The organism is Salinibacter altiplanensis (genome assembly GCF_002894645.1).
Taxonomy (GTDB): Bacteria; Bacteroidota; Rhodothermia; order Rhodothermales; family Salinibacteraceae; genus Salinibacter; species Salinibacter altiplanensis.
Map to the genome: position 1 here is coordinate 142789 of NZ_NCQY01000023.1, position 57671 is coordinate 200459.

At 64.3% G+C, this 57671-nt stretch carries 52 protein-coding genes and 1 tRNA gene (1 of these 53 running past the window's edge); 31 read left to right on the forward strand and 22 right to left on the reverse strand.

The window, feature by feature from the left end:
- Positions 1-154: 154 nt before the first annotated feature.
- From B7R93_RS10815 to B7R93_RS10840, 6 genes are all read left to right on the forward strand, one after another.
- Positions 155-913 (forward strand): flavodoxin family protein, encoded by a 759-nt coding sequence (locus B7R93_RS10815; RefSeq protein WP_103020783.1) that lies wholly within the window; start codon positions 155-157, stop codon positions 911-913.
- Between the two features lie 126 nt (positions 914-1039).
- A complete protein-coding gene (locus B7R93_RS10820) occupies positions 1040-1732 on the forward strand; it encodes a hypothetical protein (protein WP_103020784.1) in 693 nt (230 codons plus the stop codon).
- A gap of 108 nt (positions 1733-1840) precedes the next feature.
- Positions 1841-2434, forward strand: a complete 594-nt coding sequence (locus tag B7R93_RS10825) for a TetR/AcrR family transcriptional regulator (protein WP_103020785.1) — start codon at positions 1841-1843, stop codon at positions 2432-2434.
- 161 nt (positions 2435-2595) lie between these two features.
- Positions 2596-3123, forward strand: a complete 528-nt coding sequence (locus B7R93_RS10830) for a carboxymuconolactone decarboxylase family protein (RefSeq protein WP_103020786.1) — start codon at positions 2596-2598, stop codon at positions 3121-3123.
- 248 nt (positions 3124-3371) lie between these two features.
- Positions 3372-4058 carry a peptide-methionine (S)-S-oxide reductase gene (locus tag B7R93_RS10835; protein ID WP_103020787.1) on the forward strand — a complete coding sequence of 229 codons (687 nt, stop codon included), beginning with the start codon at positions 3372-3374 and terminating at the stop codon, positions 4056-4058.
- 92 nt (positions 4059-4150) lie between these two features.
- Entirely contained in the window at positions 4151-4843 is a 693-nt protein-coding gene (locus tag B7R93_RS10840) for a peptide-methionine (S)-S-oxide reductase MsrA (protein ID WP_103020788.1), read from the forward strand.
- 18 nt (positions 4844-4861) lie between these two features.
- On the opposite strand, the gene B7R93_RS10845 is transcribed toward B7R93_RS10840, so the two are convergent.
- The 3 genes from B7R93_RS10845 to B7R93_RS15915 all read right to left on the reverse strand — a co-directional run bounded on the left by B7R93_RS10845 (position 4862) and on the right by B7R93_RS15915 (position 7607).
- Positions 4862-6295: a Na+/H+ antiporter NhaC family protein gene (locus B7R93_RS10845; RefSeq protein ID WP_103020789.1), complete on the reverse strand. Its 1434-nt coding sequence runs from the start codon at positions 6293-6295 to the stop codon at positions 4862-4864.
- Positions 6296-6383: 88 nt separating this feature from the next.
- Positions 6384-7070 carry an SDR family oxidoreductase gene (locus B7R93_RS10850; RefSeq protein WP_103020790.1) on the reverse strand — a complete coding sequence of 229 codons (687 nt, stop codon included), beginning with the start codon at positions 7068-7070 and terminating at the stop codon, positions 6384-6386.
- A gap of 213 nt (positions 7071-7283) precedes the next feature.
- Entirely contained in the window at positions 7284-7607 is a 324-nt protein-coding gene (locus B7R93_RS15915) for an efflux RND transporter permease subunit (protein ID WP_103020791.1), read from the reverse strand.
- A gap of 908 nt (positions 7608-8515) precedes the next feature.
- On the opposite strand from B7R93_RS15915, the gene B7R93_RS10860 reads away from it, so the two are divergent.
- Both B7R93_RS10860 and B7R93_RS10865 read left to right on the forward strand, forming a co-directional pair.
- Positions 8516-10135, forward strand: coding sequence for a sodium:solute symporter family protein (locus tag B7R93_RS10860; RefSeq protein WP_103020792.1), 1620 nt, complete (start codon positions 8516-8518; stop codon positions 10133-10135).
- A gap of 247 nt (positions 10136-10382) precedes the next feature.
- On the forward strand, positions 10383-11132 hold the full coding sequence (locus B7R93_RS10865; protein ID WP_103020793.1) for an SDR family oxidoreductase: 750 nt from the start codon (positions 10383-10385) through the stop codon (positions 11130-11132).
- A gap of 43 nt (positions 11133-11175) precedes the next feature.
- On the opposite strand, the gene B7R93_RS10870 is transcribed toward B7R93_RS10865, so the two are convergent.
- On the reverse strand, positions 11176-11547 hold the full coding sequence (locus tag B7R93_RS10870) for a DoxX family protein (protein WP_232798334.1): 372 nt from the start codon (positions 11545-11547) through the stop codon (positions 11176-11178).
- Between the two features lie 61 nt (positions 11548-11608).
- Here B7R93_RS10870 and B7R93_RS10875 point away from each other — a divergent pair, with 61 nt between their 5' ends.
- A complete protein-coding gene (locus tag B7R93_RS10875; protein WP_103020794.1) occupies positions 11609-13102 on the forward strand; it encodes an HAD-IG family 5'-nucleotidase in 1494 nt (497 codons plus the stop codon).
- A 565-nt stretch (positions 13103-13667) separates the two neighbouring features.
- On the opposite strand, the gene nuoH is transcribed toward B7R93_RS10875, so the two are convergent.
- Positions 13668-14705, reverse strand: coding sequence for an NADH-quinone oxidoreductase subunit NuoH (gene nuoH, locus B7R93_RS10880; RefSeq protein ID WP_103020901.1), 1038 nt, complete (start codon positions 14703-14705; stop codon positions 13668-13670).
- Between the two features lie 1127 nt (positions 14706-15832).
- The gene (locus B7R93_RS10885; protein ID WP_103020795.1) at positions 15833-16489 is read right to left on the reverse strand and encodes a TetR/AcrR family transcriptional regulator; all 657 of its coding nucleotides are present in this window, start codon (positions 16487-16489) and stop codon (positions 15833-15835) included.
- Between the two features lie 943 nt (positions 16490-17432).
- Between B7R93_RS10885 and B7R93_RS10890 the strand changes: the two genes are divergently transcribed.
- Positions 17433-18416: a PLP-dependent cysteine synthase family protein gene (locus B7R93_RS10890; RefSeq protein ID WP_103020902.1), complete on the forward strand. Its 984-nt coding sequence runs from the start codon at positions 17433-17435 to the stop codon at positions 18414-18416.
- 209 nt (positions 18417-18625) lie between these two features.
- Here the strand turns inward: B7R93_RS10890 and B7R93_RS10895 are convergent, their stop codons facing one another.
- The 5 genes from B7R93_RS10895 to B7R93_RS10915 form a co-directional block, all read right to left on the reverse strand.
- Complete coding sequence (locus B7R93_RS10895) at positions 18626-19315, reverse strand: response regulator transcription factor (protein ID WP_103020796.1); 690 nt, start codon at positions 19313-19315, stop codon at positions 18626-18628.
- A gap of 636 nt (positions 19316-19951) precedes the next feature.
- Positions 19952-20707, reverse strand: coding sequence for a response regulator transcription factor (locus B7R93_RS10900; RefSeq protein ID WP_103020797.1), 756 nt, complete (start codon positions 20705-20707; stop codon positions 19952-19954).
- 172 nt (positions 20708-20879) lie between these two features.
- Positions 20880-21323 (reverse strand): sensor histidine kinase, encoded by a 444-nt coding sequence (locus tag B7R93_RS15920; RefSeq protein WP_232798335.1) that lies wholly within the window; start codon positions 21321-21323, stop codon positions 20880-20882.
- Positions 21324-22076: 753 nt separating this feature from the next.
- Complete coding sequence (gene coaE, locus B7R93_RS10910; protein ID WP_103020798.1) at positions 22077-22676, reverse strand: dephospho-CoA kinase; 600 nt, start codon at positions 22674-22676, stop codon at positions 22077-22079.
- Between the two features lie 100 nt (positions 22677-22776).
- Entirely contained in the window at positions 22777-23121 is a 345-nt protein-coding gene (locus B7R93_RS10915; protein ID WP_103020799.1) for a histidine triad nucleotide-binding protein, read from the reverse strand.
- Between the two features lie 442 nt (positions 23122-23563).
- Here B7R93_RS10915 and B7R93_RS10920 point away from each other — a divergent pair, with 442 nt between their 5' ends.
- The 3 genes from B7R93_RS10920 (at position 23564) to B7R93_RS10930 (ending at position 25490) form a co-directional block, all read left to right on the forward strand.
- The gene (locus tag B7R93_RS10920; protein WP_103020800.1) at positions 23564-23977 is read left to right on the forward strand and encodes a 6-pyruvoyl trahydropterin synthase family protein; all 414 of its coding nucleotides are present in this window, start codon (positions 23564-23566) and stop codon (positions 23975-23977) included.
- A 51-nt stretch (positions 23978-24028) separates the two neighbouring features.
- Entirely contained in the window at positions 24029-24688 is a 660-nt protein-coding gene (folE, locus tag B7R93_RS10925) for a GTP cyclohydrolase I FolE (RefSeq protein ID WP_232798336.1), read from the forward strand.
- Between the two features lie 103 nt (positions 24689-24791).
- Positions 24792-25490, forward strand: a complete 699-nt coding sequence (locus B7R93_RS10930; protein ID WP_103020801.1) for an SDR family oxidoreductase — start codon at positions 24792-24794, stop codon at positions 25488-25490.
- A 204-nt stretch (positions 25491-25694) separates the two neighbouring features.
- Here the strand turns inward: B7R93_RS10930 and B7R93_RS10935 are convergent, their stop codons facing one another.
- Positions 25695-26210 carry a DUF4442 domain-containing protein gene (locus B7R93_RS10935; protein WP_103020802.1) on the reverse strand — a complete coding sequence of 172 codons (516 nt, stop codon included), beginning with the start codon at positions 26208-26210 and terminating at the stop codon, positions 25695-25697.
- 265 nt (positions 26211-26475) lie between these two features.
- Here B7R93_RS10935 and B7R93_RS10940 point away from each other — a divergent pair, with 265 nt between their 5' ends.
- Positions 26476-27027 carry a YiiD C-terminal domain-containing protein gene (locus tag B7R93_RS10940; protein WP_103020803.1) on the forward strand — a complete coding sequence of 184 codons (552 nt, stop codon included), beginning with the start codon at positions 26476-26478 and terminating at the stop codon, positions 27025-27027.
- A 3-nt stretch (positions 27028-27030) separates the two neighbouring features.
- On the opposite strand, the gene B7R93_RS10945 is transcribed toward B7R93_RS10940, so the two are convergent.
- Together B7R93_RS10945 and nfi are read right to left on the reverse strand one after the other, a co-directional pair.
- A complete protein-coding gene (locus tag B7R93_RS10945) occupies positions 27031-27489 on the reverse strand; it encodes a GNAT family N-acetyltransferase (RefSeq protein WP_232798337.1) in 459 nt (152 codons plus the stop codon).
- Positions 27490-27762: 273 nt separating this feature from the next.
- On the reverse strand, positions 27763-28431 hold the full coding sequence (gene nfi, locus B7R93_RS10950; protein ID WP_103020805.1) for a deoxyribonuclease V: 669 nt from the start codon (positions 28429-28431) through the stop codon (positions 27763-27765).
- A gap of 272 nt (positions 28432-28703) precedes the next feature.
- On the opposite strand from nfi, the gene B7R93_RS10955 reads away from it, so the two are divergent.
- The 11 genes from B7R93_RS10955 (at position 28704) to B7R93_RS11005 (ending at position 40824) form a co-directional block, all read left to right on the forward strand.
- Positions 28704-28777, forward strand: a tRNA-Val gene (locus B7R93_RS10955).
- A 97-nt stretch (positions 28778-28874) separates the two neighbouring features.
- Positions 28875-30845: a threonine--tRNA ligase gene (gene thrS / locus B7R93_RS10960; RefSeq protein ID WP_103020806.1), complete on the forward strand. Its 1971-nt coding sequence runs from the start codon at positions 28875-28877 to the stop codon at positions 30843-30845.
- A 174-nt stretch (positions 30846-31019) separates the two neighbouring features.
- Positions 31020-31538, forward strand: a complete 519-nt coding sequence (infC, locus tag B7R93_RS10965; RefSeq protein ID WP_103020904.1) for a translation initiation factor IF-3 — start codon at positions 31020-31022, stop codon at positions 31536-31538.
- Positions 31539-31705: 167 nt separating this feature from the next.
- Positions 31706-31903 carry a 50S ribosomal protein L35 gene (gene rpmI, locus B7R93_RS10970; RefSeq protein ID WP_103020807.1) on the forward strand — a complete coding sequence of 66 codons (198 nt, stop codon included), beginning with the start codon at positions 31706-31708 and terminating at the stop codon, positions 31901-31903.
- 154 nt (positions 31904-32057) lie between these two features.
- On the forward strand, positions 32058-32405 hold the full coding sequence (gene rplT / locus B7R93_RS10975; protein ID WP_103020808.1) for a 50S ribosomal protein L20: 348 nt from the start codon (positions 32058-32060) through the stop codon (positions 32403-32405).
- A 335-nt stretch (positions 32406-32740) separates the two neighbouring features.
- Positions 32741-33751, forward strand: coding sequence for a phenylalanine--tRNA ligase subunit alpha (gene pheS, locus B7R93_RS10980; protein WP_103020809.1), 1011 nt, complete (start codon positions 32741-32743; stop codon positions 33749-33751).
- Positions 33752-33838: 87 nt separating this feature from the next.
- Positions 33839-36337, forward strand: coding sequence for a phenylalanine--tRNA ligase subunit beta (pheT, locus tag B7R93_RS10985; protein ID WP_103020810.1), 2499 nt, complete (start codon positions 33839-33841; stop codon positions 36335-36337).
- A 270-nt stretch (positions 36338-36607) separates the two neighbouring features.
- Positions 36608-36997 (forward strand): 26S proteasome regulatory subunit family protein, encoded by a 390-nt coding sequence (locus tag B7R93_RS10990; protein ID WP_232798339.1) that lies wholly within the window; start codon positions 36608-36610, stop codon positions 36995-36997.
- 27 nt (positions 36998-37024) lie between these two features.
- Entirely contained in the window at positions 37025-37354 is a 330-nt protein-coding gene (locus B7R93_RS10995; RefSeq protein WP_103020812.1) for a cell division protein ZapA, read from the forward strand.
- Positions 37355-37446: 92 nt separating this feature from the next.
- Positions 37447-39456, forward strand: a complete 2010-nt coding sequence (locus tag B7R93_RS11000; protein ID WP_103020813.1) for an ABC-F family ATP-binding cassette domain-containing protein — start codon at positions 37447-37449, stop codon at positions 39454-39456.
- A 159-nt stretch (positions 39457-39615) separates the two neighbouring features.
- Positions 39616-40824: an FG-GAP repeat protein gene (locus B7R93_RS11005; RefSeq protein WP_103020814.1), complete on the forward strand. Its 1209-nt coding sequence runs from the start codon at positions 39616-39618 to the stop codon at positions 40822-40824.
- A 371-nt stretch (positions 40825-41195) separates the two neighbouring features.
- On the opposite strand, the gene B7R93_RS11010 is transcribed toward B7R93_RS11005, so the two are convergent.
- The 7 genes from B7R93_RS11010 to B7R93_RS11040 form a co-directional block, all read right to left on the reverse strand.
- Positions 41196-42365, reverse strand: coding sequence for a family 10 glycosylhydrolase (locus B7R93_RS11010; RefSeq protein WP_103020905.1), 1170 nt, complete (start codon positions 42363-42365; stop codon positions 41196-41198).
- 180 nt (positions 42366-42545) lie between these two features.
- Positions 42546-44252, reverse strand: a complete 1707-nt coding sequence (locus B7R93_RS11015) for an amidohydrolase family protein (protein ID WP_103020815.1) — start codon at positions 44250-44252, stop codon at positions 42546-42548.
- A gap of 33 nt (positions 44253-44285) precedes the next feature.
- Positions 44286-44687 (reverse strand): type II toxin-antitoxin system death-on-curing family toxin, encoded by a 402-nt coding sequence (locus tag B7R93_RS11020; RefSeq protein ID WP_103020816.1) that lies wholly within the window; start codon positions 44685-44687, stop codon positions 44286-44288.
- A 6-nt stretch (positions 44688-44693) separates the two neighbouring features.
- Positions 44694-44918, reverse strand: a complete 225-nt coding sequence (locus B7R93_RS11025) for an AbrB/MazE/SpoVT family DNA-binding domain-containing protein (protein ID WP_103020817.1) — start codon at positions 44916-44918, stop codon at positions 44694-44696.
- 154 nt (positions 44919-45072) lie between these two features.
- Positions 45073-45651, reverse strand: coding sequence for a TlpA family protein disulfide reductase (locus tag B7R93_RS11030; protein ID WP_103020818.1), 579 nt, complete (start codon positions 45649-45651; stop codon positions 45073-45075).
- A gap of 57 nt (positions 45652-45708) precedes the next feature.
- On the reverse strand, positions 45709-46263 hold the full coding sequence (locus tag B7R93_RS11035; protein ID WP_232798340.1) for a peroxiredoxin family protein: 555 nt from the start codon (positions 46261-46263) through the stop codon (positions 45709-45711).
- A 99-nt stretch (positions 46264-46362) separates the two neighbouring features.
- On the reverse strand, positions 46363-46743 hold the full coding sequence (locus B7R93_RS11040) for a hypothetical protein (RefSeq protein ID WP_103020819.1): 381 nt from the start codon (positions 46741-46743) through the stop codon (positions 46363-46365).
- 267 nt (positions 46744-47010) lie between these two features.
- Here B7R93_RS11040 and B7R93_RS11045 point away from each other — a divergent pair, with 267 nt between their 5' ends.
- Both B7R93_RS11045 and B7R93_RS11050 read left to right on the forward strand, forming a co-directional pair.
- Complete coding sequence (locus B7R93_RS11045) at positions 47011-48120, forward strand: methyltransferase domain-containing protein (RefSeq protein WP_103020820.1); 1110 nt, start codon at positions 47011-47013, stop codon at positions 48118-48120.
- 116 nt (positions 48121-48236) lie between these two features.
- Positions 48237-50072, forward strand: a complete 1836-nt coding sequence (locus B7R93_RS11050; protein WP_103020821.1) for a DUF885 family protein — start codon at positions 48237-48239, stop codon at positions 50070-50072.
- Between the two features lie 129 nt (positions 50073-50201).
- Here the strand turns inward: B7R93_RS11050 and B7R93_RS11055 are convergent, their stop codons facing one another.
- Positions 50202-50708: an outer membrane protein gene (locus B7R93_RS11055; RefSeq protein ID WP_103020822.1), complete on the reverse strand. Its 507-nt coding sequence runs from the start codon at positions 50706-50708 to the stop codon at positions 50202-50204.
- 674 nt (positions 50709-51382) lie between these two features.
- Here B7R93_RS11055 and B7R93_RS11060 point away from each other — a divergent pair.
- The 4 genes from B7R93_RS11060 to B7R93_RS11075 form a co-directional block, all read left to right on the forward strand.
- Positions 51383-53224, forward strand: coding sequence for a methyl-accepting chemotaxis protein (locus tag B7R93_RS11060; protein WP_232798341.1), 1842 nt, complete (start codon positions 51383-51385; stop codon positions 53222-53224).
- Between the two features lie 534 nt (positions 53225-53758).
- Complete coding sequence (locus tag B7R93_RS11065; protein ID WP_232798342.1) at positions 53759-55735, forward strand: methyl-accepting chemotaxis protein; 1977 nt, start codon at positions 53759-53761, stop codon at positions 55733-55735.
- A gap of 263 nt (positions 55736-55998) precedes the next feature.
- Positions 55999-56181, forward strand: coding sequence for a hypothetical protein (locus B7R93_RS11070; RefSeq protein ID WP_103020823.1), 183 nt, complete (start codon positions 55999-56001; stop codon positions 56179-56181).
- 2 nt (positions 56182-56183) lie between these two features.
- On the forward strand, positions 56184-57671 hold the 5' portion of the coding sequence (locus B7R93_RS11075; protein WP_103020824.1) for an AAA family ATPase. 981 nt of this gene lie beyond the right edge of the window; 1488 of the gene's 2469 nt are visible here — the first part of the coding sequence; the start codon lies at positions 56184-56186; its stop codon lies off the right edge, out of view.

Consider the following 57671-nt stretch of genomic DNA (forward strand, 5'->3'; position numbering starts at 1 on the left):
CACCGATGAGGACTGGACCGAGGTCCCAAACGGCTCCGTCTTCTCCACGTCCATCGACGCCGCTCGTCACCTCGAGCCGCTCACGACCGGCTGACCGTCCGCCCCTCCTGCCTCTCTCCTCTTCAACATTCAACGCTCCAACCGTCCTCCCCCCATGTCCCTCAACGAAAAACAGCAGGCCCTCTGCGACGCCTCCGACACCGACTTTTCCGACCTCAGCGCCCTCTTCCTAAACTGCACGCTGAAGCCGTCTCCCCAGGACTCCCATACCCGAACCCTCATGGACACGTCCGCCGCCATCATGCGGGAAAACGACGTGTCCGTCGACATCATGCGGCCCGTCGACCTCGACCTCGCCGCCGGGGTCTACGGCGACATGACCGAGCACGGCGCCGACGCCGACGACTGGCCTGAGCTCTACCAGACGGTGCTCGACGCCAACATTCTCGTCCTCGGCTCGCCCATTTGGCTCGGGGAGAAGTCGTCCGTCTGCCAGCGCGTGATCGAGCGGCTGTACGGCAACAGTGGCGACCTGAACGACGAGGGCCAGTACGCCTACTACGGCCGCGCCGCGGGCTGCCTCATCACCGGCAACGAAGACGGCATCAAACAGTGTGCAATGGGCATCCTTTACGCCCTGCAGCATCTCGGCTACACAATCCCACCACAGGCCGACGCCGGCTGGATCGGCCCCGCGGGCCCGGGCCCCAGCTACGGCGACGAGCGGGACGACGGCTCCCGCGTGGGCGTCGAAAATGACTTTACCCAGCGCAACACCACGTTCATGACGTGGAACCTGATGCACACGGCCCTCCAGCTCCACGAGGCCGACGGGGTGCCCGCCCATGGCAACCAGCGCTCCAAGTGGGAGGCCGGCTGCCGGTTCGACCACCCGAATCCGGAGCACCGGTAGCGCCCCCCGCAGTCCTTCTCTTCGGGGAAAAACGATGGGGCGGCCTTGCCTCCACGCCGACTGTGGCCTGCTCTTTGCGCCAATAGGAAGAGAACAGGCGCTTTCACGGTTGTGCCCATCGCACACATGAACGACGAAACGAGGAGAGGAGGGTCCGGGCTGTATCTCGTCGTCGCGCTTCTCGCCACACTTGGCGCGGCCCCGTGCTCGCTCTTCGGACAAGAGGCGCCCGGCTATCTCTCTCCCCCCATCCACGATCCCTTCAACACCTACGCCCAGCAGCCCCCCGATCGTGCATTTGCACTGGGCCGGGGCGGGTGGGGCACTGCTCACGGGCAGCCCTCCCTGCAAACGGCCCGAGACATCGCTCTCGCCAACTGCCGTGAGCACGTGGACCAGTGCGTCGTGATCGCGGAAAACGAGACGATTGTGCGCCGCAAGGCTCCGTTCCCCGATCCGGCCGCCCGTCCGACACTCGTCGCGCCGATGGACGCCTGGTCCGCCGAGACCGCGCTTCTGCTCGCCCTGAGTGGCCTCCTGGTGCTCGTCCTCGGCACCGTCGTCGCCGCGCAGTTCCCTCTGTATCTCTTCGACACAGGCCTCTCGGACGTCCTGAAGATTCGGATGAACTATACCCTCTTTCCCTTCGGGGCGCTCTACTTCTTCTGCATGCTCCCCACGTTTTTCCGGGCGGCCCAGAGAGACTTCTCGACCCCCTTCACCTGGGTCCTCTTCGCGGCCCCTATGCTGCCCTATCTTCTCGTCGTCTGGTACCTTTACGAACGCGGAGCGCTCTTCGAACGGTTCGAGCTCGACTGAGTACCCACCCCTTTGGGAACTGCACAGGGCATCACTTGGCGGAACCCTGCTCCCCCCCGAACGTGTCTCCGGACTGCTTCCTTACTGATTGGTAAGTGCAATCGCGCGATGCACACCCCGAACGCTTCGTCCACAGAACACACCGACACCGCCACCCGCATTCTCGATGCGGCGCAGGACCTGGTGCAGCAGTGCGGGTACAATGCCGTCAGCTACGGGGACCTCGCCGACGTGCTGGGCCTCACAACGGCGGCAATTCACTACCACTTTTCCACGAAGGCCGATCTGGGACAGGCCCTCGTGGCGCGCTACCGCAAACGAAACGCTGCTGCCCGGTCTACCATCTGGGCGGAAGAAGATGGCGCACGCGGACGATTGGAGCAGTACGTGAACGGCTACGTCGGGATCTTGGAGCACGGGGGACTGTGCCTCTGCGGTGTGCTCGCGGCCGATGATGAGACGCTTCCCGAACCAGTCCGGCGGGAGGTGCGCCACTTCTTTGCCGAGCAAGAGGACTGGCTCACGACGGTGATTGCCGAGGCACACGCCGAGGGGGCCGGACTGGCGGGGTACGACTCGCCCCGAGGGGTGGCGGAACTGCTCCTCGCCACCATCGAGGGCGCGATGCTCACGACGCGCGACCGGGGGCCCGACGCCTACCGGGCCCGGCTCCACCGCCTCATCGACACCATCGTCTCGTAACGGTTCGCGACTTGTCCCCACAAACCAATCGCCACAGGAACCTGCAGGATATCCCCCTGTACTTACTTACTGGTAAGTAAGAAAAGACAGCCTTTGCCGCTTCTTCGGTGGAGGTTGTTGTCCACAGACGCTGTACGTACCAACCCAACCTCAATCCTTTTATGGCTACGACCACCGCTGAACAGACCGACCACGAGCAGCAGGTGCACGAAAAGGCCGAACAGGCCCTCGGCTTCGTGCCGAATCTGGTGCAAGAGATTGCGGGCGAGAACCCGGCCGCCGCGGACGTCTACCTCTCCGCCAACGGCATCATCGAGGAGGACGGCGTGCTCTCCCCGGCCGAGCAGCAGGCCGTCATTCTCGCCGTCTCCAGCTACAACGACTGCCACTACTGCACGAAGGCCCACGCCGTAGCCGGGCAGCAGGCCGGCCTCGACACGGAGACCGTCGAGACGATCAACGAGGGCGGCCTCCCGTCCGACGACCGGCTGAAGAGCCTCGTGCGGGCCACGCGCCGCATCCTCGGCAAGCGGGGCTGGCTCTCCGACGTCGACGAGGCGGAGTTCGCCGACCTCGGACTGGAGCGCCCGGCACTCTACGAGATTGTCACCCTCGCCGGCATCAAGACGATCAGCAACTACGTAAATCACATTGCTGATACAGAAATCGATGAGCCATTCCAGGGGTAGGCTCCGAAACGTCGCACCGACGACCGTTTGCCCCCACCAAGACGGCGGTGATGGATCGCCGCCGGCCGAGCGCGCCGGCCTCTCCCTCTGGGAGGGGCCGGCGTTTTTTGTTGTTTTGTTGGGGGACGGCCACGGCTCCGCCGTCATGATTGCCCCCCGTCCCATCGCCCTCCATCCCAGCCACATCACACTCGCCATCCCTGCGTTTAGAGGGCCGTCTGCTCCCTACAACACCACGCCTCCGTTCGATGAAGCCGCCCCCGATGGACCGGACGGTCCCTGCAACCACCGAGACGACCGTCGTGGCCCTTGGATGTTTCTGGGGGGTAGAGGCGGCCTTCGGCGCGCTGGACGGCGTGGCCCGCACCACGGTCGGCTTTGCCGGCGGACAGGTCTCCGATCCGACATACGCTACAATCGGGGACCATGCCGAGGCGGTACGGATCGAGTACGCCCCGGCGCGGCTCCGCTACGCCGGGCTCCTGGACCGCTTCTGGACCGTGTTTGATCCCGCCCTGACGCCCGCCAAGCGCCGGTACCAGCCCCTGCTCGCTCCCCAGAACGAACGTCAGGCGCAGCGAGCACGGGCCTCACGGGCCGACGCCATTGGGCGGGACGAACAGGCTGGGCGCGTTGAGATCATCGACGGCGGCGAGTTCTCGGCCGCCGCGCTCCGGCATCAAAAGCACACGCTCCGCCGCTACGAGGACGTGACGGGCGCCCTTCGGGCCCGACTTCCGAGCGAACGAGCGTTTGCACGGTCGCCCGCGGCCGCGCTCGCCGCCGGATACGTCGGCGGCTACCGCAGTCCGGCCCGCCTCGCCGACGACCAGGCCCGTCTCGGACTCCCCAACGACGCCACCGCAACCCTGCGCACAGCGACTTGCCGGCACAGCCGCTGGAACGCCTTCGTACAGGCGGAGCGGGCCGCCTGACAAACAGCCACTCCGGCTCCATCAGAAATGCCGCACGCACAGGCCGCCGCGATTCTTCTCGCATCGTTCGCTCCAGACGTCTCTTTCCCTCAATGCCATCGCCCGACCCATCCTCCGCCGACGCCTCGATGGACGTGCCCCCGATGGATCGCCAGGCCCCAACCGACCTCGCCCACGCGGCCTTCGCGCTGGGATGCTTCTGGGGCCCCGACGCGCTCTTTGGGGCCCAGGGGGGCGTAGTACGCACCACAGTGGGGTACGCCGGCGGCGGGTCCTCCACTCCCACCTACGAGGACATTGGCGACCACATCGAGGCCGTCCGCGTGGCGTACGACCCGGCCCACATTTCCTACCCCGATCTCCTCGACCTCTTCTGGAGCGCCCACGATCCCACGCGGGCACCATTGAAGCGACAGTATCAGTCCGCCCTCTTTCCCGCCACGCCCGAGCAACTTGAGCAGGCCCGTGCGTCGAGGGCCGACGTTGCCGACGGGCACGACGGCGCCCTCAGCACCGAGATCATCGAGGACGCGGCCTTCACCCGCGCCGAGCCGTACCACCAGAAGCACACGCTCCGCCGTCACGCCGCGGTCTTCGACCCGTTTCGGGCCGTGTATCCGGAGGCGCAGGCCCTTGCCGACTCCCCCGCCGTGGCCCTCGCAAACGGCTACGTGGGCGGCCACCGCTCCCCGATGCGGCTCGACGACGATGCCCCCCGCCTCGGCCTGCCCGCGAACGCGACCGACGCCCTCCGCACGATTGCCGAAGGCCGTCATCGGGCATGAACGGCCCTGCGTCCCCGGTTATCCGGTGAGCAGGCCCGCCGCGACGAACGCGGCGGCCGCCAGCCCGGCCTGCACCAGCGCGTAGGGCATCTGCGTGTTGACGTGGTCCACGTGGTCGGACGCCGCCGCCATCGACGAGATGATGGACGTGTCGGAGAGAGGCGAGGTGTGATCGCCAAAGATGCCGCCGGACAGCACGGCCCCCAGCATGAGCGACGATGGCAGTGCAATCTCGACGGCCAGCGGCATCACTACCGGAATGAGGATGGCGAAGGCGGTCCACGAGGACCCGAGCGTAAACGCGACGAAGCTCGACACCCCGAACACAAGCACCGGCATCCACCAGGCCGGGCCCTGCGCGCCCACCAGTTGTACCACGTAGTCGCCCATCTCGAGCGCCTGGGAGACCTGCCCAATTGCAAACGCAAGCACCAGCAGCAGCGTGACGGGCACGAGGCCGGACGCCCCCTTCACCACCCAGTCCATCGACGCGCCCAGCGTGAGGGTGGAGCGTCCGCTCCAGAGGGGACGCGGGACCGCGTAGAGCAGCAGCGCCGCCCCGAGGGCCGCCCCCACGGCCCACAGCACGGCCGTCGAGCCACTGCCCTCCATCAAATTGCCCCCCCCGGTGACGTACAGCCCAGCAAAAATCATCGCAACCATGACGGCGACGGGAAGCAGCAGGTTGCGTGCCCGGGGCGTCACGTCCTCGGGCGGCTCGATGCGGGCCACGTCCTCTTCGATCATCGGCTGGGCGTCGGGGCGCAGGACCTGTCCCGTCGTCTCCGCCCGTTCCTCGGCCCGTCGCATGGCCCCGAAGCGCCAGCCCGTCAGCGCCAGCACGAGCGAGAAGCCGATCGCGAAGAGGGCAAAGAAGTTAAAAAGCACTGCCTCGGCCAGCACGGCCACGGCGTTTTGGGACAGCTCTTGCGCCCCGACCAGGCCCAGCACGAAGGCGCCCCACCCGTTGAGCGGAATCGACATGCAGACCGGCGCGCAGGTGGCGTCGCAGTAGTAGGCCAGCTTCTCGCGGGGCAGGTTGAGACGGTCGAACAGCGGGCGGCTCACCGCCCCGACGGTGAGGGACGAAATGTTCGACTCGACGAAGAGCACCACGCCGATGCCCCACGCCAACAGCTCGGCCCCGCGCCGGCTCTCGCCCCAGCCGCGGGCCCGCGCCCACTTGATGAAGCCCCGCACGCCCCCGGAGGCCTGCACCAGCGCCACGAGGCTGCCCACCAGCAGGCAAAAGATGAGGATACGGGCGTTGCTCTCGGTCGTGAAGACCGTCACCACCTGGTCGGCCAGCTCGCGAAGCCCGAGGAGCGGATTCCCCCCGGCGAGGATGGTGGTGCCCAGCCAGAGCCCGGCAAACAGCGACAGGTAGATCTGCCGGGTCCACATCGCAAGTCCAATCGCCACGACGGGCGGCAGCAAAACGATCCAGTCCATTCAAACACCACGTCCCTGAGAAAGTCTCGCCGACGAGGCCGGCGGTGCCGGGATGGCCGAACAGTGAGGGCGACCACCACGGGATGCGTTACGGCGTCGCGTGCACCTTCAGCTCCGGCACGTGGCCCCGGGGACTGCGGGTGGCCGCGTGGAGCATCGTATCGGCCAGCTGGCGCGGCGCCACCCAGCCCGAAGGGTCCGCGTCCGGCATCGCCTCGCGGTTGTCCGGCGTGTCGACCACGCCCATCGGGTAGAGGACGGTCGTGCGCAGGCCCGCCGTCTGCTCCTCCAGCCCGAGGGACTTGAGGTAGGACGCCACCGCGGCCTTCGAGGCCCCGTAGAGGCCGGCTTCCGCTTGTCCCTCCAAGGCCGCCGGGGCGGACACGCCGAGCAGAACGCTACTCTCTGCCCGCGTGAGAAAGGGCACCGCGGCCCGAGCCGTATGGAAGAGGGTGCGGAAGTTCAGGTCCATCATGTGCGCGTAGTCGTCGGTCGTCGACTCGACGGCCTGCTGCATCGCGAAGCCCCCGGCGATGGCCAGCACGGCGTCGAGGGACGCCTGCTCCGCCCAGAGATCCGCGAACGTCTCCATCGTGGCCTCCTCGTCGGTCAGGTCCGTGTCGAACACCTGGGCATCGGGGAAGGCGGCCTCCAGCGTGGCGCGGTTCTCGTCGCCGACGTCAATGAGGGCGAGGTCCCAGCCCGCGTCGGCGAACACCTCGGCGGTGACGGAGCCGATGGTGCCGGCGGCGCCGGTGATGGCAGCGGTGGGCATGGCGGTCGAAGCGTTGATGCGAAGTGCAACGGACGCGTGCCCCCAACGTATCGACTGGACGCGTTCTGGTCAATAACATCCTGGCTGCCCTCCCCCCCTCCCGGACGAGGAGAGACTCGTGCAACGGGCCGCCACACCATACGGGCGTTGACGGTTCCATGACCCATCTCTTTTCTTTCCAAAAGCGCCCACGGAGACCCGCCGAGCGATCAGTTACGGCAGGCTCGCCCCTCGGGCCTCCTCGGTCGTCTGGGCTCGTTCTCTCTCATTCCCTTGAAGCTGGCGTCGGTAGCAGTACCGCTGGATCAGCATGTAGGCCGCCGGGAGCACCACCATCAGCCAGGTGGCCCCCACAATGCAAAGCGGGAGAAAGCCCAGCAAGAGCGCCGACTTGTAGGCGCTCTTGAGGTGCAGGAAGAGCAGCAAAAAGATGATCGCGAGCGTAATGGGCACCAGAACCTGGAGCCGCTTGTTGGCCCGCTCCACGTACTCGTACTGCCCGCTCCAGGTGAGGGAGTCCCCCGTCGGAAGATCCACCTCGTCCCGCCCCCCGAGCGGGGTGTGCCTCTCGACGGGGACCCTCCCGCTCGACGAAGCGTGACGAGAAGCCGCGTGCCTTCGCCCTCTATGAGTCGCTCCCGGGCACTTGCGACTTTCCAGCCACGCCGCATCCACGTCGCTACGGCCGGGTGCTCGGCGATCGCCTCCGGAGGGCGGTATGGCGCACGAAGAAGGAGGGCCTCTCAGGAAGGAGCCGGCTCGCTGGCCAACAGGCGGGCAGCTTGCAGTGGGGACTGCGGACTAGGGGACGGAGGAAGAAATGGAACTACGCCGCACCACAGGAGCGGAGGACATCGGCATGGTTGGGCTGCGTCTGATTGTAGGAAAGATTGATGAGCGACCGGTTTCGGAAGCCCTTCCAAAAACGCTGTCTCTGTTGGTGCAGCCGGAACGGTGCCGTTGCCAGGGGCCCACCTGGCACGACGGGTCCTATGCCTCGTCGGCCCTGTGCGTGCGTGGCTAAATTGGGGATCTGTTTTGACGTTTGGCCGATCCGATTCGGTGCAATGCCCAGCACCACGAGGCGCACCATTGTCTCGCTAATGTCTCACCAACATCGGTCCGTCGCGGGTGGCCTCCGGGTCTGCACTGTATAGAACCGGAAGAAGCTCACCGGGCCGGTGCAGCGAAGGGAGACATTCCTGCGACAAGACGCAGCCCAGACGTGTGCTCCCCAATCTCCCATCTTGTATTCAGACCTGCGTGAAGGTCTGTAATAAAGGGGGCACATCGAACGAAGCGGTGGCGACTCGTCGAAAGGACCCATACGTTATGGCTTGATTTTGCGAAAGCAAAAGCACTACTGGTTTCTCCAAATCGTGTGTCATTTTCCTGAGCCCTTTTGCACACGGCGCAGACTTCCCAACTAGACTTCTTTCCGGCGGATGAGCGAACTGGCGATCTACTGGATCTTTGCGGGTGCATTTTTGGCGGGCATGGTTGCCATCGGCGCGTACCAATTCATCGGACTGCGCACGGTCGACGACCGGGGCGAGCGGGCGTTTGACTTCTGGATCGGGGAGGGGACCGTGCCGGGCTGGTGGACCGCGGCCTCCCTGGCGGCGGGGTGGCTCCTACTCGGCTGGATGACGTGGCAAATGTATCTCTGGTACGCCTATGGACTGGGGGCCATCTGGATCTTTACGATCCCCTGGATTCTCTGTACCGTTGGGCTCCTGTTCGTGCCGAAGCTGTTTCGGCGGTTTCCGGGCGTCTCGATTCCTGAGATTCTGCGGTTCCGCTTCGATCGCATGACACAGACGCTGCTCGGGCCGGTGCAGAGCTTCGCGTACCTCACATGGCTGGCGGCGGAGATCTACGTGCTAAGCGCCGTCCTGTCGAAGCCGCTGGAGGTGGGCATCGTCACGATGGCCGTCATCGTGAGCATCACGTTCGGGATTTACGTGACGCTGGGCGGCTTCCGCTCTGTGTTGCGCACGGACCTGATCCAGTTCATCTGTGCGGCCATCATGCTGGTGGCACTCTCAGTGTATGGCATGATGGAGGCGGCGTCCATCTCGGGCGGGGTCGGCCAAATCGTCTCGCAGATCAACGAGACGCCACCGATCTACGCCGATCACTTGTGGGACTGGGACTCGCCGGGCTACTCCTACATGTTCGCCGCGGTGCTCATTTACACACCCGGGTTCATCACCCTCCAGGGGGCGTGGCAGCGCGTGATGGCCACCTCCAGCGAGACGGAGGCTCAGAAGGGGATGTGGTGGAACGTGACGTTCAACGTTCTCATCGTCGTTCTGATGCCCACCCTGATCGCGATCTCCGCCCTGGTTATCTTCCCCCCCGTCGGCGGTGAAATTCCGAGCGAGGTCGGCAACTTCGGCTACTTCATCTTCTCGTCGATGATTACGGAGCTCTTCAGCAACCCCATCGTCGCCGGGGCACTCATCGTGGCGCTCATGGGCATGGCGCTCTCGTCGGTCGACACCTACGTGAACGTGTGCGCCATGAACCTGACGAAGGACGTGCTGGAGCCCCTCGTCTTTGAGCGGTACGACGTGAGCGGTACCGCCCGCCTCAACACGGGCCGGGCCGTGACGGCCGGCTTCATTGGACTCGCGCTCTTGTGGGCGTTCGAATTCCCGGGCCTGTTCGACATGTACTTCCTGTCGAGTGCCCTTATCTCGGCGACGACGGCCGTCGCCACGTTCAGCGCATTTTCCAAGAAGCCGACGACGCTCTCGGCCTATCTGGCCATCATCTTCGGCACCGTCGGGATCTTCCTGTTCTTCTTTCTTGGCAAGTACGAAATGCTGGGCTGGCTGCCGGCATGGCTCACCAACTCGGGCCTGGCCTACGGCGTCATCGGGCTTGCCCTCTCCATTGTGGGCATCTTCGTCGGGATCGCCTTCGGGACGTCCCCAAGCGAGCGGGTGCTGGCGCGCTACGACGGGGACTACTACTCGGGCCGTCGCGAGATGTACGAGCTGAACCAGCAGCTGAAGCAGGAGGAGAAGGAAGAGCGGGAGGAGCCGGTCGGGGCGTAGCTCCCCCGCACGTTCTTGCCGACGGAGCTGTGGCGGACCGGACCGGCGTCGGTGCACGCAGGCTTCCCCTCTCTGACCACGACGGGTGCCTCGGCGGTGGAACGACGCGGCGCACCGGTTTGGGGGAAATCTGCGACAGGCGATGGGCCTCCGCCCGGATCCTTCCGGAGGAGCTCGCCTTCCACGGAGCAGTGTGGTTCAAGAACCAGCACTTCACCTTAGTCTTCCCAACTACTCTTCTGTCTCCATGACCGACCTCACCGACACCGCGGCCATCGTCACGGGTGCCTCCAGCGGCATCGGCGAAGCGACCGCGCACCAACTTGCTCAAGACGGAGCCTCCGTCGCCCTCGCCGCCCGCCGCGAGGAGCGCCTCGAATCGCTCCGCGACGACATCAACGCCAACGGGGGCACCGCGATCGTCTGCCCCACCGACGTCACCGATCGGGACCAGGTACAGGCCCTCGCCGACGCCACCCTCGACGCGTTTGGGCGCATCGACGTCCTGGTCAACAACGCTGGCATCATGCCGCTCTCCCTCATGGAGAACCTCCACGAGGACGAGTGGGAGCAGATGGTGGACGTGAACGTGAAGGGGGTGCTCCACGCCGTGGGCGCCGTGCTGCCCGCCATGCTGGAGCAGGAGCGCGGGCACATCGTCAACATCTCCTCCGTGGCGGGCCGCCGCACCTTCCCCGGAAGCGCCGTGTACTCGGGCACCAAGTTCTTCGTGCGGGCGCTGTCGGAACGCATGCGCAATGAGCTGGCGCCGTCGCACAACATCCGCGTCACGTCCATCGAGCCCGGTGCCGTAGACACGGAGCTGACCCACACCATTACCGATGAGGACGTCCTCGGGATGCTGGAGGGCGGCCACGAGGAGATGAGAATGATGGACTCTGAGGACATCGCCGACACCATCCACTACGCCCTGACGGCCCCCGAGCACGTGGACGTGGAGGAGCTGCTCGTGATGCCGACCGACCAGCAGGGATAGTGGATAGGCGAGTGGAGCGCTCTGGACCGAGCGCCCCAGCCCCTTATCCCCCGAGTCGCAGACCGAGTGCCCAGCAGCCCCAGGCAATCAGGACAAACTGGAGCGGCAGGCGCAGACAGGGCGCCCACGTCGGAATCCGGCCGAAGTCGGACGGGTGGAGCGCCATCTGCACGTTGGCGGGGAAGACGGCCAGCAGGAGCAGAATGAGTCCCCATCCGGCGTACCCGCACAGGCCTGGCACCAGCCCCCCGGCGGCCCCGAGCGGTTCGGCGGCCCCGCTCACGTAGACCAGCGTGCGGGGCGCGGGCAGGGACGACGGCACGATGCGGACAAAAGCCGCGGGCCATAGTCGAGGAGCGTTGCTGGTGTGCTCGATCATTTCGTAATGAAGCAATCCGGAGTTCCCTGTGTTCATGGGCGATCCGGAGGTTTCTTCGACCTCTCCACCACGCTTCCCTCCCGACTTGCTTCATTTCATGGACGCCACTGATTCCGCCCGGGGCCTCTTCTGCAACCGCACCCTCAATCTGCGGGGCATCCAGGCCATCGGGTACGACATGGACTACACGCTCATCCACTACCACATGCGGGAGTGGGAAAAACGGGCCTACACCTTCATCCGAGAGGGCCTCCAGAAGAACGGGTGGCCGGTGGACGACCTGCGGTTCGACCCGGAGCTCGCCATCCGCGGCCTCGTGATCGACGTCGAGCGGGGCAACGTGGTGAAGGCCAACCGCTTCGGGTACGTGAAGCGGGCCTTCCACGGCACCGAGCCGCTCGGCTACGAGCAGCAGCGCGGCGTGTACCAGCGCACGCTCGTCGACCTGGGGGAGGACCGCTGGCACTTCCTGAATACCCTCTTCTCCATCTCCTCGGCCTGCATGTACATGCAGCTCGTGGACCTGCTCGACGCCGGCGCGCTGGAAGGCTCGATGGGCTACACCGACCTGTGGGAGCGCGTGCAGCGGACGCTCGACGAGGCCCACATGGAGGGGCGCCTCAAGGAGGCCATCGTCCAGAACCCGGAGCGCTTCGTGAATCTGGACCCGGAAATGCCCCTTACCCTTCTCGACCAGAAGCGCGCCGGGAAGAAGCTGCTCCTGATTACCAACTCCGAGTGGAGCTACGCCCAGCCCATGCTGACGTACGCCTTCGACGACTTCCTCCCCGACGACATGACGTGGCGGGACCTGTTCGACCTGTCCATCGTGGGCGCACGAAAGCCGGACTTCTTCTCGGTGGACATGCCGGCCTTCCGCATCGAGCGCGAGGACGGCCTGCTGCGCGAGCATCAAAACGGGCCCCTGGAGGAGGACCGCGTATACGTGGGCGGCAACGCCCCGCTCGTGGAACAGACCCTCGGGCTGCGGGGGGAGGAAATTCTCTACGTGGGCGACCACCTGTTCGTGGACGTCAACGTGTCGAAGAAGGTGCTTCGATGGCGCACAGCCCTCGTGGTGCGCGAGCTGGAGCAGGAGATCGAGGCCTTCCAGTCGTTTGCCGACACGCAGGCCCGCCTCTCGCAACTGATGGAGCAGAAGGAGCAGCTCGAAGCCCAGCTCTCAGCGAAGCGCCTGGACCGTCAGCGCCTCCACAGAAACTATGGCGAGACGGACGGCCCGGACGTGGAGGCCCTCGAGCAGGAAATGTCGGCCCTCCGTACGCGCCTGAGATCGCTTGATGAGGACATCGCCCCCCTGGCCAAGGCCTCCAGCCAGCTCGCAAACGAAAACTGGGGCCCCCTCATGCGCACCGGCAAGGACAAGAGCCTCTTCGCGCGACAGGTGGAGCGCTACGCCGACGTCTACACCGGACGCGTCTCCAACTTCCTCCACCACACCCCCTTTACCTACCTGCGCTCCCACCGTGGCAGCCTCCCCCACGACGAGGCCGCCGAGCGGGACCCGCAGTACGAGTCGCTCACCTCCGGCTACGAGTGGGACGAGACGACCGCCTCCGAGCACGGGTAGCGTTCGGGCTTGGAGGCACGGGAGAGAGGACGGGATCCGGACCCGCTGCTGTCTCTCAAATCTCCAATCCTCCAACACAAAATCCTCAACGCAACAGCGTCAAGTTGTTGGATCCGAAAGACTTACGCAGTTGAAATCGGCAAATGATCTTCAGAGATTGCAAATGCCGTTTTACGCGAGCAGAGCGGCATCGACTGTCGCTGGGTCTAACCCGTAGGCGGTGATTTTGGCTCAAGTACGTAAGTCCTACCGGTTCTCAGTGCTTCCGGCAGAAAATGGCCGTCCGGACACCCGGGCGCGCGAAGCGACCGAAATTTCTCATGCCCGAGCGACAGCGAGTTTGAGAAATGTCAGTGGAGCGCGGGCAGGGCTGAGGCCATTTTCTGACCGCCAAGGCCGTTTCGTCCATTTTGGGTCCGCCAAAATGGACACTCTTTACCGGAGGAGGTGTCTACAGGGGCACGTTGGCCTGCCAGGTCGGCCAAGCAAGGACAAACTCGCAGGTTGAGAACGACTGGTCCCCTTTGCGTACACAACTTCAGACCATTGCCCTCCACGCAAAACCCTACAGCCCGACCGCCCCGAAGAGCACGACGCCGAGGGCGATCAGGATCGCGTTCGCCAGGGAGATGGGCAACAGGTACTTCCAGCCGACCTTCATGAGCTGGTTGTACTTGAAGCGGGGGAACGTCCACCGCACCCAGATGAAGAGAAAGGCGAAGAAGCCCACCTTCAGCATCAGGCTTCCAAACTGGAGCAGCGCCAGCAGGGTCGAGCCCTCCAGTGCCGGAAACAGGGCGATGAGCTGCGGCTCGAACGGCACCAGGTAGCCCCCGAAGAAGAGCGTGACGATAAAGAAGGAGGCGATAAACCAGTTGACGTACTCGGCGAGGAAGAACATGCCGAACTTCATGCCGCTGTACTCGGTGTGGTAGCCCGCCACCAACTCCTCCTCCGCTTCCGGCAGGTCGAAGGGGGCGCGATTGGTCTCTGCGAAGGCCGTAACGATGAAGATGAGACAGCCAATCGGGTTGCGCACCGCGTTCCAGCCCAGCAGGGCGCCGCCCGAGTTTTGGTGCTCCACAATCTCCATGAAGTTGAGCGACCCGGCGATGAGCACAACGGAAATGACCGCCAGGCCCATCGACAGCTCGTAGGAGACCATCTGCGCCGCCGAGCGCAGCCCCCCGAGCAGCGAAAACTTGCTGTTGGAGCTCCAGCCCGCCAGTGTCACCCCGTAGACGCTGATGGAGGTGAGCGCCAGGAGCATGATAACGCCGACGTTGAGGTCGGCCACCACCACACCCTCGGCAAACGGAATGAGCGCCGCGGTGGTCATGGCGATGACAACCATAACCACCGGCGCCATCGAGTGGATGAACTTGTTCGACTGCGCGGGCTGGACGTCCTCCTTCAGCACAAACTTGAGCACGTCGGCAAACGGCTGTAGGAGCCCGAGCGGTCCCACCCGGTTCGGGCCTGGGCGGTTCTGAATGAAGGCCGAGACGCGCCGCTCCGCAAATACCAGCAGCGACGCCGAGAGCAGCATCGCATTGATGACGAGGAAAGCGCCTAGGGCCGTCCAAACCATTGAAGGGATCATGTCCGCACCGTTGAGTTCGAGGGACGTGGGCGAGAGAAGCAAAGGCTCAAGGATTTGAATCTACCCGTTGCTGGCGACGGGCGCAACCAATCTGGCACTGTGTGGTCCCGGAAAATTGCGGGGGCATCGCCCTTTTTGGGGAGAGTTCACGGCCCGCATGACGGAGTGCTCCGCTCGTTCCTCAACTCCGCACTCTTCCGTTTCTCTCCACGTTGGGCCCCTCACTTCTCCCGCGACGACCGTAGAATGTATCGGGCCCTGGCGGGGCCGTCGACTTGCTCGCTCAATCGACCTGCTCGCTCAACGGGCCCCGGACCGCGTAGAGGCCAAGGGGACGGGGGCCTTCTTTGTCCAATGCCCAAACGGCCCACAGGCCGTAGCGCTTCGGGCGTTGGCCCGGCGTCACGGAGAGGTCCGCCTGAACCGCCGCTCAGGGCCGCCCTTCTGCCCTCGACAAGGCCTCGTCACCGTCGCATGTTTCCGAAGGGAGACACAAAGGCACATCCCAAGACAACGGGCGCGACGTGGCCGGCAGGGCGCTCAGGACGGATGTGTATCCGGAACGGATCTTCGAGTGCAGCGGGAACGAATGCCCGGAGTGTACTCCCGAGGCCCAACCCCACGACGGCATCCTTAACTACGTGCTGAAGGTGAAAGGGCGGGAGCGAAATCCGCCACGGCCAGCTACGTCGCATTCGACGAGACGCCGGGGGGCACACCGCAACGCACACTGATCTGTTCTGCGTAGAGCGCGCACGGAAGTCGTGCTGCATGAAGAGCGCGAGCTGTGCCGAGGAGCCCATGTTCGTCTGGACCACACGGTTCTAAAATACAGGCCACACGCCCTCAGCCCGTATAACACTTTGTCACCCAAACGTACCCCGTCCCATTTCCCTCATTGACACAGCAAAGGGACCCCTTCTTCCGCCCGGAACACGAGACGGATCGAGCCCCCCTCCATGCACTTTGCCATTCCTTGTTGACGTCGTGTCAAATTTCGACTCCACGAACTCGCCTTGAAGTCTCTTCCTCGTCGTCTCCGAGCCTACCAAGCTACAGAGAACCCACTTTTTGACATATCGACAACAAAGTGGGTTTTTGGTAGAAAGTGCAGTTTTGATAGTTTGTCATTCCAGATCTTTGGCGGGCAGGTCGGCAAGGGCTCGTCCGAGGAAGTCCAGCCCGGTGTCGACGAGGGAACCGGGATCCAGGCCGTATTGCTTCTCGAGCCCCCCGCCCTTGGTGGCGGCAAGCTGAATCAGGCCATGCGTAGAGCCCCAGAGCGTGAGGGCCGCCTGCCGGGGGTTGAGGGTCGAGCGAATCGAGCCGTCGTCGATGCCCCTCCGAATGGCCGTGCTCATAACCTGGAGGCCCCGGTCCGCCTCCACGAGGCAATGGCGTACCCGTTCAGGAGAGTCTTCCGGATCGGCGACGCGAGACTCAAACTGGGCGACCAGTCGGAAACGGGTCGGCTCTTCCTGGGAAAACTGGAGGTACGCATCGCCAATCGCTCGGATCTGAGCACGTCCCGTCTCGTGTTGCCGTGCAGCTGCCTCAAACCGTTCCCGCATTGACCGAAACCCCCGGTGCGTGACCGCGAGTACGATGTCGTCCATGTCCTCAAAGTAGACGTAAAGGAGGCTTCGGCTCAGTTCTGCCGCGTCGGCGATATCGGCCATTGTCATCGCGTCACGGCCCTTCTCCTTGAGGACGGTGTCCGCGGCGTCGACGATGGTCTGGCGGCGCTGTCTCTTCTTCTCACGCTGGGGGTTGTCGACTGGCATGGGAAGCAAGTTTGTCTCGTTGAGTGCAGTGTGGCGAGATTCGAGAACACAACGTCAAGGCACATACGTTCTGATGTCGTATTTGTCCCGATAGGCGTTCTTCTCACGTCTTGACACGTCGACACGCATTTCCAAACTGCTTCCACCGAGCGACCCGAGAGGCCCTCCGGACATGCCTCGCATGACGAATCATAAGCCAAACTCAATCCTGATCCACGAGTCGTAGTTGTCCGCGCCTCCCAGACGGCAAGCAGTCTCTCGGGGCCGGATAAGGCCACATCGACATGTGCGGGGACTCTGCGTGACTTGACATACCGTCATGGCAAACCTCACCGTTCCGGGTCAAAGGTGTTGACATCTTGACAAAAAAATTGACCCACAAGAAGATTGACTGCTCAGGGGGGCGGGGCACGGGCTCTTGCCCGAAACACGACCGCCCGGAAGCATCGGCGTGGCAGGACCTGATGGTGCCGCGGCCCCGTGGGCTCGCGTCACCCCGCCCGCAGAAGCCGGCCAGTCCTTTTGACTCTTCATCTGACTCTTCGTCAAAGAGACACGATCCACCTCGCGCTCTCAGCTGTGCGGCGGCTTCTAGACCCCGCGGTTTCGCAGTGTCTTTTGCCTTCAGCCTGCCCCGCAAGAGAACACATTGTCAAAGTGGCGCTCTCATTTTCGATTCGAGGGCGCGTGGCCGCCCCTGCCCCTGCCGAGGTCCCACACGATCTGTGCGGGGGAGCGCCGTCCAGCCCCCGGCTGTGGCACGGACGTTTCTAGAAATAGCCTGCAGCCGACTGGACCCAATTCCAAGATGCATGCCCCCATCGTGCGCTGTGGCATTCCGGACGAACGCTGCCCGAATTCGACGCCATTCCCGAACACAAAGGAGACCGGCCGGTCCAATTTGCAGCGTTTCTTCGCTTTCCTGCTCATCCCCTGTGCCTCCATGCCGACCGACGCGACCCTTCGTTCCGCACAGCCCGACACCCTCCCCTCCTCCCCGTTTCCCACCGACGATCCCGTTCTAGACCGGATCGGGGGCACTCCCATGCTCCCGTATCCCGGAGCGGAGGACGGGCGATTGCTCTGTAAGATGGAGTCGGCGAACCCCACGCGCTCGATGAAAGATCGGATCGCCATGGGCATCCTCACGGAGGCCCTTCAGGAGGGCGACTTCGACCGGGTTGTGGAGGCCAGTTCCGGCAACACAGCGGGCGCCGTGGCCCTCGTCACCAACCGATTGGGGGTCCCGTGCACACTGACGTGTCCGGAGGGGACGAGCCCCTACAAGATCGGCTACATGAAGGCGTTTGGGGCAGAGGTGCGAACGTGCCCCGACGTGGACTCGGACCACCCCGACCACTACCGGGCAGTGGCTCAGCGCATCGCCGAGGACACGGGCGCATTTCTGGTCGACCAGTATCACAACCAGTCCAATCCGGGCGTTCACTACCGGTGGACGGGGCCGGAGATTTGGGCGCAGGCCGGGGCGGACATCACCCATCTCGTTAGCGCAATGGGGACGGGGGGGCTCCTCAGCGGAAGTGCCCGGCACATCAAAGAGCAGGCCGAGGAGGCGGGGCGGGACGTGACCGTCGTGGGCGTGGACGCCGAGGACTCCAACATCTCCACCTCGTTCTACGGCGCGGACCCGGTTCCCTATAACACCTGCGTAGAGGGGCTGGGCAAGGGCGGCGAACTTCCCACCATGTGGTTCGACCACGTTGACGAGATGCGCGATGTGGCCGACGAAGAAGCCTTCCGACAGGCCCGTGAGGCCGCACAGACCCACGGCCTCCCCGTCGGGCCGAGCGCCGGGGCCGCCCTCTCCGTCGCCCGCGACATTCACGCGGAGCAGCCGGATGCGACGGTCGTGATGATCGTCTGCGACGGCGGCGAGCAGTACTTTGACACACTGTTCGATGTGTAACGCCCTACTCGGGCCGCATCATCAACACGGCGGGGACCTCATCTTGGCACCGGGTCTTCTGGACTTCAGAGAGTCGGGGCTGTTGAGGGCCCCCTTCTTTGTTTCTCGATCACCGTAGGGGGTTCGTGGACGAGGGACCCGCCGAGGAGGGCTGTAGCCCCTGTCCCCGCCTGTCCCCGAAAGCAAATGGGCAGGGGAGGCCCCGGAGGCTATTCCGAGCCCGTCTGCTCGCGCGTTCCCCGCTCGGCCCATTGCACAGCGTGCCGCAGCAAGTCCTCCACGGTCTCGTGACCAAGCTTCTCCTTCGCGCGCCGCCGGTACGTTTCGATCGTCTTCCGGTTTAGGTCGAGCTGATCAGCAATCTGGCGTACGCTGTGCCCCTCCCCTATTTTTCGGAAGACGGTGAGCTCACGGTCGGTGAGCTTTTCGAGGGGAGAGGTCTCCGCGTCCCCGCTGCCGCGGACCAGCCGACTCAGAATGCGGGACGAGACGTGTCGACTCAGAAACACCTGCCCCTCGCTGACGAGCTCGATGGCCTGCATCACCTCTTCGGTCGGTTTCGTCTTCATGACGTACCCCGATGCCCCCGCCTCGATGGCCCGCTCCGCGTACAGATCTTCGTTGTACTTCGAGAAGACAAGGATCCGAACCTCCGGCATCTGGGAGCGGATCTCCTGGATGAGCGTCAGCCCATCGGCGTCCCCCAGCGAAATTTCTACCACCACCACGTCGGGGTCATGCCGCTCGGCGAGGGCAAGGGCCTCCTCCGAATTCGCAGACTCCGCCTCCAGCTGCATCTCCGGATGCTCCGCAATCCTGGACTGAAGGACCTCCCGGATGGCAGGGTGCTTGTCAACGACGATGATTTGGGTCTTTTCGCGAACCGCTTCGGAAGTCATCCGCCTAGAGTTGGGATGTCTGGTGGCACAACGATCGTAGGGGAGGCCGGATGCCCAGTGGTTTCTTTCTCCAGAACGCCGCCGAGAACGAGTAGAGCCGGGGCAGTTGCCCACAAAGCCCTCGTCTCCCAGCGTCCGTCCGAGTGGTGAGCACCTGCGTGCGTGCGGCGCATGTTCGTCGCATAGATTCTGTCCCTTTGCCCAAGCTGACCTGCATGAGCGTTGTGTAGAGGGACAATGAACCTCTGGTGGGATGCTTCGCAGATGCCCTGCTTAACATTTACAAAACACGGCGGTCCGTCTCGTGGGAACCACCCTGCATCCGATGGTACGGTCTCTCGACGAAACGTCGTACCAAGGCCTGCCTGCTCGGGACCCTCGCAAAGAGGTGAACCAAGTACATCTTTCAGTAAGAAGGACGCGAGCCCCAGTGACCTACCACATCAGCGCAGATTTATGTTGAGGAAACGGATTGTGTATTTGTAATCTGACGGAGCATTTTACGCCAATAAATGGCTCCGATTACTTCGCCTCTTGGCGGGGTAGAGGGACCCAGAGGCGTGCCACGGAGAGCTGTGGTCCCGGCCGAAAATCGCGGGCGACTTCCCCTTTCTCGGCAGGAGCGGGGCCGCGTCCCTACTCCTCACTTCCCTTGTCCTCACTTCCATCGGGGGCGTTTCCATCGGCGGACCCGTCTCCGTCGGGCATCCCCGATACCTTCTTCCCGGCCCCCGGGGCGGATGCCCACTGGACCGCGAACTGAAGCAGCTTCGACACGGAATCAAACCCCAGCTTCTCTTTTGCCCGTCGCCGGTACGTCTCTACCGTCTTCCGCGCTAGGTTCAGCCGATCCTGAATCTCTTCAATGCTGCACCCCTCTCCGAGCATCTGAAAGACGGCCAGTTCACGGTCGGTAAACTCCTCGATCGGGAAGCTCGGCTCGGAGGACTCGCCCCGGGCGACCTTATTCAGAATCTGTGAGGCCATCTTTCGGCTCAAAAACACCTCTCCCCCATTCACCACTCGGATCGCCTCGATGAGGTCCTCGGTGGGCTGGTCTTTCATCAGATAGCCGGAGGCCCCCGCCTGGACGGCCCGCTCCGCGTAGACCATCTCATCGTACATTGAGTACACGACGACCTGCACCTCTGGACATTGCGACTGAAGATTTTGGACGAGGTCCAGCCCATGGGCATCTTCCAGGGAGATGTCAACGACGGCCGTATCCGGCTCCATCTCCTCGATCTTTCGGAACGCCTCGTCCGAGGAGGTCGCCATTCCGCAGACCTCCACGTCCAGGGTGTCGTCGATGCGATTGCGAATCGCCTCCAGAATCGCCGGATGGTCGTCGACGAGAAAGGTCCGAATGTGGTTTGTAGACTGATCCGACATGGAGATCGGGACAACAATGAGAAAGAGGACACGGACAAAATGCGAACGCCCCGCTGTCGAGACAGGGGCCGAGAAGTGTGGAGAATCTTGATTGGAGTGCAGGTGCGAACGTGCATGGGCATGCCTGCACTCCGACGTCGACGGTCGGGCCGTGTGCCAGACCGGGCAATTCCTACGGGTGCTTCGCGGACACAGAGGCCGTCGGAAGAACGAGCGTGAAGGTGCTTCCCTCCCCCTTCGTCGTTTCGACGTCCACCTCGCCGTCGTGGCGACTGATGATTTCGTTCACGAGGTAGAGCCCCAGCCCCAGCGATACCTCTCCGTCTGTGGGCTGCTGGGCGAGACGCTGAAACGGCTTAAACAGGCGGTCGAGGTCGTCCTCGTTGAGTCCCGGCCCGCTGTCGGAGACGGAAAATCGAACCTCCGCCTCGGCCTTCTGCACTCGCACGTCCACCGTTTCGCCACGGGGCGAGTACTTCAGGGCATTGTTTACAATGTTCTTCATTGCCTCCAGGAGCCGCACCTCGTCTCCAATTACCACGGCCTCTTCGGCAAATTCGGCCCGTCGCAGCGCCTGGTCCTTGTACTCGGCATGTGGCTGGAAGCTTTCGACCACCTGCTCGGCCAGGGCCGAAACGTCAACCGGCGCGAAAGAAAAGTCGTCGGCAAGGACCGGCGGGGAGGAGAAGTTTAGGTCTTCAAGGTAACCGGAGGCCTCCTTGGCCGACGTGTAAATCAGCTCGATTTTGCGCTTGGTATCACTCGAAAACTGCTGGTCATTCTCAAGCAGAATGTCAGACAGACGCTCGATGGCCAGAATGGGATTCTTCAGCTCGTGCAGTACGGCGGAGATCTATCTCGAATCGTTGCTCATCGCACTCTTCAAGATTGAAAATCGCCAACGGCTACGGCCTGTGCGAGTCCATCGCTGCTCCCGGTGCCCTACGCCCTTCGGGAATCGGGAGACAGCACTGACCTTGCCTCGCACTCAGCGGAGGGTGCCTGCCCACAACGATGCCTGAAAACAACGTGCCACAGATGCGTGCACAGGCCGATGTGACGGGCGTCTGTGCGCTTCCGTCGAGTGAAGTCGCCTTCAGCCCCCCGCTCGACTCACAAACGCCAAGGAAGCGATGCGCACCGCCCCCTTGTTGGCACTCAGACGCTTTGGGACAAGAGATTGCACACGAACTCAGCGTAAAGTACCGTGTAAACTTTCCGATTTCAAGGTACAAGTTTTCGGATAACGACTCTTTAATCGACCCTAGACTAGAACTTGCCTCGCATGCGAGCGCCTTTTTGACGAGGCCGGACGGTCGCTGGGTGAAATCTTCTGTTTTTTCGGGACGAGGACGAAAATTGGAAACCCCTACCGATCATCCACGACGGCCCAGTATAGCTTTGCGCTCTTTTGGCGCAGATCGTCGAGGCTTCCATCGTTCTCAATCACGTGGTCGGCCCGCCTGCGGAGCTCGCTCTGAGAGAGTTGGTGTTGCATGCGCGCCCGCACCTGCTCCGGGGACGCGTCGTCTCGGGCCGTCACCCACGCAACGCGGTCGGTCTCCGGGGCCACCGTGGCGGCGGTAACATCGACATGCGCGTCGCCGCCCGCCTCAAAGAGAAGTGCGGCCTCGTGGACAAGCAGGGACACCTCCTCGTCCACCGCGCGCTCTTTCGCTTCTTCGAACGCCTCGAAGACATGTGGATGAACGATGGCGTTCAGACGCTTCACCCGCTCAGCGTCGCCAAAGACGCGCTCGGCGAGGTACTCCCGGTGCAGGGTGTCGTCTTCGTGGTAGGCCTCGGGGCCAAACTCGTCGACAATGGCAGCCCGCACCGCGGGGGCCTCCTGCATGAGCCGCTTCGCCTCAATGTCGGCGTAGAAGACCCGAGCTCCTTTTTCTTCGAGGAACCCGCAGACGGTTGTTTTTCCACTCCCAATGCCCCCTGTCACGCCCAATGTGATCACGGTGGCGCAGTGCAAATGTGAAGTACAAACGTCAAACTCGAAGGGACAGGCCGCGAGTGCTCTGCGCACAGCGCGGCACTCGCGACGTGCCGGGGCCCGATCATCCTGGAGGCCAGCTCATGCGACGCCCTCCAAGGAGATGCAGATGAAGGTGCCACACCGACTGCCCGCCGTCGTCTCCACAGTTGATGACGGTGCGGTAGCCGTCGCGCAGCCCTTCTTCCTGGGCCAGTTCGCGGGCCACCACAAACAGGTGCCCAATCAGGTCCCCGTCTTCCGCGTCCAGGTCATCGAGCGACGGGATGGGCTTGCGGGGAACGACGAGGAGGTGTGTGGGGGCCTCCGGATTGATGTCCCGGAAGGCCACGCATCGGTCGTCCTCGTGGACGATATCGGCGTCCTCCTCCCCGTCGATGATGCGTTGGAAGATGGTTTTCTCGGACATGGATCGATCCACGGTCCGTGAGCAAAATTGAGCGGGCCCTCCTTTGGGTGAGGGCTGTGTTTTCACAATCACAATATACATGCAGCGGACAAATCACAAGGACCCAGGCAATCGCATCTTAGCGACGGGAGCTGCTTGCACGGTCCGGGGGAGGCGGAAATTTGGTTCCCCCACGCTCCCCCCATTCTCCCCTGCATTCCTGGCTTCCCCTCTACGATCAGCGGCAGCGGAGTCTCCCTCACTCGACGAATCCTTCAACATGCAATTGTCCTGTCATAGGGACCGATTTGTCTCGGAGGGCCCCTTCCACGACGCCCCCGACACATATGCGAACAGAGTGACAACTATGTGCCCGTTTGCCCCCAGGAAACAACACCACTTCCAGTGGTCAGTACCGTTCGGTGTCTCGATTCCCTTTCGTTCCTTCATCCGTTGTTCTGCCATGTCCACCGTCTACATCACCCGCAAGGTTCACTTCAACGCAGCGCACCGGCTTCACAACCCTGAGAAGTCGGACGCGTGGAACGAGGACACCTACGGGAAGGACAACAACCCGAAGTGGCACGGCCACAACTACGAGTTGGAGGTGACGGTGGCCGGCGTCCCCGACCCCGAGACCGGATACGTGGTCGACCTGGGCATCTTGAAGGACATTCTCCACGACCGGGTGCTCGACAAGGTGGACCACAAGAACCTGAACCTGGAGGTCGATTTCATGGACGGGGTGATCCCGTCGAGCGAGAACTTTGCGATTGCCATCTGGAACGAGATTGACGACGCACTTCCCACCGGGGAGCTCCACTGCGTACGGCTGTACGAAACCCCTCGCAACTTCGTGGAGTACCGGGGCGAGTAGCCGTCCCGGTGGCCCCTCCGCACGTTTTCTCACCGCCCCCACTTTTCCACAATGGCTGAGAAAAAGATTCAATCAAGCGGGCTGCGCACCAACGGCTCCGCCGACGGCATGCCGCCGAAGCTCTACGAGCGGCGCGACATCTACGACGAGGAGACCACCGAGGCCCTCAGCGAGCACATCGAGGGCATCCTCGACATCCTGGGCGAGGACACCGGCCGGGAGGGCCTCGCCGACACGCCCGAACGGGTCGCCCGGGCCTACCAGTTTCTGATGCACGGGTATGCCCTCAACCCGAAAGACATCCTTCGCCAGGCCCTCTTCGAGGAGGCCTACGACGAGATGATCCTCGTCAAAGACATTGAGGTGTACTCGATGTGCGAGCATCACATGCTGCCGTTCTACGGCAAGGCGCACGTGGCCTACATCCCAGACGGCAACATCGTGGGGCTCAGCAAGATCCCGCGAACGGTCGAGGTCTTTGCCCGGCGCCTCCAGGTACAGGAGCGGCTGACCCTTCAGATCCGAAATGCCATCGACGAGGTGGTCGATCCGCTGGGCACGGCCGTCGTCATCGAGGCAAAGCACCTCTGCATGATGATGCGTGGGGCCGAGAAGCAAAACTCGGCGACCACCACCAGCTCGGTCAGTGGCGAGTTTGACAACCACGCCACCCGCGCCGAGTTCATGCGCCTCATCGGCGCTACCGACTAGTCCTGCGGGAGCGAGCGGGGGCCGCTGGGGGAGACGACGCGTCCCACGCCCGAAATGAGCACTCCTGTTGATGCAACCATCACACATCGACTCTCCAAACAAGATGATCGCTGTCGTTACGGGCGCAAGTCAGGGCATCGGGCAGGCCATCGCGGAGGCTGTCGCCGAACGCGACGGTGCACGGGTGGCCCTGGTGGCGCGAACGCGGGCAAAACTGGAGCAAACCGCCGATGCCTGTCGGGCACGAGGGGGCACCCCACTGGTGCTTCCCACCGACGTGACCGACGACGCGGCGGTGTCCGAGATGGCGGCGGCGGTGCACGACGAGTGGGGCCCCCCGGACGTACTCGTGAACAATGCCGGGGCGTTCACCTATGCGCCCCTCGACGCACTGACCCTGGAGGGCTTCCGCGACCAGATCGACGTTAACCTCACGAGCGCCTTCGCCGTCACAAAGGCGTTTCTGCCCGCACTGCGTGAACGGGGCGAGGGCCACCTCTTCTTCATGGGCTCGGTGGCGTCCGTGATGGCCTACCCAGGCAACGCCGGCTACTGCGCCGCCAAGCACGGCCTCCGCGGGCTCGCCCGCACTGTGCGCCAGGAGACGAAGGCCGAGGGGCTCCGCGTAACGACGGTGCTGCCCGGCGCTACCGATACGCCCACCTGGGAGGGGACTGACGTTCCGAAGGATCGGCTCATGGCGCCCGAGGACATCGCCCAGTCCGTGGTGGATGCCTACCACCTCTCCGACCGCACGGTGCTCGAGGAGTTGCTCCTCCGCCCACAGGCGGGAGACGTATGATCCCTTGAGAAGCTGTTGGGCGAGACGTCTGCGCCCCTCCCAGCAAGTGCTCGGTCGGACTCTGGACGCATTCGGTCGCTCACCAGGGGCATGACTGCGCTCTTGCTCAACCCCCGCTACAGAGACTCATCTGGGCATCCTGTTGCCGCTTCGCCCGCCGTGTCTCCGCTTCCCATCAACCCGCAAAACAGGGTCTGATTCCCATCACTCCTTTTCTTCGTTCGCGAGCCGCTCCTCCGGCATCCACGCCCACGTCAGCGCACCGGTGACGAGCGTCGTGTCGTCGTTGGGGGCCGTGAGCGTCACGTCTACGCTGATCTGCCCGACGGGGCGAGACCGGACCTGACTCGCCTCGTCGCCGGTGAGGGTGGCGTCCGCCTGCACGGCGTCCTGGGCGAAGGCCTCGAACGACACATCCATCGTGCGCAGCAGGGGCGCGGAGCCGTCCGGCACGTTGAGGGCCACGACGAGCCCGGACGCAGTTTCGGCCAAGAGGGCCAGGGCCGCGGCGTGGAGTCCCCCGAGGTGATTCCGGAGGCGTGTCTCGTTGTCGAGGCGGACGGCAACGTGGCGCGAGGTGTAGGCCTCCACAAAGCACCCGGCGGTGCCCACGAATGGGATCACGTCCCCCACGGCTCGTGTGACGAGGGGCGCTCGCAGGCGCGGCGGCACTCCGTCGTATTGATCGGCGATGCGGACGAAGGGGTTGCGGGAGGCCATCGGAAGAGACGGTGCGTGGGCAAATTGGTGGGGACTCCCTGCGGCGGAAAAGCCGTCGGGAGACGGGCGATTTGTGTGCAAAAGACGGACGGGTCGTTTCTTGCTTTGGTAACGTATCGCCTCACCGTCCCTTCATCCGCCAAAACCCCGCGGGGTTTCCGAATGGATCCGATGCGACGGAGAACGTATCCGCCCTCGGCTCGTACGGAGATTCCGTTTACTTTGGTTTTCCTTTCGGATCCTCGCCACGCAGGTTGTTCGCGCCATGCCCAGCCCGTCGCTCAAGGACACCGCTCTCGACGAACTGGAGCGTCTCATCACCGAGAAGATGCCCATCACCGAGCACCTTGAGTTTGAACTCGCTGCGGACGAACAGGGCCGTCTACGTGCCTCTGCCCCCTTGCAGCCAAACGCCAATCACATGGGCAGTGCGTTCGGGGGCAGTCTCAGCATGCTTGCCACGGTCACTGGCTGGGCAATGATGCACCAGCTCGTGCAAGAAGCGATGCACGACGCGATGGAGGACATGCGAGAGCGGGTGGAAGTTATGATCCAGGAAAGCGATATTGAGTACCTTCGGCCCGTCTACGAAAACATCTCGGTCGTTTGCGAACCCCCAGACGAGGACACCCAGGAGCAATTTCAGGAGACACTGGACCGTTGGGGGCGGGCGCGAATCGAGCTTGAGTGCAAGATCAACGAGGCGGGCGAGCGGGCCGTTACCTTCATCGGCCAGTATGTGGCCCTCGCCCAGGGCGAGGAGCAAGGCGATGGGGCCCCGTTTCACATGGAGAGCTGCGATCCCCTAGATAGGTAGCATCTACAGCATCTCCTCGTACATCCGGTACGGGGGCTCGCTCATCCCCACCGCCTCGTATGCCGCCCGGGCCGCCGCGTTGTCCTGCTCCACGTAGAGGCGGAGCCCGCACACATCGTCGGCCTCGCGGGCTCGCCGCCGCACCTCGCCGTGGAGGGCGGCATAGATGCCTGTTTGCCGTGCGGGAGGGCGCACGTACACGCTCTGGATCCACCAGAAGTCCGCGTTGCGCCAGTCGCTCCACTCGGTCGTAATCATCAGGCTTCCCACGACCGTCTCGTCCCGCTCCGCAACGAGATAGAACGCCTGTTTCGGCCTGTCGAACACCCCCCGCACGCCGGCCCGCACGGCCTCCGGGTCAAGCGTCTTGCCCTCCGTCTCTTCGGCCATCGCTTCGTTGAAGTGAGCGAGCGTCTCGACATCGTCGGGGGTGGCGCGGCGAAGGGTGGGGCCGTCTGACATGGCGGTGTGGCTGCATGGAGGGCGCAACGCTGGGCATTGGAAAAGCGGACCGGCGATAATCTTTCCGTGGCCGTGAAGACATGCTCCCCCCTCGTCGGCCCGGGCACTAAGCGATCGCCCGCACAGTCCGCGACGAAAGGGCTCATTGACCGGTCGTTGCGGAGGTCTTTCGAGAGCCCGGCACATTGCTGTCCGAGAACGTCCTCGTTGCCGCGGGGGCCCTGAAGGGATGGGGCACACGCCCCACCGCTGTCCCCCCGGACGCCGAGGCCCTTACTCCTCCGTCCGACTCAGCTTGTGGGCCTGGCGCGTGGGCTCGGGAATCTTGTAGCGAGGGCTACAGTCCAGCATCAGGTCCGCGGCGGCGTCGAGCGTGCACTGGTGCCCCACGCTCACGTAGACCGGATTCACGTCCGTCCGCGTCCGAAGCACCGTTCCGACCGTTTCTCCATCGTCAACCAACGGCACGCGGTGGCCCTTCTGGGCCCCGAGCTCTCCCTGCGGTGCGCCGACGAGGATCGACTTCGCAACACCGATCGCGGGCACGTCGCACAACACCCCGAGGTGACAGGCCAGTCCGAAGCGACGCGGGTGGGCCACCCCGTGGCTGTCGGTCACGAAGACGTCCGGCGCCGTGTCGAGCTGTTGGAGCGCGGGGAGCACGGCGGGCATCTCCCGAAAGCTGAGCAGGCCCGGCACGTAGGGAAACGGCACCTCGCAGCGGTGCACCGCCTCGTCGGTCACGCCCATCTCTGGCATCCGAAGCACGGAGACGGCCGCCTGAGCCCGGTCATCGCGCACACTTACGTCGACCCCGGCGACGGTCTCAACATCGTTCGGCAGGGCCGTCTCAGCCACCTCCGAGGCCAGTCGGCGCTGAATGCGCTTGGCCTCGTCGGTCGAGACGTTCCAGTCGTGGGACCGTGCGGGAACATCCTGCATGCAGGAAAGCGGGGCATTGGGGAGAAGAGACCGTCCCCCTCGGACAGAATGCGTGCGGAGGAAGGGTCTGGGCCGACAAGAAAACCACGCCCGCACTCCAGTACAACCTTACCGCTCGAAAATCGGGGCCCCTGTGCGGCCCCCTCCACCGCTCCTTTTTTCTCTGCCGGGGAACCAAGGGTCAAAGTTTCGGTGAATTGAGGCGAAAAGGAATCCTGAGCGCGACGTAGGCATTGGTACGAAGCCCAAAATGACACCGACAGGTTTGGTTTGGGTCCATAGCTCAGCTGGTTAGAGCGCTACGTTGACATCGTAGAGGTCAGTGGTTCGAGTCCACTTGGACCCACTGCTGCCGCTCTCAGTCCCGAACGCGTTTGGGACGAGGCGGCTTTTTTGTTGGCGGTGCCCCGCCCGCACACTGATCACCGAGGACGCTTCTGCCCATGGCCGAAACCGACGAGACAACCATCGAGATCACCCTTCCGGATGGCTCCACGCTCACTCATCCGGCGGGCACGACGGGGATGGAGGTTGCCGAGAGCATCGGCGCCGGCCTCGCCCGCGACGCACTGGCCATCAAGGCGAACGGCGAGGTGCGCGATCTGAGCCGGCCCCTCACGGAGGACGCCGAGGTCGCAATCCTGACCTGGGACGACGAGGAGGGCAAGCAAACCTTCTGGCACTCCTCCGCCCACCTCATGGCCGAGGCGCTGCAGGCGCTCTACCCGGACGTCACGTTCACCATCGGCCCGCCCATCGACCCGGGCTTTTACTACGACGTGGACCTGGGGGACCAGACCTTATCCGCCGACGAGCTGGACGCCATCGAGGACAAGATGGCCGAGCTCGCCCGCCGCGACGCCACGTACGAGCGGCACGAGGTGTCGAAGGCGAATGCGATCGAGCACTACGAGGCGGAGGGCAACGAGTACAAGCTGGAGCTGATTGAGGGCCTGGAGGAGGGAGAGATCTCCTTCTACGAGCAGGGCGACTTCATCGACCTCTGCCGCGGCCCCCACATTCCGTCGACCGGCGCCATCAAGGCGCCGAAGCTGCTCTCTGTGGCCGGGGCGTATTGGCGCGGGGACGAGTCGAACCCGCAGCTCACGCGCATCTACGGCATCAGCTTCCCCAAGGAAAAGCTCCTGGAGGACTTCTTGGAGCGGCGGCGCAAGGCGAAGGAGCGGGACCACCGCAAGCTCGGCCAGGAGCTGAACCTCTTCACGTTCGACACCGAACAGGTGGGCCCCGGCCTGCCGATGTGGCTGCCCAAAGGAACCACGCTCCGACAGACGCTGCGCGGGGTGCTGCAGCAGGAGCAGGTGAAGCAGGGCTACAAGCCGGTCTGCACCCCCCACATTGGGCGGCTCGACCTCTACCGCACCAGCGGGCACTATCCGCACTACGAGGCGGATCAGTTTCCGCCCATGGTGACCGGACAAGGAGACGACGGCGAGGAGGAGGGCTACCTCCTCAAGCCGATGAACTGTCCGCATCACGTCAAGATCTACCAGAACGACCACCATTCGTACCGCGACCTCCCGGTGCGGCTGGCCGAGTTCGGGACCGTCTACCGCCAGGAGCAAACCGGCGAGCTCGGCGGACTCACCCGCGTACGAGGCTTCACGCAGGACGACGCCCACATCTTCTGCACCCCTGGACAGGTCAAGGCCGAGTTCAAGTCCGTCATCGACCTGACCCTGAAGGTCCTCGACGCCCTCGACTTCGAAGAGTTCGAGGCACAGATCTCGCTTCGCGACCCGGACGACACTGCGAAGTACACGGGCCGCGACGAACTCTGGACCCGCGCCGAGCAGGACATCCGCGAGGCCGTGGCCGAAACCGACCTCGACGCCTACGAGGAGCCGGGCGAGGCCGCCTTCTACGGGCCGAAGCTCGACTTTATGGTCGAGGACGCGCTCGGGCGCGCCTGGCAGCTCGGCACCATCCAGGTGGATTACAACCTGCCGGAGCGCTTCGAGCTCACCTACGTCGACGAGCACGACGCACGGAAGCGACCAGTGATGATCCACCGTGCCCCGTTCGGCTCGCTGGAGCGCTTCATCGGCGTGCTGATTGAACACTGCGGGGGCACCTTCCCTGCCTGGCTCGCCCCGACGCAGGTGCAGATCATTCCCGTGGGGGACGACTTCGTCGACTACGCCAAAACAGTGGCGACTCAGCTTCGGACCGACGACATTCGCGTCGAGATCGACACGTCCGACGAGACGGTGGGCTACAAGATCCGGGAGGCCGAGACCCAAAAGGTCCCGTACATGCTCGTCGTAGGGGGGGACGAGGCGGACGACGGCACGGTCTCGGTCCGCTCCCACGCCGACGGCCCCCAGGGCACTGTGCCCATTCAGGACTTTCTTGACCGCGTCGGCCCGGAATTTGAACCGACCCTCGACTAGCCCTCTCGCCCCTGCGCGGCTCGCCCCACTTCAGGTGACCTTCACTGAAACCTCAAAAGGGCAATCGCGTGTACAAGAATTCCCGACTTGCTCTTTTGTGCCGGAGCGCCATCCCACTTCGCACAGGCCGGGATTTCTTCCGAGCTCTTTCCTCAAAAAACGACCCATCCTGCCATCGCTGACGTCGACAAACTTCGCGTAAATCAAGAAATTCGTGCCAACGAGGTTCGCGTGGTTGAACCCGACGGCGATCACGACGTGGTCCCGACCGGGAAAGCCCTCGACCGTGCCCGAGACCACGAACTCGACCTCGTGGAAGTTGCGCCGGACGCCGATCCGCCCGTCTGCAAAATCCTCGACTACGGCAAGTACCGCTACGAGAAGCAGAAGGAGGAGCAGCGGCGCCGGAAGAAGTCGAAGTCCATGGAGATGAAGGAGCTTCGCTTCCGGCCCCGCACTGAGGAGCACGACTTCAACTTCAAGGTCGATCACGCCCGCGAGTTTCTAGAGGACGGCAACAAGGTCAAGGCATACATTCAGTTCAAGGGGCGCGACATCGTCTACAAGGACCAGGGCATGGACCTGCTGCGCCGAATGATTGAGGAGCTTCAAGAGATTGCCCGCATTGACCAGCAGCCCGAAATGGAAGGGCGGCGAATGGTGATGATCCTCGCTCCCCACAAGAACAAGTAGGACGGTTCCCTTCCCTGTGTAGGAAGGCCCCCCGACCGTGGCGAGCACAGGGTCTTTTTGTGGACTCTGTGCGGACAGGAACGCGCGGACGCCTCCCTCATACGGTGTCTAGCTCCTGACTTTTGACTGCTTTGCGAACGAAAGCCCCTCGGGGTGTTGTTGCTGCCATGCCTAAGATGAAATCCCACAGCGGTGCCAAGAAGCGCTTCAAAACGACCGGCAACGGCAAGATCAAGCGCAAAAAGGCCAACAGGGGGCACCTGCTGACCAAAAAGAACGCGAAGCGCAAGCGCCAGTTGCGCAAGAGCGTCGTCGTTGACGACAAGGCGAACCGCGATCGGGTCAAGCGCATGCTGTCGACCTAGTCGTGCTGCGGGCCTGGGGGACCTGTTGACAGAGGGCTGTGCTCAGCCCCCGTCTGTCGTTTGTAGAGCTTTTCTCAGACGGGCATCGGCCTCGTGCTGGTGCTCGTCAATGTTGTACCTTCGACTGTATTGTCACACGGACGCTTTACCTTACATGCCGCGCGCAACGAACAAGCCGGCGACCCGTCGGCGACGAAAGAAAATTCTGAACAAGGCCAAGGGCTACTGGGGCCGCCGAAGCAAGGTGTACAAGGTGGCCAAGCACGCGGTCGAGAAGGGCCTGCAGTACGCCTACCGGGACCGCCGTCAGAAGAAGCGACGGTTCCGACGGCTGTGGATCACCCGGATCAACGCCGCAACTCGTCAACACGACGTGAGCTACTCTCAGTTCATGGGCCAGTACCGGAAGTCGGGCCTGGAGATGAACCGGAAGGTGCTTGCCGACCTGGCCGTCCACGACCCGGATGCCTTCGAGCAGATCGTGGATCACGTGATGGGGTAGGCGATGCGTGACTCGTGATGCGTGATGCACAACACGTGGTGGGGAATCTCCCCTTCGCGCCTTGCGCACCGCTTCCCGCGGTCCGTACCTCACGGCTTCCTCCTCGTCGACCGCCTTGCTGCGATGCCACTGGAGCCCTCGACGTTTCGGGGGGTCCTTGCGTTTTCCACCTCAGGGAGTGCGCAGGGACGCTGAACGTTGACCACCAGCACTGCCGGTGACCTCGTCCCGCCCCTGCCCTCGCAGGCTCGGCGGGATTTTCTATTGCCCCTCGCCTCTTGGGCCCGCCCTCGGCGGCGCGCTGCTCTCTGTGACCCTCGACTCGCCCCCGCTTCATGCCCGACACAATCGATCAGCTCCGCGAACAGATTGAGGCCGAATCGATCGAAAGTGCGGAAGAGGCCGAAGCCTTCCGCATCAAATACCTCGGCCGCAACCAGGGCGAAATTCCGGACCTGTTCAATCAGATCGGCGACCTTCCGCCGGAGGAGCGCCCCGAGTTCGGAAGACGTCTCAACGCCCTGAAGGACCGCGCTCAGGAGCGCATCGACGAGGCGAAGGCGCGCCTTGAGCGACAGACGCAGGCGGGCGGTCCCGACATTGACCTCACCCTGCCGGGCCGACGCGGCTTCACGGGGTCGACGCATCCCCTTACGCAGACGCTCGACGAAATTCTACGCATCCTGCGCGGCCTTGGCTTCTCGACCCACGAAGGGCCGGAGGTCGAAACGGACTGGCACAACTTCACGGCCCTCAACTTCCCGCCCGACCATCCGGCGCGGGACATGCAAGACACCTTCTTTCTGAAGGATGCCCCGGAGGACGAAGACCCGCGCGTGCTGCGCACCCACACCTCGCCGGGCCAGATCCGGATCATGGAGGCCCACGCGCCGCCGATACGGGTGGCGGTGCCGGGACGCGTGTACCGCAACGAGGCGATCTCGTACAAGTCGTTTTGCCTCTTCCACCAGGTGGAGCTACTGTACGTGGACGAGAACGTGACGATGGCCCAGCTGAAGCAGGTGCTCTACAGCCTCGCCCGCGCGCTCTTCGGGGAGGACGTGACGCTCCGCTTCCGCCCCAGCTACTTCCCCTTCACCGAGCCGAGCGCCGAGGTGGACGTCTGGTGGGCCGACGAAGACGCCGACGACGGCGGGCAGTGGATGGAAATCCTGGGCTGCGGCATGGTGCATCCCAACGTGTTCGAGGCCGTCAATGTGGACCCCGAGCAGTACACCGGCTACGCGGTGGGGATGGGCGTGGAACGAATGGCCATGCTCCGCCACGGCATCGACGACATCCGAATCTTCTACGAGAACGACGCCCGCTTCCTCGACCAATTCTAAACGGCGTTGGAAGGTTGAAAACCTGTTTGAAGCAGCTTCTGAGACGTTCAACGGTGAACGTTCCAACGTGTAACCCTTCTCCGCAACATGGACCTCAGTTTTCGCTGGCTAAGCACTTACGTAGATCACCATTGGACGCCGGACGAGCTGGCCGAGCGCCTCACGATGGCCGGGCTGGAGGTCGAAACGGTCGAGCCCATCGGCCAGTCGCTTGACGGCGTGGTGGTGGGCGAGATCAAGGCGGTCCGCAACCATCCGAACGCCGACCGCCTCGTGCTCTGTGACGTGGACCTCGGAAACGGCGAGCCCTCGCAGATCGCGTGCGGCGCGCCCAACGTGGCCGAGGGCCAGCACGTCCCGGTCGCCACCGTGGGCACCACCCTGTCGCTCCCCGATCCAGACGGCTCGGGGGGGCGGCAAGAGCGAATCGTCGAGGCACGCGAGCTGCGGGGCGAGGCCTCGAACGGCATGATCTGCGCGGAAGACGAGCTGGGCCTCTCCGACGACCACTCCGGCATCATGGTCCTCGACGAGGAGGTGCCCGTCGGCACTCCATTTCCCGACTACCTGGCGGAGCACAACCTGCCGGCCACCGACGCGGTGCTCGACATTGAGCTCACCCCCAACCGCCCCGATGCCGCTAGCCACCTCGGCGTGGCCCGCGACGTATCGGCCCTTGCGGACAGCGAGCTCCAGGTGCCAGCGGTCGACACGCCCGCGCCGGGCGGCACCGCGGCCGAGGAAATCACCGTCGACATTCGGGACGAGGCCGGCTGTCCCCGGTACGTGGCCCTCGTGGTGCGAGACGTAGACGTGGGGCCGTCGCCCCTCTGGCTGCGCCGCCGCCTCACGGCCATCGGCCTGCAGCCGCGCAACCACGTGGTGGACGTGACCAACTTTGTGCTCCACGAGTGCGGCCAGCCCCTCCACGCCTTCGACCTCGACACGATTGCCGACGACACGATTGTCGTTCGTCGCCCCGACGACGAAACGTCCTTCACGACGCTCGACGACCAGGAACGAGACCTGCCGGAGGACACGCTCCTCATCTGCGACGCCGAGGCACCGGTGGCCGTGGCCGGCGTGATGGGCGGTGCCAACTCCGAGGTCTCCGCCGACACGACGGACGTGCTCATCGAGAGCGCGTACTTCGACCCGTCCACGATCCGTCGCACCGCCAAGGCGCTCGACCTCCAAACTGACTCGTCATATCGCTTCGAGCGAGGCGTGGACCGCGACGGACAGGCGTGGGCCGCCGCCCGCGCCGCCCGCTTGATCGCCAAACTGGGCGCCGGCACCGTCGTCCCCGGCATGGTGGACGAGCATCCCACCCCGCCCCCGACCAAGACGATCGCCCTCCGCCCCGATCGGCTGACGCAGGTGCTGGGAACCGACGTGCCGACCCCCGAGGCAACTCGTCTGCTCGACGCCATCGGCGTCGACGTGGAGGCGGGCGCGGATGCACTGCACTGCACCGTGCCAACCTGGCGCCCCGACGTGTCGATCGAAGAGGATCTGATTGAGGAGGTCGCCCGCCTGCACGGCTACGACCAGATTCCGGAGCCGGAGCGGGTGCCCGTCCCGAGCCGCACTCCGCGGCAGCCGCCCGAGGAAACGCTGGAGCGGCAGGCGCGCAGTCTCTTGAAGGGCCTCGGCTACCGCGAGACCTACACCAACAGCATGCTGCGCGAGGACCGCGCCGAGCGCTTCAGCGTGCCCCCGACGGGCGACGACCGAGCACGCGTCGTGGAGACGAAAAACCCGATCTCGGAAGAGATGGCCGCCCTGCGTCCGCGACTGCTACCGGGCGCGCTGGAGGTCATGCAGCACAACCGGAACCACGGCCAGGAGGCGCTCCGCGTGTTCGAGTTTGGACGCGTCTTCCGCCGAGCAACGGAGGACGAGGCCCCGATCGTCCCCGGCTACAGCGAACATCCTGCGCTGCTGATTGCCCTCAGCGGTCCCCACGCCCCCACCGGGTGGGACACCGAGCCCCGCACGGCGGATCTTTTTGACCTGAAGGGCCCCGTCGAGGCACTGCTGGAAGACCTGCGCGTACCGGACCTCCGGCTGTCCCCCCGCAACGGGGCGGCGGCCACGACGAACGAGCCCCCGCCGGTCACGCAGCACCATATCGACATCACTACGGGCGATACTGCCCTCGGCACGATAGCACGTGTCCACAGCGACGTGGCCGCCGACTTTGACCTCGACACGCCCGTCTTCGTGGCCGAGTTCAACTGGGCCACACTCGTCGCGGCCGCCCGGGCAGGACGACACCGCGACTACGAGCCGGTGAGCCGGGTCCCGGTCGTGGACCGCGACCTTGCCGTGCTCGTCCCCGCCAATCAGCCAGTGGGCCCGCTCCAGAACACGATCCGTGAGGCCGGCGCCCCCCTGTTGCACCGGGTGGATGTGTTCGACGTGTACGCGGGGGAGGGCATCGACGAGGACGCCAAAAGCGTGGCGTTTACCCTCCGCTTCGGGGCCGACCGTACGCTGACCGACGAGGAGGTGGACGCCCAGGTTGACACCATCGTCGAGCGCCTCAAAGAGGACCATGGCGCCCGCCTGCGACAGCAGTAGTCCCTTTCCCTCGCCCCATGAGCCGCCGCCTGCTGTACCCGTACCTGGTGATGTTCATTCTCGCGGTGGTTCTCCTGATCTTCGGATAGTGGCCCCGGCGGCTCCGACGTAAGGCCCTCGCGGGCGGGGGCCGAAGACGAAACCGTCTCGAATCGCCGGCTGTTGCATTTTTCTGCGTTTTCGCGTCCGAAATTCGCCCCCGAACGCCCTGGACGGAACGGCCGTCGTCCAGAACCGACGGTTCTGCGTTTCATCTGTGCGGTGCTCACTATGGATGACCCGACACGCGCATCGTTGCCCGACTCCGACCCCGCCCCGCCCGTGCCGGAGTCCATCAAGCCGGACGACGCGCTGCCGGACGAGGACCTGAGCCCCCTGCCGCCCGAGTACCAGGCCGTGGTGAGGCGTCTCCGGACCGAAGTGGATCGGGCCACTACTGCCCTCGATCGCCTGGAGGCCGAGAACGAGCGCCTCCGGCGTCGTGTCGCGAAACTGAAGCAACGTCCCGCGGTGCACCCGGACACCACCCCCCTCGTGCTCGACGACGACCCGGCGGCCCTCCGGGATCGCATCTCGGCCTTCATCGAGGCCATCGACACGTGCCTCGAAAACGGAGCCGACGTGTCCACGAATACGCCCTCGTCTCCCGACTCGTCCTGACGACGTTTTCCTGCTGCCTCCGCCCCCATGGCCGCCCCCGAGCCAACCAAATCCATTCGCGTGCGCATCCTGGGCCGGGAGTACGCCCTCCGCGTGCGGGAGGACGACGAGGCCCACACCCGGCGCATCGCGTCGTCCGTGGACGCTCGCATGAAGCAATTCAAGGCCAACCACCCCGACCAGGCCGAGCTCACGACCGCCGTCATGACCGCCCTTACCCTCGCCGAGGAGCTGTATCTCCAGCGCGAGGAGCACGAGGACGGCACCACGGCCCTCAACAAGGAGCTGGCCCGCCTGTCGAAGCGGTTGGAGGAGGCAACGCCCGTGCCCGATGATGCCCTGGACGCAGATGCGTAGGGCCCAGGCAGTCGTCCCCGCGCCCCGCACACCGCCCTCCGCTCAGCAAAGGCACACCGGACGGGCACTCACCGCAGAGCGACTATCCCTACATGATCAAACTCGAAGACCTCACCATTGAGTTCGGGGAGGACCCACTCTTCCACAACCTGTCGTGGACGATCACGCCCGAGCCGCACCGCGTCGGGCTCGTGGGGCCCAACGGCGCCGGAAAAACGACCCTCCTCAAGGCAATTGCCGGCGACCAGCGGGTGGACTCCGGCACCATCACGCGGGAGGGCGTCTCCATCGGCTACCTGGAGCAGGACGTGCAGGAATTGCCCGAGGACCGAACGGTGCGGGACGAGGCCCTCCGCGCCTTCGAAGAGGTGCTGGCCCTGGAAGAGCAGGAGCAGGACATTAGCCGCGAGTTGGAGGCGATCGACCACGAGCGCGACCGCCACGAAAAGCTTCTCAACCGGCTGCATCGGGTGCAGGAGCGACTCGACGCCCAGGACGCCCACCGCATCCGGCCCCGCACCGAGGCCACCCTCACCGGACTTGGCTTTGCCCCGGACGAGCTCGACCGCCCCCTTCGCACCTTTTCCGGCGGCTGGCGCATGCGGGCGGCCCTGGCCCGCCTCCTGCTCAAGCAGCCCGACGTGCTGCTGCTGGACGAGCCGACGAACCACCTCGACATCGAGAGCATCGACTGGCTCGAAGACACGCTGGAGACGTATCCCGGCGCCGTCATCCTGGTGAGCCACGACCGCTCGGTGCTCGACCGCATGGTGACCTCCACCGCCGAGCTTGTGCGGGGCCGCCTCCTGCACTACGACGGCAACTATTCGCACTACCTGGAGGCCCGGGAGGCACGCTACAAGCGCTGGCGCCGCAAGTACGAGAACCAGCAAAAGCGGATCGAGGAGATCGAGGAGTTTATCTCCAAGTTTCGCTACAATGCCGCCCGCGCCAGTCAGGTCCAGAGCCGGATCAAGAAGCTAGAGAAGATGGACCGGATCCCACCGCCCCCCGATCCGGCCCCGGCCATGTCGTTCGAGTTTCCCGAGCCCCCCCGCTCCGGCGTCGTCGTGCTGGAGCTCCCTGAGTTCAGCAAGACCTACGACACGGAGCACGGCTCCGAGACCGTCTTTACCGACGCCGGTCCCCTCACCATCGAACGGGGCGACAAGGTCGCGCTCGTGGGCCCCAACGGCGCGGGCAAGTCCACCCTCGCCCGCATCATCGGCGGGATGGAAGACTTTGCAGGCACCCGCACGGAGGGGCACAACGTCGAGATGGCCTTCCACGCCCAGCACCAGGCCGAGACGATGGACCCGGACCAGACGGTGTTCGACACCGTCCGCGAAGCGGCCCCCAATCGGCCCAAGACCGAACTGCGCAGCCTGCTTGGGCGCTTCCTCTTTACCGGCAAGGACGCGTTTAAGGACGTGCGGGTCCTCTCCGGCGGCGAGAAGAGCCGCCTCTCGCTCGCCCGCACGCTGCTGTCACCGGCCAACCTGCTCCTTCTCGACGAGCCGACGAACCACCTCGACATCCAATCGCGCGAGGTGCTGATCGAGGCCCTACAGAAGTACGAGGGGACCTTTGTGCTCGTGAGCCACGACCGCCACGTGCTCGACGCCGTGGCCGAGAAGACCTGGCGCGTGGGGGGGGGCACCGTGCGCACGTTCCTCGGCAACTATTCCGACTTTCGCTGGCAGGTGGAGGAGGGCTCGGCCCGCCCGCTGCGGGACGTCCACGCAACAGGGACACCGGCCGGCGGCACGTCGGCCAACGGACACGCCTCCGTCGACGACGCGGAGACGGCCCCCGAAGAGGCCGACACATCCAGCCCCGAGGGCCGTCGGGACGGCCCGTTCGCCGACCTCAACTCGTACCAGCTCAAGCAGAAGCTGGAGGAGACAGAGGCCCGGATTCTGGAAATCGAGGAGAAACAAGAGGAACTCGAAGCGGCCATGGCCGACCCGGACGCGTACGAGGGCGACGGCGTAGCGGCCCGAGAGTTGTCCGACGAGTACAACGCGCTCAAGAAGGAGCTCTCGGGGCTCTACGAAGAGTGGGAAGTGCTCACCGAACACGTCATGGCACTGGAAGACTAGCGCGTGTCGGTGAAACGCGTCCGGCGTGCAACACCACTTCTTTCTCGAGGGCCCGTCCCAGTTTATCCCCCGAGCGTTTCATTGAAGTCCCGAGCGTCCCGGACCGGCCTCCCCGGCCGCCCGTTCACGTTCCACACTCTCCTTGGAACCAGTGTCCGCATGCTCCGCCCCCGCCTCCTCTTGTGTCTCGGTCTTCTTTTCGGGCTCGTTCCAACGGAGGGGCACGCCCAAATCGAAGCCCTGCCCCGCCCCGATACGCTACAGTCCGCCTCCTTCGGCGTGTCCGTTGCCATCGACGATTCGATCGCCGTGATCGGTGCCAGCGGGGCGTCCGTGTGCGGGGAAGACGCCGGGGCCGTGTTTGTCTACGAGCGGCAGCCGGGCCCGCCGGTCACCTCGTGGGCGCTCACGGCACGCCTCGTTCCGACGCCCTGTCGCGCAGACGCCTTCTTCGGGGCCGACGTCGCCCTCAGCGGCTCGCGGGTCCTCGTGAGCGCCTCCAGCGAACACTTCGGCGGAGAGGGCGAAAACGCAGCGTACATGTTCAAACGGTCGGCGGACAGCACCTGGCAGCAGACGGCCCGCCTGACCGGCGCTCCCGACCGACGCGAGGGGCTCTTCGCAGCGGGCGTGGCGCTCGACGGCGACCGGGCGGCCGTGAGCACCTCCGGCAACCCCAACCGGAACGATCCGGAGAGGAGGTACGGCGGGGCCGTGTACGTCTTCGAGCACGACGCCGACCCCGATGGCTGGACCCGCACGGCGCGGCTTCGGTCCGACGATCGCCTGGATTCGGGGTTGATTGGGGGCGACGTGGTCCTCGACGGCCCTCACCTGGCCGTGGCGGCCTCGACGTTTTTTGAACGCGAGCCGGGCTCTGTCTACGTCTTCCGTCACGACCCGTCGAGCAAGCGCTGGCGAGAAGATGCGCACCTGCGCGACATCGACGCCTTCTTCATTTCCCTCGATCTGCACGGCTCCATCCTGCTCGTGGGGGAGGGACGAGCCCGCGACGACAACTCCGGCGCCGCCACCGTCTACACCCGCGACGACACGTCCTGGCGACAAACGACGACCCTCCGCCCCTCCATCCCCTACGAGTCCGGCTCCTTCGGCGCCACCGTGGCCCTCCACGACCGGCGCGCACTCATCACCGGGTACGACGAGCAGCTCGGCAACGAGATCAACATCGACCGCGTCGTGTACGTCTTTCGCCGGCGGCCCGAGGGCTCGTGGCGCGAGCGCACGGTCCTCGACATCGGCTCCGTCGACTTTGGTGCCTCCCTTGACCTGGACGGGCCGATCACTCTCGTGGGGACCGTTGCCGGGGACGAATCGGGCACCGCACACATCGCACGGATTCCGTAGCGGACCGGGACTCCGCGTCGACGGCTTAGAACCTGGTGTGTTGATTTTGGATCGGATGGGGGAAAGCGAGCATCGATGAACCGAAAATCGGCGCATGGTCGAGGGCTGTCGTGGTGCGCCCTGAGCGCCAGCGAAGAGGTCTTCTCAGAGTGCGACCGCCTGAGACCGGAGTCGGTGTGCAGGCCCTCACTGCCGCTCGGAGCCGGATTGCTTCGCCACGTGATTCGCGAGCGTATCGTAGGAGTAGCTGCCCCGCGACGCCTCGTGGGGCTGACAGAGCCCATCCATCTCCGGCTCCACGCCGGACGCATACCAGAAGACGAGGTGTCACGGGGGAGCGTCCACGCGGAGCGCGGTGTCCGAGGTGGGGCTTACGCCCCTGCGGTGGCCTCCGCGAAGGTGGTCCACAGCGCGTCGTTCATGCTGCCGGCCGCGAAGAGGGCAATGCCACTGGCATCTCCTTCGTGGGCCTTGTCGATGAGCCGCTCCAGGCCGCCCGGGGCCACAGCGCCCACGTTGAGGCCGCTGTACAGGCGGGTGGACCGGTCCTGCCCGCGCAGCCGCTCGATGCCGGCCCGCGTCTCATCGCGCACCCAGTTGGCCCCGGCGTGGTAGAAGTTGTGGTAGAGCATCGGGTGCACGGCGTCGAGGTCCCAGTGGTGCCACCGCTGGCGCACAGCCTCCCAGTTCGGAAAGGTAGCCGCCGAGACCGCCTTGTCGTTCTGGCGGGCGATGGGAACGAGGCGGTCGTTCACCAGACTCGTGATGCTGTCGTACCGGAAGAGGCGCCACGCCGTGCTCGTGGTCGGATCCTCAAGGTCGTAGGGATCGGCCCCGTGCTTCTGCTCGAATTTCGACCGGCAGACGTCGCAGTAGCAGTAGTCGTACGGGGCCTCTTCTTCCTCCTGGTCGATGCCGTACTTCGGCTGCAGGGCCTCGGCGATGACGACATCAGGAAAGCGAATGTAGTCGAGGTGGATGCCGTCCAGCCCGGCGATGGACGTGATTTCCTCAACCCGCCGCTCGATGAAGTCTTGGGCGCCGGGCCGATTGGGACACGTAAACTTGTAGTAGTCGACGTACGCCGGATTGTCGACCGCCGATGCTCCGTTTCGGTTTACGACGAACCACTCTTTGTGCTGCTCCACGATCTCGGGGATGGTGCAGGGCATCGACACCATCCACCCGTGCACCTCTAGGCCCACCTCTTTGGCGAGGGGCAGAATGGTTTCGAGCCACTCGCCCTCGACCGGCAGGAAGGCACTCCCGTAGTAGGCCGCCCGGTTGCCGTAGACCTTCGGCAGAATTGCGTCGATGTTGTGCGTTCGCAGGCGCTCGAAGCGTCGTTTCCACACGTCGTCGGAGACGTCGAGCTCCGGAGCCATCCACACCCAGTTTGTCGGGGCCGCGTCGGGCGAGGCCGGGACGTTCACATCTGCGGCATCGGAAGGGAAGCGCTCGGATGGGGCCGAAAATCCGGAAGCGGCCGCGCTCAGGGCGCCTGCCCCGAGGGCTTTCAGGAACGTGCGTCGCTCTGGCATGGGAAAACGCGTGGGGGCCGAGGTGATGCCGCCCCAGACGATGACCGGTGTACGATGGCCGATGTACAGGGCGGCTGCGTGCAAAGATGGATGGGCAACCTATGACCTGATGCCCGGACCGTACACGCTGGACGGCTCCGGAACCGCTTCCAAACTTCTCCTCGGCCCCCAGTCCTTCGTCTACTCTTCCTGCACCAGCCACACGCGGTCGATCGCCCCCTCCGTCACCCGGTAGAGGACAATCTGCTCAAGGGGCTCCGTCTCCGGCATGCCCCGAATGGTCTCGTGGAGGGCCACGGTGGTGCCGATGGGGGCCGTGTGATGCACCTCTACGCGGAGCTGGTTGGCCGTCTGGAAGGTCGATGCGTACTGCTCGCGCAGGGCCGATCGCCCCTCCATGATCAGCGAGTCGGGATGCGCGTACACCTCCAGGTCGGGCGCGAAGGCGTCCAGGAAGCCACCGAGATCGTGGGCGTTGAACGCGTTGGCCCCCTGCTGCACGACGGCCGTCGGCGTTCGGGGAATCAGTTGCGTCGGGGGGTATACACGGCCCTCTTTGACGATGCGGTGGATCGACGACACATTCGTGATGTCCGCGAAGGGATTTTCGTCCAGCACCACGAGGTCGGCCTGCATGCCGGATTCGAGCCGCCCGAGGTCGTCGCGCCCCAGAAGCCGAGCACCCCCCGCGGTGGCGGTCGCAAGAATCTCCTGCGGCGCGAGGCCCGCCGTCCGCATGAGCTCGAACTCTCGAAAGAGCGCCGGGCCGTGGGGCGTGCCAATGTTGCCCGCGTCGGTGCCCGCCGCAATGGAGACGCCGGCGTCGTGGAGCCGCATCAGGTTGCGCATGGCGGTGGTGTCGGACGCGACGGTCGGCGCCTGCTCGATGCGCTGCCGAAGGCCTGCGGGGACCAGGGAATCGGGGAGCGTGCGCAGGTCAAAGAGCGACCCCGTGACGTCCGGGTGCCCGATGTGGTGCTCGGCCGTCGTTAGGTCGAGCTGCTGGGCAAACGTCTCGCGGTAGCGCTCACTCACCATGAGCGTCGGCGTGTAGAGCACACCATTCTCTTGGAGGAGACGCACGAAGGCGTCGTCGACGGGCTGATCGGACACGCTGTGGACCAGGATGTCGGCCCCGGCCTCTACGGCGGCGCGGGCGGTCTCCAGCTCCGTCGCGTGGACGGCCACCCGCGTGCCGGCGTTGTGGGCCTCATCGACGGTCGCCTCGACGACCGGACGGTAGTCGGCCGGCGTCTCATCGCCGCCCACGATGTACCAGATCTTGATGAGGTCGACCCCGGCCATAATCTGGTCGCGAACCTCTTTCCGGGCTGCCTCGGGCGTCGTGATTTGTAGAATCGGGGGATCGCCCTCGTCGAGCGACGGACGCTCGACGCTGGAGATGAGCGGGCCCGCCGTCGCGACGGTGGGCGCCCTCGCCGCGGTGTCGGCCCGGGCGCGCACGTCCAGGGTCCACATCGGACCACCGACGTCCACCACGCTCGTAACCCCGCTGCGCAGGTAGCGGCGGAAGGTATCGGGGAGCCGCTTCTTGATGCGGCGCAGCTCCTCCGCGTACGGCCGTTCGGCCCGCAGGTCGATCACGTCGGGGCGCGTGTAGAGGCCGCCGCTCTGGAAGAAGTGGACGTGCCCGTCGACGAGGCCCGGCATCACGTACCGGTCCGGCATCTCGTGGACCGTCGCATCCACCGGCACCTCCACCTCGCCCGACGGCCCCACCGCGGCGATGCGGTTGCCGTCCAGCAGAACCGTCGCGTTCTCGATCACCGTCGAGTCGGCGGGATTCAGGGCCGTGGGGCCGACGAGGGCCGTGGGTTGGGCCGCGACCGGTCCGGTCCCGAGCAGGAAAATAAGGGGAACGAGCATCCAGTGCCGAACGGGACGTTGGGCCATCGATGTCTATTGAGGCTCGGAATGTTGTTCGATCCAATGAGCGAGTTCGTCTTCACTCGTCGTCCCCGCCGCTACTCGTTCCACAATCTGTACCATTTCCACCTCGTCGGGATTGAGCCGATATCCGTTCCGAAACAAAAACGCCCGGATCGCAAGAAGACCCGTCCGCTTGTTCCCATCGACGAACGGATGATTCCGCACGATGCCGTGACCGTACGCCGCAGCGAGCTCAAAGAGCGATGGATCCGCAAACGCGTGCCGGTTTCGCGGTCGATCAAGGGCGCTTTCGAGCCGACCCTCATCGCGTAGGCCCGCCGTTCCCCCAAACTGATGGAGCGTCTCGGCGTGCATCGCCAGCACGAGCTTCTTCTGGAGCCACGTCGGCTCGTTGCGCTGGGACTCTTCCATGACTCATCAGGCAAGCTCACGGAAGGCATTTCGGTGCGTACGCATGAACTCGCGCGCGTCCTCCATTGCCTCCACGAACTCCGGATTGTACGGCGTGAGCTGCACGCCATCCGGGGTCTGGATGGCAAAAAGCTCATCTCCCTTCTCTACGTTAAGGTCTTTCAGGGTTGAGCTGGGGAGAACCACCCCGAGTGAGTTCCCTATTTCGCGGACCTTCAGTGCGTCGGACATGTCGAAGCTACCGATGATGAAAGAAGCGCCTCAACAAAAGTGGTAACGTCCTCGTCCAGCCGCAGATCCTAGCAAGGACCATCCGGACTTTTACTACAGAGCCCTCTTTTTCCCCAATCCGGTAGACTCGGCCCCCCGTTCACGATTCGTTGACCTACGTTTTCCCCCTCTCCGGTGCCGGCTCGTCCACCAGCCGCTCCAGCGCATCGTCGAGTGCCCACTTGAGGATTATGCCGCTGTGCTCGTACCGGATGCGCCCTCGCTTGTCGATGAGGTACGTGCGGGGCACCGCCTCGCCCGGAAAGTGGCGCGCCGCGACCGCAGGATTGGCAATCTGTGGAAAGTTGACGCCCTGTTTTTCCACGAAGGGACGCACCGCATCCGCCCCGTCCCGATCCACCGCGATTCCCACGAACTGCACCCCGTCGTCCGCAAACTCGCGCTGCAGGTCCACAAAGCCGGGCATCTCCACGCGGCACGGGGGGCACCAGGTGGCCCACACGTTCACCACTACCACCTCTCCGCGGTGGTCGGCGAGCCGGAAGCGATCCCCCGCCAGCGCCTCGGCCTCGACGCTCGGCGCCGGGCGCCCCTCTTCGGCGAGATCAATGCTCGGCATGTACTGCTGATAGACGTACACGCCCATCACCAGGAGCACGGGCCAGTGCCAGTAGGCCGTAGCGTAGGCCCAGACGATGCGCCACAGGGAGCGATCGCGATTCGACTCAGGCATACGGGACGATGCGGGATCGGTCGGTGCACAAGCATCGAGCGGCCGGCGGAGACGTAGCTATGAGGTTTCCCGTAGGAGTGCCTCCAACAGGGGACGGATCCGGTCCTCGGTGGTCATGCCCGGAATGTGCTTGCGGATCTGCCCGTCGGGACCGATTACGAACGTCATGGGCAGCCCCCGCACGCCGCCGTATTTCTTCGCGATGGCGCCGTCGCCCAGCCCGATTGGGTAGTTGATGTTCATCTCGTCGGCGAAGGCCCGCACCTCGTCGGGGCCGGCGCTCCGCTCAAGGGCCACCCCCACGAACTGCAGGCCCCGGTCGCCGAGGTCCTTCTGCAGCGACACGAAGTCCGGAATCTCACGGCGGCACGGCGGGCACCACGTGGCCCAGAAGTTGAGCACCACGACGTCCCCACGGTGGTCAGCGAGGCGAAAGGTCCCATCGTCCAGGGTATTGAGGGCAAAATTGGGGGCTTCGTCCGTCGGACCCTGCGGGTTGTCCGCGGCGGGGGAGGCCGGCTGCTCGGCCAGCACGAGGGTAACGAGGCCGCCTACGACGAGCAGGCCCGCGACGAACGATCCCGTCCAGCTGGGAAGAGAGAAGTTGCGCATAGAGATACAGGGGGCGTCTCCAAAGAATCGAACAGAGGGGAAGATGCCGGACGACCGGCGAATGACCCTCAGGCGCCACCTGAGGGCAGATGGAGACGACTAAATTTGGAGGACGACCGGGCGGAGGATGTGCACCGTCGGCGAGACGGGCGGCGGAGACAGGAGCCGCTGCGCATTCAGAGAAACGGATGGGGACTCGGCAAACGCGGGCCCAACCGACCCGCCTCCCGACGGGCCGTCGAGCGAGAACGTGGACCGCTCCGACGGCACCGCACGAACCGTCGCCACGGTGCCCTTCTCCGAGCAGGTCCACTGGGCCTCGGACGCGACGGCGGCCACAACGGCGGCCGACGCCGCATCGTCCGGTGCCGCGGCCCCACGGCACGGCGTGACGGACTGCAGCAGGGGCCCTACGACCAAAAGGAAGCCAAGGGCAACGGCCCAGCGGCCCACGGTATCGGACGACCGAAGGTGATGCATGCAGAGGGGAGGCGCTTGATTTGTAGCTCTGTGCAAACCTTCTGCGCACAAACCAAGTTCCTCTGTCGCGTCCCCGGTCAGGGCAATCGCATCGTAGCGACAGGGGCTGTTTGCACGGGTCGGTAGAGGCGGACATTCGGTTCCGTCACTCGACGAAGCTTCCAACATGCAATTGCCCTACGTCTCCGGTCCCCCTCGAACTCCCCCTGTCCGGCCCGGTAGGACCGCGCCCAGCCGGTGTTGCCAATCGCTCCGTCCCTCTTCTCTATGCCATCGTCTCCCTCGATCACCTCTTTCCGTGCCCGCGGTCGCACCCCTCTCCTGTTCACCGTCAACATGGGGCTGGAGGACGTGGTCGTGGACGAGTTTCGGGCGCGGGCCGCGGGCGCAGGCCTCGACGTGACCGACACCGACGACGCCCCCTTCGACCTGCAGAGCTACGCCCTCGTGGAGGTCGACGCGGGGCCCAGTGATGCGCTCGCCGTGGCCCGCCAGATGGGCTCGGTCCACCACGTCCTGGCGCCCCTCTACACCTTCACGCTGTCCGCGGATGGCGAGGCGGCCCTCCGCACCATCCGCGACACGATGAAAGGCCTCGACGTGGCGGCGATGGAGGCGGCGGAGACCTTCCGCGCCTCCTCGGTCCGGCAGGGGACCCACGACTTCACGAGCGTCGACGTGCAGACGTGGGCCGGTGGGACCCTCGACGCCCGCTACGAGGCGTCCGTCGACCTGGAGGACTACGACGTGGAGGTGCGGGTAGACGTGCGCGACGACCGGTGCCTCGTGAGCGTACAGCACACCCGCGAGGCCCTGAGCCGGCGCCAGCTCGAGGGCTACCAGCCGCGGGCCGCACTCAAGGCAAACGTGGCCCACGCCCTCCTCCGCCTTGCCCACCTCGACGCGCCCCCGGACACCCTGCTCGACCCCTTCTGCGGCTCCGGCACCATTCTGTTGGAGGCCGCTCCCCTGTGGCCCGGCACGCAGTGCTACGGCAACGACTGGAACGAAGACGCCGTCGCGGGGGCCCGAAAAAACGTCGAGGCCGCGGGGCTCTCTGACCAAATTACGATTCGGAAGGGCGACGCGTGGCAGCTCGCCGAACGATTCGAGGACGTGACGGCGGACCTGATCGTCACCAACCCGCCGTTCGGCGTGCGCATGGCCAGCAGCATGGACTTCTACCCCTTCTACCGGCGCGTCCTGGGACAGATGGCCGAGGTGCTGCGGCCCGGCGGCCTCGTGGTAATGCTGGTGCTGCGGCAGGGCCCCTTCAACACGGTCCTCGACGAGTCCGACCAGTTCGCCAGTCGTCACGTGCGGGCCATCGAGATCGGCGGGCTTTATCCATATGTCTTCGTGCTTGAACGCCGGTAGGCCCGGGGGACGGTCCTCCACATTGCGATCCACCGCGGTCGGCCCTTCCTTGGCCCCCAGCCTCACCGGACACACCTCCCAACATTCATCAGCATACGCAGCGCCTATCTTCGTTCATGCACCCACCTCTCTGCCCCTCGTCTCCTCCTGTCTCGTCTCGCCACCGGACGCCGGCCCGTCCTTCTGGCTTCCACACCGCCCTCCTGGCCGTCGGACTGCTCCTCATGTCGGGCCTGATGGTCCCGCGGTCCTCCTCGGCACAGCCTGCCTCGCCCCCGGCGGTAGACGCCCTCCTCCAGAGCGACTCCAGCGCAATGATCCCGGTCGTGGAGCGCTTCGCGGAAGACCGGGATGCGCTGCGCCGCCGCTACGACGCCGCGGGGCCGACGCAATGGGCACGGATGCGCACGTTCTACAACCAGTGGCTCGACGAGCTGAACGCCGTTCGCTTTGATCCCCTCGGCGTGGAGGGACGCATCGACCACCTGCTCCTGCGGAACGACATTCAGACGTCGCTGCAACGGCTGGACCGGACGGAGCGGCGCCACGCCGAGATGGAGCCGTACCTTCCCTTCGCCTCGACGGTCACCTCCCTCTACTACCGGTGGCGGGACGACCCATCGCTCGAGCCCCGCACCGTGGCCGACACGCTGGCTGCCCTCCGAGACACCATCAGGGCGACCCAGAAACACCTGTCGGAGCAGTCCCGGGAGACGGAGTCGGACCGCGTCGTGGCCCACCGGGCGGCCAACAAGATTGCGGACCTCCGCGGGCATCTGGAGGAGTGGTACGCATTCTACGACGGGTACCACCCGGACTTTGCCTGGTGGGTGGAGGCGCCGTACACGGACGTCCAGGAGCAGCTGAAGGACTACCGGACGTTTCTCCGGCGAGACATTGTGGGCGTGCCGGAGGGGGAGGAACGTCCCCTGATCGGGGACCCGATCGGGACGGAGGCGCTCGAGGCGGACCTACGGCACGCCATGATTCCGTACACGCCCGACGCGCTGATTGAGGTGGCCGAACAAGAACTGGCGTGGGGGAAAGCGCAAATGCGACGGGCCGCCCGTGACATGGGCCACGGGGACGATTGGCGCACGGCCCTGGAAGCGGTCAAAGCCCGTCACGTAGACCCGGGCCAACAGCCTTCCCTCGCACAAAATCTGGCGGAAGAGGCCGTGTCGTTCCTTCGGGAGCGAGACCTGGTGACGATTCCCCCGAGGGCCGAAGAGGTCTGGCGGATGCAGATGCTATCGCCCGACCGGCAAGAGGTGGCCCCCTACTTTCTGGGCGGCGAGGTCGTCCGGGTGGCCTTCCCGGCCCGAGAGATGTCGCACGAGAACAAGCTGATGAGCATTCGGGGCAACAACCGGCACTTCTCTCGGGCGGTGGTCCACCACGAGCTCATCCCGGGGCACCACCTGCAGGGCTTCATGACGGACCGGTACAACGCCCACCGCGACCTATTCTCCACGCCGTTTTGGGGCGAGGGGTGGGCCCTCTACTGGGAAATGTACCTCTGGGACCTTGACTTTCCCGAGTCGCCGGCGGACCGGATGGGCATGCTCTTCTGGCGCAATCACCGGGCGGCACGCATCATCTTCTCGCTCCGATACCACATGGGCGAGATGTCGGCGCAGGAGGCCGTCGACTTTCTGGTGCGGGAGGTTGGGCACGAGCGGGCCAACGCAGAGGCGGAGGTGCGGCGCTCCATCATCGGCACCTATCCTCCACTGTACCAGGCCGCCTACATGCTCGGCGGCCTTCAATTCCGCGCCCTCCACGAGGAGCTCGTCACGAACGGCGACCTGTCCGACCGCGAATTCCACGACCGGATTCTTCGGGGCGGGCGCATGCCGGTCGAGATGGTACGCGCCCGGCTTCGGGGACGGCGCCTCCCGAAGGACTACGAGCCGCAGTGGCACTTCGTCGGCGCCCCAAGCAGAAAGTAGCACGGTGCAGGCACCACGGCCCTCGTTTTGCCAACAATCCCCTTCGTCGTTCTACAACCAAATCGGAACCGCCCCGCCGGGTTGATTGACCCGACGGGGCGAAATTCCACTACAGCTCAAAAAGGCCCCCTACAGTGCAAAGAGCAATCCCCCAGTGATTCCGATGCGGTCCGGATTGCCAATCGTAACCTGCCCTTGAACGAAGGGCTGGAAGGAGCCGGTGTCAAACTCAACGCCCCCGACAAGGTTGAGTCCAGTGTCGGTATCAGAGATGCCCCCCACCTCTGAGCTCGTTATTCCGAGTCCCCCTCCCGCGTACGGAGAAAACGTCTCCTCCGTGGGAAAGATGTAGTGTGCATTCAAGTCGATCGTGTAGATTGTCACGTCCGCCCCTCCTTGGTCGTCAGCAAAGTAGTAATCGAAAGCCCCGGCTAGCTGCACCGGTTCCTCCACATCTTGAGAAAGATCGTATCGGACGTTGCCCCCGAGGGCAAATTCTTCAATGTCACCGACATCGATTGTGACACGAGGGCCGATCTCAAACCCAGAATTTGACTCTGTCTGGGCCTGTGCAGTGTACGGAAATGCAATAGTGAGAGCGAAAGCGACGGCAGCGAGAGATGCGAAGCGTTTCATCAATTTTCGTCTACGGTTATTGATGTGGTTGGCGAAGCGAAAAAACACCAATCTTTACTCCGACTGGCTGAGAAATACGAGGAGCACAAATCTCATGCTCGTCCATTTTGATCCAGCGTCCAAGGGCCCCTGCAGACAAAGCCCCCTGCTGTAGCCTCCTACGACGGGACCGAAGAGGCCCTGCCAAGAGACTCGTCAATTCTTCTCGCCGTATCTCCCCCCGCTCGCAGGGATTTCCTTTCCGCACTCTTTCTGTCCAGGGCCGACGGAATGCCTTCTCCTGCGCTCCCATCTGGAGCACAGAGGCTGTTTGGGAGATTGATGTTCAGCCGCGACTCAGTGGGCGAGGCTGCATAATGGCGCTCAAATGAGGCGCTGTAGTGGAACTGCCGGGCCCAATGCCGAAGCCACTTTCCGCGAGACTCACGACGGCACAGTGCCGGGAGCAAAGCGACCGAATGCTTTCAGAGTGCGACCCAGTACTCATCGGGGGGGCCACAGAACGTCCGCCAAACAGCTTCACAGCGGTTAACACTTCGGGGTCCGCGTTCGATGACCATTACGACTCCCCCGTTGCGTTTATCGATGCTCCTCGAGGCGCGTCTCCACCGATGTCTGATCGGCCGGCCTCGGGGGCTGGGGAGTGCTCTCCCCCGAACCGACCCCGCGGTAACATGATGACTGCACTGGTCAACTTTTTTCTACCGGACTCCCTCCCTCAGAATTCTGCCCAACGACGAAAGGCACGCCTGACGCTGGCGATCACATTTCTCATCATCGGGGCGTGCCTGGCCTACACCGGCGCCCACTACCGATGGGAGTTCTGGAGCGGGATCCCCGTGCTTCTGGGCTCGGCAGCCCTCTTGACCGGAGTGCCGATTGCCCTACGGCAGGGGGCCGCCCCGTCCCTCATGGCAAAGGCAACCGCCGTGGTGATGCTGGGCCTCATCACGCTGCTTACGATCCGGTCCGGAGGGACCGCGTCGACCTCGGCCCCCTGGTTCATGGTCGCACCACTGATTGGGCTGCTGCTGGCCGAGCAGTGGTTTGCCATTCTCCTCACGGCGGTGAGCATCGCCGAGCTGTCCATCATCTACGCCCTCGAACTGAGCGGCCACGCCTTTCCGACGCCCATGCCCGACTCCATGGCCGGCGAGTCGCTCTTCTTCTCCTACGTCGGCCTGATCACCGTCGTCCTTCTCACCGCGCGGGTGTTCAAACAGGAACAGAGCCAGGCATTGCGGAAGGCCGAGTCCGCCGCGGAAGACGCCAAGGCCCAAAAGCAAGAGACCGAGGAAATGGCCCGCCAGCTTGAAACGCAAAAGGCGTCCGTCGAGCGGCGGGTGGAGGAGGCCACCCACGAGCTACAGGAGCAAAAGGACGCCCTCGCACGCCACGCCACCGAGATGCTCGACGCGATGACCCGGTTTGCCGACGGGGACCTCAGTGTTCGCGTTGACACGGACCGCGACGATGAGATTGGCGATCTCTTCGATGGGTTCAACCGGGCGGTCGAGAGCGTCCGACAGACCCTTCTCTCTGTGCGCGACGCGGCCGCGGAGACCGCCCGGACAACCGAGGAGATCAGTGCCTCGTCCGAGCAGATGGCGACCGCCGCCGAGGAGCAGTCCGCCCAGGCCGAGGAGGTGGCCGCGGCCGTCGAGCAGATGAACCAGACGATTAGCGAAAACGCGCGCAGTGTCCAGCGGGCCGCCGAGGCCACCCGGGACGCCGCCCAGCAGGCCGAGCGCAGTGGCGAGATCGTCACGGAGGCGACGCAGCAGATCCATCAAATCGCCGAGGTCGCCCAGACCACGGCCGAGACCATCCAGGGCGTGGGCGACTCAAGCGCAGAGATTATCCAGATCGTCGATGCGATCGACGAGATTGCGGGGCAAACAAACCTCCTCGCCCTGAACGCGGCGATTGAGGCGGCCCGTGCCGGGGACGAGGGCGGTGGGCAGACCGGACAGGGATTTGCAGTGGTGGCCGAAGAGGTGCGGGCCCTGGCGGAGGACGCCGACGCGGCCACGACCAAAATCGAGCACAGGGTACAGGGCGCTACCGAGGACATCGAAGACGCGGTCGGCGCCGCCCGCCAAAGCAGCCAGCGGGCCCAGACGGGCCTGGAGCTCGCCGGCGAGGCCGACGACGCCCTGGACGAGGTCACCGCCGCCATCGACCGCGCCCAGCGGAAGGCTGACGAGATCGCAGCGGCCTCCGAGGAGCAGTCCACCACCAGCGACGAGATCGCCCGGAGTGTGCAGTCGATTTCAACGGCGGCCCGCGAGTCGGCGGCGGGCGTTGTGCAGGTTTCCAGCTCGGCGACGGACCTCGAAAAAACCGTCCAGCGGCTGCGGGAGAGCGTCGCGGAGTTTGAACTTGAGCAGGACCCCCAGTCAGAATCCTCTCCTTCTGCCCCTCCCTCTCACTCCGCAACAAATCGGGACCATCCCCCCTCGCCGGACACACACGCCGACTTGCCGCCCCCTGCGATGCGCCCAGGGACCGATTGAGAACGGCAGCGTGACCGGACCGGCCGGTGAGCCTCTCGACTACGCGCCTCTTATCCCCCTCACCAGAGCACCTCCACACGTCCCCACATAGAAAACGCCCGGTCCCCCCACCAGAGGGCCGGGCGTCGACGCTTCAAGGCGCCGCTCAGAGAAATGAGTTGCAATACGAGTCCCACCAGGAACTCGGAATGCATCTCGAAGACACGCGTGGCCCCGCTACTCTAACGTCGGCCCCTCCCCATTCAGGCGTTCTTCACTTTTCGGCCGTCACAGGACTGTCTCCTTGGTGTTGTGCCCCTTTACGGAATTGCAGGTTGTCTCTCGATTGGGACATCAGGCCGCAGACGCCTCCTGATGGGGGGAGCTACCTCACGCTGTCAATTGCCTCCGGATCCCCCCTTGCTGCCTCAGAGTGCAGAACATGGGGACTGTTGTGAACGATGTCGTCACAGTGCCCCGTCCGCGCTTAATATACACGCCTCGGGTGACGATCACGTAACCAAGTCTGTACTTTGTAACAAAGACGTTTTTTGCATGTGCCCGTTCGCCGATGGCGTCTCTCACGCCGACCGGTCCACGCCAACCTCGTCCCCACAGCAATCCCCGAGCGCCCAGCCGTCCGCTCCCACCCGACGCCTGTCCGTGGCCTTCGGGACAGTCATTCTAACCGCTGGGGCCGGGACGGCAGGGGCGTTCGTAATATCGTCAGTCTGGATTAGCACCCTCGTTCTCGTCGGCTGCGGACTGCTCGCAGCCGGACTCGCAGCCCGCGTGGCGTGCCGGATCGGCGGGTCTATTCGTCGGGTCCGGCACACCCTGGAGGGCCATCAGACCGGCAACCACGACGCGCCACGACCCGGCCGTTCGAGCGACCTGCTCGGAGACGTGCACACCCGGCTCCACACCTTGGCTGATGAGGTGGAGCGGCGAGGCAAGCACATGGACGCCCTCGGCCAGATGATGACGCGCACGAGCACGGAGGAGGACCTGCACGCGGCATTTCGGACGTTTCTGGAAGAGGTGCGTGACGTGACACGGGCCGAGTACGCAGCCCTCAGCATCTTCGACGAGGACGGCGAGATCGTGGAGTTCTTTACGCTCGGGCTCACGGACGAGCAGGAGGCGGCCATCGACCATCCCCCGGAGGGAAAGGGCCTGCTCGGACACATTCCCGAGCAACAGGTGACGCTGCGGCTCGACGACATGACCACGCATAGCGAATCGGTGGGCTTCCCCGATGGTCATCCGCCCATGCAGTCGCTACTGGCGGCGCCGATCACGTATAAGGACCGGGCGCTCGGAAACCTTTACCTCTCGGACAAGGAGGAGGTCACAACCTTCGACGCGGCCGACGAGCGATTCGTCGAGACGGCGGCAGAGGCGGCGGCCGTCCTCATCAACGAGCGACAGTCGCGGCAGCGCAACGAGCGCACCCGACGGACGCTCCGCCGTGAGACGAGGGCGCTGGCCGACGTGCTGGGCCGGCTGGCCGAGGGAAACCTGTCGGTCGACGTTTCCCAAAACAGCGACGACGAGGACCTGGCCCGCGTGTGGACCCGACTGGACGAGACGGTCGACAGCCTCCGGACGCTCATCGGACGCATTACCGGAGCGACCCGGGAGCTCTCCGCCACGTCCGACCAGCTGTCCGGCACGGCGGACGACATGTCGGCCGGAGCGGAGGAGCAGTCGACCCAGCTCGAGGACGTCGCCGCGGCGATGGAGGAAATGTCTCGGACCATCAGCGAGAACGCCGAAACCGTCGACCGAACGTCCCAGCGCGCCGAGGCCGCCCGGGCGGCCGCCCAGGAGAACGGCGACATCGTGTACCGGGCCATCGAGAAGATGGAGCAGGTCGGCGAGGTCGTCGAGCACTCCGCCGAGACGATCAACGAGCTGGGCTCATCCAGCGAGGAGATCGGAGACATTGTGGCGACGATCGACGACATCGCGGACCAGACGAACCTGCTCGCCCTCAACGCGGCCATCGAGGCGGCCCGGGCGGGTGAGCACGGGGCCGGCTTCGCAGTGGTGGCCGAGGAGGTGCAGGCCCTTGCCGAGCGGACGGCCCAGGCCACCGACCGCATCGAGCAAATGATCACGTCCGTTCAGCGGGAGGCCAAGCAGGCCGTGGCCGTCATGGACGACGGCACGGAGGAGGCCCGACGGGGCATCGAGCTCGCCAACGAGGCCGGCGCCGCGCTCGACGAGATGATTGAGGACATTCGGGCCGTGGCCGGCGACATCGACGACATCGCCGCCGCTACAGAGCAGCAGTCCGCGACGAGCGAGCGGGTCTCCCAAAACATCAACGAGATTTCGACGGTGACCGCGCAAACCGCCCGGGACGTAACGGAGATCGCCCAGTCCGCCGCCGACCTGAGCGCCCTGTCCGGCCGGCTCGTCGACACGACCGACCAGTTCACCTTGGAGGCCCCGGCTCAGAAGGCATCTGCGGCCCCGTCCCCCGCCGGCGATGGCACTGCTTCTGCCTCGATACCCACACCATAGTATAGTGTGGATGGAATTATCCCCGTGATGGAAGACGGTGGCATTCTATTACGCTCTCCAGGGTTAGTGAATTTGATTGGCCCCTACCTCTCCGAGAATCTCATATATACGACCCACAGTACACGAACGCTGAGAACGCTTCCTCAAGCCTATTTTTTGATTATACTTATTGATTTTAAAGGTCCTAACTTCTACAATCGGAATCCAGCTTGCTTCCACTCTTTCGGTTTTTCAGTTCTGAACTTGTACTCTCATCATCGAGCATGATCGACAACGATTTGCTAAGAGAATTCGCCGAGACCCACCCCGACGGTCTCGAATCGAAACTCGCCCAGGCTTTCAACGAGAAACTCGACGCTTCTCGAAGTGACGCCGTGAAGCATCTCCGCGATCAACTTGAGAGCCTGCTCGAAGATCGTCTCGAATCAGAACACCCCTCTGAATAACCATGCGTCTGCTCCGCCTCCGTCCTTACTACTTCCGATGCTACGGAGAATCAGATTGGATCGAACTTGATGCCGATCTCGTCATCCTCTACGGTTCGAACGGCTTCGGTAAAACCAGCCTGGTAGAATCGATCGAGTGGCTCTTCCACGGTCGCGCGAAACGTCGTAAGCGCGGTGTCGAAGTGTATAGCAAACGCGACTATCGAAACTACTATAGGAACGTCCACGCCCCTGAAGACGCGCCGACTTTCGTAGAAGCTGAGGTTGAAACCGCGGATGAAAACAGACACAAGATCCGTCGTGAACTCGATAACCCGAATAAAAATGACACGAGTAACACCACCGTCATCGACGGGTCGGAGAAACCTTTCTCTACAATTGGCCTCAATGAGGATCCTGCTTTTGACCCAGTAATTCCACAGCACTCGCTGCAGGACTTCATCTTATCCCGTCCAATCGATCGAAGAGACAAGATCAGTGCGGCATTGGGCCTGGATCCACTGATCGAGTTTGATAGAACCTTGGATAGCACGAACCGGCGCCTGCAGCGAACACCCCCGAATAGGGTTGAACAGGCAAGAGAAGGCCTTCAGTCTGCTATCCGCAAAATGGATGAATCTGAGGATGACAAGGTTATTGCTTTACTAAAGAAATGGCGCGAGCAAGAGTTTGACCTCTCAGAGGACGAGGAAAAGCTTTTACAGGCAGCCCAAGATCTTCTCGGTACACAGGAGACTAACCGAATCACGTTGAGTGAAGAATTGACAACACACCGAGAAAAGGTTGCTGACAGGGTGTTCGATCCGACTCCAATTCGGCCTCCCTCGAACAGGGAGAATCTGCGAGAGGCCATTCAGGAATCGAAGCAGGAAATATTAGAGTCCGAGTTGAAGCAGTGTGAGGACGCACTCTCATCGTACTTGGGAGTGGCAGCAGCAGAGTACGCGAGCGAATGCCTCTCATTCTGGAAAACTGGCCTGCAGCTCCGAGACGAAGATACCGACACTTGCCCGATGTGTGAGGCACCGACTCTTGACAAGGAGAAGCGGGAAGAAATTCGGGAACGTCTGGAAAAGACTTCAGAATTTACATCAGCGAAAAAAACGCTTCAAGATTCCGTCTCCGATTTCTCACAACGCTTGCGACGAATCTCCAGACGCATTGACGGTTTATTCCCAGGATTTCTGACTTCTCCCAACAGAGAATCGCTTGCCGATCTCATCGATGACAGAGGACTCCTGCAACCGTTTCTAACGTGTCATGACGCTTCAGAGCTCTCGATCATAAAAACAAGGGACGCACTGAGCGATCTCGCCGACTCGATAGACGAGATTCCCGAACTGGCCAGTGATCCCGAATCAGTTCGAGAGGCAAAGGAGAGACTACTCAAGTCGGAAAAGAGAATTGAGCATGCTATTGGATCTATTTGTTCAACAGCAGAATCCTACGCGGAGGCCTATGAGAATTTGGAGGAGAAGTTAGAAGAGGTC

Excerpts from the sequence above, each read along its gene's own strand:
- B7R93_RS11035 (WP_232798340.1), bottom strand. The coding sequence starts at position 46,263 with ATGCGCAACTTCTCTCTTCCCAGCTGGACGGGATCGTTCGTCGCGGGC.
- B7R93_RS10845 (WP_103020789.1), bottom strand. The coding sequence starts at position 6,295 with ATGGACTGGATCGTTTTGCTGCCGCCCGTCGTGGCGATTGGACTTGCG.
- B7R93_RS10820 (WP_103020784.1), top strand. The coding sequence starts at position 1,040 with ATGAACGACGAAACGAGGAGAGGAGGGTCCGGGCTGTATCTCGTCGTC.
- B7R93_RS10875 (WP_103020794.1), top strand. The coding sequence starts at position 11,609 with ATGGACGCCACTGATTCCGCCCGGGGCCTCTTCTGCAACCGCACCCTC.
- B7R93_RS11030 (WP_103020818.1), bottom strand. The coding sequence starts at position 45,651 with ATGCCTGAGTCGAATCGCGATCGCTCCCTGTGGCGCATCGTCTGGGCC.
- B7R93_RS10885 (WP_103020795.1), bottom strand. The coding sequence starts at position 16,489 with ATGCCAGTCGACAACCCCCAGCGTGAGAAGAAGAGACAGCGCCGCCAG.
- B7R93_RS10900 (WP_103020797.1), bottom strand. The coding sequence starts at position 20,707 with ATGTCGGATCAGTCTACAAACCACATTCGGACCTTTCTCGTCGACGAC.
- B7R93_RS10935 (WP_103020802.1), bottom strand. The coding sequence starts at position 26,210 with ATGGCCTCCCGCAACCCCTTCGTCCGCATCGCCGATCAATACGACGGA.
- B7R93_RS11020 (WP_103020816.1), bottom strand. The coding sequence starts at position 44,687 with ATGGAAGAGTCCCAGCGCAACGAGCCGACGTGGCTCCAGAAGAAGCTC.
- pheT (WP_103020810.1), top strand. The coding sequence starts at position 33,839 with ATGGACCTCAGTTTTCGCTGGCTAAGCACTTACGTAGATCACCATTGG.
- B7R93_RS11040 (WP_103020819.1), bottom strand. The coding sequence starts at position 46,743 with ATGCATCACCTTCGGTCGTCCGATACCGTGGGCCGCTGGGCCGTTGCC.
- pheS (WP_103020809.1), top strand. The coding sequence starts at position 32,741 with ATGCCCGACACAATCGATCAGCTCCGCGAACAGATTGAGGCCGAATCG.
- B7R93_RS10920 (WP_103020800.1), top strand. The coding sequence starts at position 23,564 with ATGTCCACCGTCTACATCACCCGCAAGGTTCACTTCAACGCAGCGCAC.
- B7R93_RS10840 (WP_103020788.1), top strand. The coding sequence starts at position 4,151 with ATGCCATCGCCCGACCCATCCTCCGCCGACGCCTCGATGGACGTGCCC.
- B7R93_RS11000 (WP_103020813.1), top strand. The coding sequence starts at position 37,447 with ATGATCAAACTCGAAGACCTCACCATTGAGTTCGGGGAGGACCCACTC.
- B7R93_RS11055 (WP_103020822.1), bottom strand. The coding sequence starts at position 50,708 with ATGAAACGCTTCGCATCTCTCGCTGCCGTCGCTTTCGCTCTCACTATT.
- B7R93_RS10890 (WP_103020902.1), top strand. The coding sequence starts at position 17,433 with ATGCCGACCGACGCGACCCTTCGTTCCGCACAGCCCGACACCCTCCCC.
- B7R93_RS10860 (WP_103020792.1), top strand. The coding sequence starts at position 8,516 with ATGAGCGAACTGGCGATCTACTGGATCTTTGCGGGTGCATTTTTGGCG.
- B7R93_RS10850 (WP_103020790.1), bottom strand. The coding sequence starts at position 7,070 with ATGCCCACCGCTGCCATCACCGGCGCCGCCGGCACCATCGGCTCCGTC.
- nuoH (WP_103020901.1), bottom strand. The coding sequence starts at position 14,705 with ATGATCCCTTCAATGGTTTGGACGGCCCTAGGCGCTTTCCTCGTCATC.
- B7R93_RS10945 (WP_232798337.1), bottom strand. The coding sequence starts at position 27,489 with ATGTCAGACGGCCCCACCCTTCGCCGCGCCACCCCCGACGATGTCGAG.
- B7R93_RS11060 (WP_232798341.1), top strand. The coding sequence starts at position 51,383 with ATGATGACTGCACTGGTCAACTTTTTTCTACCGGACTCCCTCCCTCAG.
- B7R93_RS11045 (WP_103020820.1), top strand. The coding sequence starts at position 47,011 with ATGCCATCGTCTCCCTCGATCACCTCTTTCCGTGCCCGCGGTCGCACC.
- B7R93_RS11050 (WP_103020821.1), top strand. The coding sequence starts at position 48,237 with ATGCACCCACCTCTCTGCCCCTCGTCTCCTCCTGTCTCGTCTCGCCAC.
- B7R93_RS10995 (WP_103020812.1), top strand. The coding sequence starts at position 37,025 with ATGGCCGCCCCCGAGCCAACCAAATCCATTCGCGTGCGCATCCTGGGC.
- B7R93_RS10930 (WP_103020801.1), top strand. The coding sequence starts at position 24,792 with ATGATCGCTGTCGTTACGGGCGCAAGTCAGGGCATCGGGCAGGCCATC.
- B7R93_RS10895 (WP_103020796.1), bottom strand. The coding sequence starts at position 19,315 with ATGACTTCCGAAGCGGTTCGCGAAAAGACCCAAATCATCGTCGTTGAC.
- B7R93_RS11070 (WP_103020823.1), top strand. The coding sequence starts at position 55,999 with ATGATCGACAACGATTTGCTAAGAGAATTCGCCGAGACCCACCCCGAC.
- B7R93_RS11025 (WP_103020817.1), bottom strand. The coding sequence starts at position 44,918 with ATGTCCGACGCACTGAAGGTCCGCGAAATAGGGAACTCACTCGGGGTG.
- B7R93_RS10940 (WP_103020803.1), top strand. The coding sequence starts at position 26,476 with ATGCCCAGCCCGTCGCTCAAGGACACCGCTCTCGACGAACTGGAGCGT.
- B7R93_RS10825 (WP_103020785.1), top strand. The coding sequence starts at position 1,841 with ATGCACACCCCGAACGCTTCGTCCACAGAACACACCGACACCGCCACC.
- B7R93_RS11015 (WP_103020815.1), bottom strand. The coding sequence starts at position 44,252 with ATGCTCGTTCCCCTTATTTTCCTGCTCGGGACCGGACCGGTCGCGGCC.
- folE (WP_232798336.1), top strand. The coding sequence starts at position 24,029 with ATGGCTGAGAAAAAGATTCAATCAAGCGGGCTGCGCACCAACGGCTCC.
- B7R93_RS10870 (WP_232798334.1), bottom strand. The coding sequence starts at position 11,547 with ATGAACACAGGGAACTCCGGATTGCTTCATTACGAAATGATCGAGCAC.
- B7R93_RS10915 (WP_103020799.1), bottom strand. The coding sequence starts at position 23,121 with ATGTCCGAGAAAACCATCTTCCAACGCATCATCGACGGGGAGGAGGAC.
- B7R93_RS10865 (WP_103020793.1), top strand. The coding sequence starts at position 10,383 with ATGACCGACCTCACCGACACCGCGGCCATCGTCACGGGTGCCTCCAGC.
- B7R93_RS10990 (WP_232798339.1), top strand. The coding sequence starts at position 36,608 with ATGGATGACCCGACACGCGCATCGTTGCCCGACTCCGACCCCGCCCCG.
- B7R93_RS11010 (WP_103020905.1), bottom strand. The coding sequence starts at position 42,365 with ATGCCAGAGCGACGCACGTTCCTGAAAGCCCTCGGGGCAGGCGCCCTG.
- rplT (WP_103020808.1), top strand. The coding sequence starts at position 32,058 with ATGCCGCGCGCAACGAACAAGCCGGCGACCCGTCGGCGACGAAAGAAA.
- B7R93_RS10830 (WP_103020786.1), top strand. The coding sequence starts at position 2,596 with ATGGCTACGACCACCGCTGAACAGACCGACCACGAGCAGCAGGTGCAC.
- B7R93_RS11065 (WP_232798342.1), top strand. The coding sequence starts at position 53,759 with ATGTGCCCGTTCGCCGATGGCGTCTCTCACGCCGACCGGTCCACGCCA.
- B7R93_RS10815 (WP_103020783.1), top strand. The coding sequence starts at position 155 with ATGTCCCTCAACGAAAAACAGCAGGCCCTCTGCGACGCCTCCGACACC.
- rpmI (WP_103020807.1), top strand. The coding sequence starts at position 31,706 with ATGCCTAAGATGAAATCCCACAGCGGTGCCAAGAAGCGCTTCAAAACG.
- B7R93_RS10835 (WP_103020787.1), top strand. The coding sequence starts at position 3,372 with ATGAAGCCGCCCCCGATGGACCGGACGGTCCCTGCAACCACCGAGACG.
- B7R93_RS11005 (WP_103020814.1), top strand. The coding sequence starts at position 39,616 with ATGCTCCGCCCCCGCCTCCTCTTGTGTCTCGGTCTTCTTTTCGGGCTC.
- thrS (WP_103020806.1), top strand. The coding sequence starts at position 28,875 with ATGGCCGAAACCGACGAGACAACCATCGAGATCACCCTTCCGGATGGC.
- nfi (WP_103020805.1), bottom strand. The coding sequence starts at position 28,431 with ATGCAGGATGTTCCCGCACGGTCCCACGACTGGAACGTCTCGACCGAC.